The 57,671-nt window shown below is 67.6% G+C and carries 41 protein-coding genes and 2 pseudogenes (2 of these 43 cut by a window edge); 26 read left to right on the top strand and 17 right to left on the bottom strand.

Features of this window, described 5'->3' with window-relative positions; translation table 11 throughout:
• The 3 genes from ACSQ89_RS18215 to ACSQ89_RS18205 form a co-directional block, all read left to right on the top strand.
• Positions 1–623 carry the 3' portion of an MmgE/PrpD family protein gene (locus ACSQ89_RS18215; protein WP_436294514.1) on the top strand. The gene continues 733 nt to the left of window position 1, outside the view, so 623 of the gene's 1,356 nt are visible here — the last part of the coding sequence; the start codon falls outside the window, past its left edge; it ends in the stop codon at positions 621–623.
• A complete protein-coding gene (locus ACSQ89_RS18210; protein ID WP_436294513.1) occupies positions 620–1,480 on the top strand; it encodes an HpcH/HpaI aldolase/citrate lyase family protein in 861 nt (286 codons plus the stop codon). Before ACSQ89_RS18215 ends, ACSQ89_RS18210 begins: the two co-directional genes overlap by 4 nt.
• Positions 1,481–1,570: 90 nt before the next feature.
• Positions 1,571–2,506 carry a tripartite tricarboxylate transporter substrate-binding protein gene (locus ACSQ89_RS18205; protein WP_436294581.1) on the top strand — a complete coding sequence of 312 codons (936 nt, stop codon included), beginning with the start codon at positions 1,571–1,573 and terminating at the stop codon, positions 2,504–2,506.
• Positions 2,507–2,518: 12 nt separating this feature from the next.
• Here ACSQ89_RS18205 and ACSQ89_RS18200 read toward each other — a convergent pair whose 3' ends face one another.
• Positions 2,519–3,346 carry an endonuclease/exonuclease/phosphatase family protein gene (locus ACSQ89_RS18200; RefSeq protein WP_436294512.1) on the bottom strand — a complete coding sequence of 276 codons (828 nt, stop codon included), beginning with the start codon at positions 3,344–3,346 and terminating at the stop codon, positions 2,519–2,521.
• Positions 3,347–3,500: 154 nt separating this feature from the next.
• On the opposite strand from ACSQ89_RS18200, the gene phbB reads away from it, so the two are divergent.
• The 5 genes from phbB (at position 3,501) to ybaL (ending at position 9,876) form a co-directional block, all read left to right on the top strand.
• Positions 3,501–4,238 (top strand): acetoacetyl-CoA reductase, encoded by a 738-nt coding sequence (gene phbB / locus ACSQ89_RS18195; RefSeq protein WP_436294511.1) that lies wholly within the window; start codon positions 3,501–3,503, stop codon positions 4,236–4,238.
• A 122-nt stretch (positions 4,239–4,360) separates the two neighbouring features.
• Entirely contained in the window at positions 4,361–4,897 is a 537-nt protein-coding gene (locus ACSQ89_RS18190) for a (2Fe-2S)-binding protein (protein WP_436294510.1), read from the top strand.
• Positions 4,894–5,889, top strand: a complete 996-nt coding sequence (locus tag ACSQ89_RS18185) for an FAD binding domain-containing protein (protein WP_436294509.1) — start codon at positions 4,894–4,896, stop codon at positions 5,887–5,889. Before ACSQ89_RS18190 ends, ACSQ89_RS18185 begins: the two co-directional genes overlap by 4 nt.
• On the top strand, positions 5,886–8,132 hold the full coding sequence (locus ACSQ89_RS18180) for a xanthine dehydrogenase family protein molybdopterin-binding subunit (protein ID WP_436294508.1): 2,247 nt from the start codon (positions 5,886–5,888) through the stop codon (positions 8,130–8,132). The genes ACSQ89_RS18185 and ACSQ89_RS18180 overlap by 4 nt, the downstream gene beginning before the upstream one ends.
• A 52-nt stretch (positions 8,133–8,184) precedes the next feature.
• On the top strand, positions 8,185–9,876 hold the full coding sequence (gene ybaL, locus ACSQ89_RS18175; protein ID WP_093108250.1) for a YbaL family putative K(+) efflux transporter: 1,692 nt from the start codon (positions 8,185–8,187) through the stop codon (positions 9,874–9,876).
• Positions 9,877–9,884: 8 nt separating this feature from the next.
• Here ybaL and ACSQ89_RS18170 read toward each other — a convergent pair whose 3' ends face one another.
• Positions 9,885–10,289, bottom strand: coding sequence for a hypothetical protein (locus tag ACSQ89_RS18170; protein WP_093108248.1), 405 nt, complete (start codon positions 10,287–10,289; stop codon positions 9,885–9,887).
• Positions 10,290–10,562: 273 nt separating this feature from the next.
• On the opposite strand from ACSQ89_RS18170, the gene ACSQ89_RS18165 reads away from it, so the two are divergent.
• Positions 10,563–10,751, top strand: a complete 189-nt coding sequence (locus ACSQ89_RS18165) for a hypothetical protein (RefSeq protein WP_244503896.1) — start codon at positions 10,563–10,565, stop codon at positions 10,749–10,751.
• Positions 10,752–10,779: 28 nt separating this feature from the next.
• On the top strand, positions 10,780–11,352 hold the full coding sequence (locus tag ACSQ89_RS18160) for a hypothetical protein (protein WP_436294506.1): 573 nt from the start codon (positions 10,780–10,782) through the stop codon (positions 11,350–11,352).
• Positions 11,353–11,381: 29 nt separating this feature from the next.
• Here ACSQ89_RS18160 and ACSQ89_RS18155 read toward each other — a convergent pair whose 3' ends face one another.
• The 3 genes from ACSQ89_RS18155 to ACSQ89_RS18145 form a co-directional block, all read right to left on the bottom strand.
• Positions 11,382–11,636, bottom strand: coding sequence for a hypothetical protein (locus tag ACSQ89_RS18155; protein ID WP_436294505.1), 255 nt, complete (start codon positions 11,634–11,636; stop codon positions 11,382–11,384).
• Between the two features lie 125 nt (positions 11,637–11,761).
• Complete coding sequence (locus ACSQ89_RS18150) at positions 11,762–12,142, bottom strand: helicase SNF2 (RefSeq protein WP_436294504.1); 381 nt, start codon at positions 12,140–12,142, stop codon at positions 11,762–11,764.
• Between the two features lie 272 nt (positions 12,143–12,414).
• Entirely contained in the window at positions 12,415–12,630 is a 216-nt protein-coding gene (locus tag ACSQ89_RS18145) for a hypothetical protein (protein ID WP_436294503.1), read from the bottom strand.
• A gap of 262 nt (positions 12,631–12,892) precedes the next feature.
• Here ACSQ89_RS18145 and ACSQ89_RS18140 point away from each other — a divergent pair, with 262 nt between their 5' ends.
• On the top strand, positions 12,893–13,114 hold the full coding sequence (locus ACSQ89_RS18140) for a hypothetical protein (RefSeq protein WP_093108238.1): 222 nt from the start codon (positions 12,893–12,895) through the stop codon (positions 13,112–13,114).
• On the top strand, positions 13,111–13,476 hold the full coding sequence (locus tag ACSQ89_RS18135; RefSeq protein ID WP_093108236.1) for a hypothetical protein: 366 nt from the start codon (positions 13,111–13,113) through the stop codon (positions 13,474–13,476). The genes ACSQ89_RS18140 and ACSQ89_RS18135 overlap by 4 nt, the downstream gene beginning before the upstream one ends.
• Before the next feature lie 19 nt (positions 13,477–13,495).
• On the opposite strand, the gene ACSQ89_RS18130 is transcribed toward ACSQ89_RS18135, so the two are convergent.
• Complete coding sequence (locus tag ACSQ89_RS18130) at positions 13,496–13,891, bottom strand: response regulator (RefSeq protein WP_436294580.1); 396 nt, start codon at positions 13,889–13,891, stop codon at positions 13,496–13,498.
• 250 nt (positions 13,892–14,141) lie between these two features.
• On the opposite strand from ACSQ89_RS18130, the gene ACSQ89_RS18125 reads away from it, so the two are divergent.
• Entirely contained in the window at positions 14,142–14,942 is an 801-nt protein-coding gene (locus ACSQ89_RS18125; RefSeq protein ID WP_436296323.1) for an exodeoxyribonuclease III, read from the top strand.
• A gap of 29 nt (positions 14,943–14,971) precedes the next feature.
• Here the strand turns inward: ACSQ89_RS18125 and ACSQ89_RS18120 are convergent, their stop codons facing one another.
• A complete protein-coding gene (locus ACSQ89_RS18120; RefSeq protein ID WP_436296322.1) occupies positions 14,972–19,354 on the bottom strand; it encodes a DEAD/DEAH box helicase in 4,383 nt (1,460 codons plus the stop codon).
• Positions 19,355–19,502: 148 nt separating this feature from the next.
• Between ACSQ89_RS18120 and ACSQ89_RS18115 the strand changes: the two genes are divergently transcribed.
• On the top strand, positions 19,503–23,000 hold the full coding sequence (locus ACSQ89_RS18115; RefSeq protein ID WP_436294501.1) for an indolepyruvate ferredoxin oxidoreductase family protein: 3,498 nt from the start codon (positions 19,503–19,505) through the stop codon (positions 22,998–23,000).
• 178 nt (positions 23,001–23,178) lie between these two features.
• Here ACSQ89_RS18115 and ACSQ89_RS18110 read toward each other — a convergent pair whose 3' ends face one another.
• Positions 23,179–23,709, bottom strand: a complete 531-nt coding sequence (locus ACSQ89_RS18110) for a protein-tyrosine phosphatase family protein (RefSeq protein WP_436294500.1) — start codon at positions 23,707–23,709, stop codon at positions 23,179–23,181.
• Between the two features lie 63 nt (positions 23,710–23,772).
• Positions 23,773–24,684 carry a LysR family transcriptional regulator gene (locus tag ACSQ89_RS18105; protein ID WP_093108226.1) on the bottom strand — a complete coding sequence of 304 codons (912 nt, stop codon included), beginning with the start codon at positions 24,682–24,684 and terminating at the stop codon, positions 23,773–23,775.
• 90 nt (positions 24,685–24,774) lie between these two features.
• Here ACSQ89_RS18105 and ACSQ89_RS18100 point away from each other — a divergent pair, with 90 nt between their 5' ends.
• Genes ACSQ89_RS18100 through ACSQ89_RS18085 form a run of 4 tightly spaced genes read left to right on the top strand, consistent with a single transcriptional unit; the run spans position 24,775 to position 29,727 of the window.
• On the top strand, positions 24,775–26,154 hold the full coding sequence (locus ACSQ89_RS18100) for an acyclic terpene utilization AtuA family protein (protein ID WP_093108224.1): 1,380 nt from the start codon (positions 24,775–24,777) through the stop codon (positions 26,152–26,154).
• Positions 26,151–26,516: an AtuA-related protein gene (locus ACSQ89_RS18095; RefSeq protein WP_436294499.1), complete on the top strand. Its 366-nt coding sequence runs from the start codon at positions 26,151–26,153 to the stop codon at positions 26,514–26,516. Before ACSQ89_RS18100 ends, ACSQ89_RS18095 begins: the two co-directional genes overlap by 4 nt.
• Before the next feature lie 40 nt (positions 26,517–26,556).
• Positions 26,557–27,522 carry a Bug family tripartite tricarboxylate transporter substrate binding protein gene (locus tag ACSQ89_RS18090; protein ID WP_093108220.1) on the top strand — a complete coding sequence of 322 codons (966 nt, stop codon included), beginning with the start codon at positions 26,557–26,559 and terminating at the stop codon, positions 27,520–27,522.
• Positions 27,523–27,558: 36 nt separating this feature from the next.
• Positions 27,559–29,727, top strand: a complete 2,169-nt coding sequence (locus ACSQ89_RS18085) for an alpha/beta hydrolase domain-containing protein (protein ID WP_436296321.1) — start codon at positions 27,559–27,561, stop codon at positions 29,725–29,727.
• 18 nt (positions 29,728–29,745) lie between these two features.
• Here ACSQ89_RS18085 and ACSQ89_RS18080 read toward each other — a convergent pair whose 3' ends face one another.
• The gene (locus tag ACSQ89_RS18080; protein WP_093108218.1) at positions 29,746–31,101 is read right to left on the bottom strand and encodes an aspartate aminotransferase family protein; all 1,356 of its coding nucleotides are present in this window, start codon (positions 31,099–31,101) and stop codon (positions 29,746–29,748) included.
• A 91-nt stretch (positions 31,102–31,192) separates the two neighbouring features.
• On the opposite strand from ACSQ89_RS18080, the gene ACSQ89_RS18075 reads away from it, so the two are divergent.
• The gene (locus ACSQ89_RS18075) at positions 31,193–32,143 is read left to right on the top strand and encodes a LysR family transcriptional regulator (RefSeq protein WP_436294497.1); all 951 of its coding nucleotides are present in this window, start codon (positions 31,193–31,195) and stop codon (positions 32,141–32,143) included.
• Here ACSQ89_RS18075 and ACSQ89_RS18070 read toward each other — a convergent pair.
• The 4 genes from ACSQ89_RS18070 to ACSQ89_RS18055 are packed head-to-tail and all read right to left on the bottom strand — an operon-like array spanning position 32,140 to position 35,619.
• Complete coding sequence (locus tag ACSQ89_RS18070; protein WP_436294496.1) at positions 32,140–33,438, bottom strand: NAD(P)/FAD-dependent oxidoreductase; 1,299 nt, start codon at positions 33,436–33,438, stop codon at positions 32,140–32,142. The genes ACSQ89_RS18075 and ACSQ89_RS18070 overlap by 4 nt on opposite strands.
• Positions 33,435–34,190 (bottom strand): amino acid ABC transporter ATP-binding protein, encoded by a 756-nt coding sequence (locus ACSQ89_RS18065; RefSeq protein WP_436294495.1) that lies wholly within the window; start codon positions 34,188–34,190, stop codon positions 33,435–33,437. The genes ACSQ89_RS18070 and ACSQ89_RS18065 overlap by 4 nt, the downstream gene beginning before the upstream one ends.
• Positions 34,187–34,852: an ectoine/hydroxyectoine ABC transporter permease subunit EhuD gene (ehuD, locus tag ACSQ89_RS18060; RefSeq protein ID WP_436296320.1), complete on the bottom strand. Its 666-nt coding sequence runs from the start codon at positions 34,850–34,852 to the stop codon at positions 34,187–34,189. The genes ACSQ89_RS18065 and ehuD overlap by 4 nt, the downstream gene beginning before the upstream one ends.
• Positions 34,852–35,619 carry an ABC transporter substrate-binding protein gene (locus ACSQ89_RS18055; RefSeq protein ID WP_093108208.1) on the bottom strand — a complete coding sequence of 256 codons (768 nt, stop codon included), beginning with the start codon at positions 35,617–35,619 and terminating at the stop codon, positions 34,852–34,854. The genes ehuD and ACSQ89_RS18055 overlap by 1 nt, the downstream gene beginning before the upstream one ends.
• A 178-nt stretch (positions 35,620–35,797) precedes the next feature.
• On the opposite strand from ACSQ89_RS18055, the gene ACSQ89_RS18050 reads away from it, so the two are divergent.
• A complete protein-coding gene (locus tag ACSQ89_RS18050) occupies positions 35,798–36,601 on the top strand; it encodes an IclR family transcriptional regulator (protein ID WP_436294494.1) in 804 nt (267 codons plus the stop codon).
• A 17-nt stretch (positions 36,602–36,618) separates the two neighbouring features.
• Here ACSQ89_RS18050 and ACSQ89_RS18045 read toward each other — a convergent pair whose 3' ends face one another.
• Positions 36,619–38,727 (bottom strand): TonB-dependent siderophore receptor, encoded by a 2,109-nt coding sequence (locus ACSQ89_RS18045; protein ID WP_436294579.1) that lies wholly within the window; start codon positions 38,725–38,727, stop codon positions 36,619–36,621.
• A gap of 556 nt (positions 38,728–39,283) precedes the next feature.
• Here ACSQ89_RS18045 and ACSQ89_RS18040 point away from each other — a divergent pair.
• From ACSQ89_RS18040 to ACSQ89_RS18015, 6 genes and pseudogenes are all read left to right on the top strand, one after another.
• The gene (locus ACSQ89_RS18040) at positions 39,284–40,975 is read left to right on the top strand and encodes a ShlB/FhaC/HecB family hemolysin secretion/activation protein (protein WP_436296319.1); all 1,692 of its coding nucleotides are present in this window, start codon (positions 39,284–39,286) and stop codon (positions 40,973–40,975) included.
• Positions 40,976–40,995: 20 nt separating this feature from the next.
• Positions 40,996–50,325: a two-partner secretion domain-containing protein gene (locus tag ACSQ89_RS18035; RefSeq protein WP_436296318.1), complete on the top strand. Its 9,330-nt coding sequence runs from the start codon at positions 40,996–40,998 to the stop codon at positions 50,323–50,325.
• 19 nt (positions 50,326–50,344) lie between these two features.
• On the top strand, positions 50,345–50,968 hold the full coding sequence (locus ACSQ89_RS18030) for an Imm52 family immunity protein (protein ID WP_436292691.1): 624 nt from the start codon (positions 50,345–50,347) through the stop codon (positions 50,966–50,968).
• A 21-nt stretch (positions 50,969–50,989) separates the two neighbouring features.
• The gene (locus ACSQ89_RS18025) at positions 50,990–53,560 is read left to right on the top strand and encodes a DUF637 domain-containing protein (protein ID WP_436296317.1); all 2,571 of its coding nucleotides are present in this window, start codon (positions 50,990–50,992) and stop codon (positions 53,558–53,560) included.
• A 75-nt stretch (positions 53,561–53,635) separates the two neighbouring features.
• Positions 53,636–54,628 (top strand): annotated as a pseudogene (locus ACSQ89_RS18020) (IS630 family transposase); the annotation flags it as partial.
• A gap of 113 nt (positions 54,629–54,741) precedes the next feature.
• A pseudogene (locus ACSQ89_RS18015) lies at positions 54,742–55,362 on the top strand (IS110 family transposase); the annotation flags it as partial.
• A gap of 253 nt (positions 55,363–55,615) precedes the next feature.
• Here ACSQ89_RS18015 and ACSQ89_RS18010 read toward each other — a convergent pair.
• Both ACSQ89_RS18010 and ACSQ89_RS18005 read right to left on the bottom strand, forming a co-directional pair.
• Positions 55,616–56,590, bottom strand: coding sequence for an IS5 family transposase (locus tag ACSQ89_RS18010; protein WP_436296316.1), 975 nt, complete (start codon positions 56,588–56,590; stop codon positions 55,616–55,618).
• 313 nt (positions 56,591–56,903) lie between these two features.
• Positions 56,904–57,671, bottom strand: the 3' portion of a protein-coding gene (locus ACSQ89_RS18005) for an SDR family oxidoreductase (protein ID WP_436292693.1). The gene runs 42 nt beyond the window's last position; 768 of the gene's 810 nt are visible here — the last part of the coding sequence; the start codon falls outside the window, past its right edge; the stop codon is at positions 56,904–56,906.

Below are 57,671 nucleotides of genomic sequence, written 5' to 3'. Positions count from 1 at the left end.
CAGAGCGGCTGGTCGATGGCCTAGGCACACGCTGGGCGCTGGCCGAGACCTCGTTCAAGTACCACGCCTCGTGCCGCCATACGCATCCGGCGGCCGATGCGCTGCTCGAAGTCATGCGCGCGAACGATCTGCGCGCCGAGAACCTGGCGCGCGTCACGACGCATGTGCACCAGGGCGCGATCGATGTGCTGGGGCCGGTGGTCGACCCGGCCACGGTGCACCAGTCCAAGTTCTCGATGGGTACCGTGCTCGCGCTGGTGGCGCGCTTCGGGCAGGCCGGGCTGGCCGAGTTCGACGCGCATTTCCGCGATGACTACACGGTGGCGCTGCGCGACTGCGTGCAGATGGTGCTCGATCCGGAGGTGGACGGTGCCTACCCGAAGCGCTGGATCGGCAAGGTCACGGTGCACACGAACGACGGCCGCGTGCTGCAGGGCCGCGTCGACGAACCCAAGGGCGACCCCGGCAACACGCTCTCCCGCGAAGAGATCACGGCCAAGACGCTGCGGCTCGCGGCCTACAGCGGCGGCGCCAGCGAGGCGGAGATGCACGACGCCATCGAGCGGCTCTGGGACGTGGCGCGCGCGCCCTCGGTCGGCATGCTGCTGGGAGCGTCTTCATGAACGCTGCAACACCGCTCGCATTGGCGCGTACCTTCCTCTTCGTGCCGGCCGACCGGCCCGAGCGCCATGCGCGTGCGCTGGCTTCGGGCGCCGGCGCCGTGATCGTCGATCTCGAAGATGCGGTGGCGCCCGAGCGCAAGGCGGCGGCGCGCGAGCAGCTCGCCCGCAGCCATGCGGCGCTGTCCGCTGGCGAGCGCAGCCGCCTGTTCGTGCGCGTCAATCCGTCAGGCACGGCCTGGCACGACGAAGACTGCGCGCTCGTGGCGCAGCTGTCGCGGCAAGGGCTCGCCGGCGTGGTGCTGCCCAAGGCCGAGCGTGCCGAAGAACTCGCAGCGCTGGTCGCGACGGTCGGGCCGCAGGGCGTGCTCGTGCCGTTGATCGAATCGGCCGCCGGGCTCGCCGCGCTCGATGCGCTCGCGAACGCAGCGCAGGTGCTTCGGCTTGCCTTCGGCCATCTGGACTTCCAGGCCGATCTCGGTCTGGCCTGCGAAGCCGACGAGGCCGAGTTGGTGCCGGTGCGCCTTGCGCTGGTGCTGGCTTCGCGCCGCGCCGGGCTCGCAGCACCGGTCGACGGCGTGTCGCCCGACTGGCGCGATCGGGAGCGGCTCCAGCTCGACTGCGCACGCGCGCGGCGCGGTGGCTTCGGCGCCAAGCTCTGCATCCATCCCGAGCAGGTGGGGCCGGTGCATGCGGCCCTCGGCCCGAGCGCCGAGCAACTGGCCTGGGCGCGGCGCGTGAACGAGGCCATGCAGTGCGCCGGCGGTGGCGTGATCAGCCTCGGCGGCCGCATGGTCGACGCGCCCGTGCTGCGGCTCGCGCAACGCCTGCTCGCGCTGGAAGCGCAGGGCGCGGTCTGAATCCGGTTTTTATCGACATCAGGAGACGACGACATGGAACTGAAATCCAAAGTTCTGCTTTGCGCATCGCTGGCCGCGGGCCTGCTGGGAATGCAATCGCCCGCTGCGGCCCAGGCCGCGTGGCCCGACAAGCCCATCACGATGGTGGTGCCTTACTCGGCCGGCGGTCCGACCGACGTGGTGGCCCGCATGCTGGCGATCCCGATGGGCAAGTCGCTCGGGCAGACGGTGGTGGTCGAGAACACGGTCGGCGCCGGCGGCACCATCGCGCCCGCGCGGGTCGCGAAGGCGAAGCCCGACGGCTACACCATCCTGATCCATCACATGGGCATGGCCACCGCGCCTGCGCTCTACAAGAAGCTGTCCTATGACCCGCTCAAGGACTTCGAGTACATCGGGCAGGTGATGGACGTGCCGATGACGCTGCTGTCGCGCAAGGACTTCCCGGCCAACAACTTCAAGGAGCTGCTGACCTACGTGAAGGCCAACAAGGACAAGGTCTCGCTTGCCAATGCCGGCATCGGCGCCGTCTCGCAGCTGTGCGGCCTGCTGTTCGCGAGCCAGATCGGCGTCGACCTGACGACCGTGCCCTACAAGGGTGCCGGCCCGGCGCTCAACGACCTCATGGGCGGCCAGGTCGACCTCCTGTGCGACCAGACCACGCAGACGGCGCCGGTCATCAAGGACGGCAACCGCGTCAAGGTGTTCGGCGTGACCACGCCCAAGCGCCTAACGAGCATGCCCGACATCCCGACGCTCGACGAGCAGGGACTCAAGGGCTTCGACGTGCGCGTGTGGCACGGCATCTACGCGCCCAAGGGCACGCCGGCCGCCGTGACCGGGAAGCTCAACGTCGCCCTGCGCGCGGCCCTGCAGGACGAGGTGGTCAAGCAGCGCCTGGCCGACCTGAGTTCGGAGATCGTGCCCGTGGACAAGGTCACGCCCGAGGCGCTGCGCAGCCACCTCGCGGCCGAGACCGCCAAGTGGGGCAAGGTGATCCGCGCCGCCGGCATCCAAGGCGAGTGAGAACCTTAGGCCTCAATCGCCGAACTCGACGAACACGGGCTGGTGGTCGGATGCGCGCGTGACCAGGTCGACCTCGATGCGGCGCACGCGCGGCGCCAGGCCGTCGCTGACGAACACGAAGTCGTAGCTCACCGCATCGGGGCCGTACCTGCGGTCGAAGAGCCGGAAGGTGGGTGCGTGGGGGGCATTGCCGTGCACCAGCGGCCACGCATCCCGCAGGCGCTCGCGCAGCGTCGCGTGCGCCGGGTCCGATGCGGCCATGTTGAAGTCGCCGCAGAGGATGACTTCCTTCGTATGCAGCTTGGGCTGGAAGGGGCCCTCGTAGTCGGCCTTCGGCGGCGCTGCGGCCTGTTCGCAGGCCTCGGCGTGCAATGCGAGCAGGGTCCTTGCCTGCGCCGTGCGCTGCTTCGACGAGTAGTACTCGAGGTGCGTGGTCATCACGCGCAGGGGCCCGAGTTCGGGGCTGGTCAGCGTGAGCACGGTGCACATGCGCGGCATGCTGGTCACGTCCGGGTCGGCCGGCCAGGGCAGCGGGTGGTGCTGGACCCGGGACACCGGCAGGCGGGTCGCGATCACGTTGCCGAAACGCTGGCGCCGGCCCTCGGGGTCGAACTCGTCCACCGCGGCACCGAAGAAGAGCTGAAAGCCCGGCAGCAGCGCGCTGAGCTCGGCCGGCTGGTCGCCCGGGCCGCCGGGCATGGCGCCATAGCCCGATGCGATCTCCTGCAGGCACAGGACGTCGAAGTCGCCCATGGCGCGCGCGCCCTCGACGATGCGCTGCGGGCTCACGACGCCGTCGAGGCCGCAGCACCATTGGGTGTTCCAGGTCACGAGTTTCATTGGATGCCTGCCTTCCTTCTGTTCGAACGCGGTATATGGACGGCTTGTGACACCCCGTTGCATTGAGGGGTCAGTGTTTTCCTGAGCCGGTGGCTGCGCGAAACTTCGCTACAGTGAACAGCGCCTGTTCAGGCTCGTCAACATAAGGAACATCATGAGCAAAAGAGTCGCATACGTCACCGGGGGCATGGGAGGCATCGGAACCGCCATTTGCCAGCGCCTGCACAAGGATGGTTTCACGGTCATCGCCGGCTGCGGTCCCACGCGGGACCATGCCAAGTGGCTGGCCGAGCAGAAAGCCTTGGGCTACGAGTTCCACGCGTCGGTCGGCAATGTCGGCGACTGGCAGTCGACGGTCGAGGCCTTCACCAAGGCCAAGGCCGAACACGGCAGCATCGACGTGTTGGTCAACAACGCCGGCATCACGCGGGACCGCATGTTCCTCAAGATGACGCCCGAGGACTGGAGCGCGGTGATCGAGACCAACCTCAACAGCATGTTCAACGTCACCAAGCAGGTGGTCGCGGACATGGTCGAAAAGGGCTGGGGCCGCATTATCAACATCAGCTCGGTCAACGGCGCCAAGGGCCAGGCCGGCCAGACCAACTACTCGGCCGCCAAGGCCGGCATGCACGGCTTCACGATGGCGCTGGCGCAGGAGCTGGCGGCCAAGGGCGTGACGGTGAACACCGTGAGCCCGGGCTACATCGGCACCGACATGGTCAAGGCGATCCGCCAGGAAGTGCTCGACAAGATCGTGGGCACGATTCCCGTCAAGCGGCTCGGCGAGCCCAGCGAGATCGCTTCCATCATCGCGTGGCTCGCGACCGACGAAGGCGGCTACTCGACGGGCGCCGACTTCTCGGTCAACGGCGGCCTGCACATGCACTGAGGCGCCGACGCTTCGGCCAGTTGCAAAAAGACCCGCCGCGGCGGGTCTTTTTGTTTCCGGCGACGATGCTTGCGGTCACGTCCTACTGCGCCAGCCTCCGCCGCACGACAAGGTCACAGCCCATGGATGCCACCTCCACCCTCAGCACGCAGGAGCGCACCGCCTGCGAGGTGCACACGGTCCGCTTCCACTTGAACGGCGTCGCGCGCACGGTGCGGCTCGAGGCCTGGACCACGCTGCTGGACCTGCTGCGCGAGCACTGCGGCCTGACTGGCACCAAGAAGGGCTGCGACCATGGGCAGTGCGGCGCCTGTACGGTGCTGGTGGACGGCCGCCGGATCAACGCCTGTCTCGCGCTCGCGGTGATGCAGGAGGGCGCGACGATACAGACCATCGAGGGGCTGGCGCACGGCGACCTTCTGCATCCGCTGCAGCAGGCCTTCGTCGACCACGATGCTTTTCAGTGCGGCTACTGCACGCCGGGCCAGATCTGCTCGGCGGTCGGCCTGCTGCGCGAGGGCCATGCGCAGAACGAAGACGACGTGCGCGAACAGATGAGCGGCAACCTCTGCCGTTGCGGCGCCTATCCGAACATCGTCAGGGCGGTGGTTGAAGTGCTGGGGCATCAGCAGTCCGGTGCGTGGAAAGCCGTGCGATGAATCCTTTCGAGTACCACCTCGCCACCGATGCGGCCGACGCGCTGCGCTCCATTGGCGGCGTGGACGGCGCGCGCTTCATCGCCGGCGGCACCAATCTGCTCGACCTCATGAAGGAAGGCGTCGCCCGGCCTGCGCGGCTGGTCGACATCACGCACCTGCCGCTGCGCGAGGTGCGCGTCACCGAACGCGGCGGCCTCCACGTGGGCGCGCTGGTGCGCAATGCCGACCTGGCCTGGCATCCGGAAGTGCAGCGCCGCTATCCCCTGCTGGCGGAGGCGCTGCTGGCCGGCGCCTCGCCGCAGCTGCGCAACATGGCGACCGTCGGCGGCAACCTGCTGCAGCGCACGCGCTGCTACTACTTCTACGACATCGTCACGCCGTGCAACAAGCGCGCGCCGGGCAGCGGCTGCCCGGCGATCGAGGGGCTGAATCGCATCCACGCGATCCTCGGCGCCAGCGAGCAGTGCGTTGCGGTGCATCCTTCGGACATGTGCGTCGCGCTGGCGGCGCTCGAAGGGGTGGTTCACGTGCAGGGGCCGCAGGGCGAACGCTCCATCGCCATGGCCGACTTCCATCGGCTGCCCGGCGATGCACCGGAGCGCGATACGACGCTGGCCGCGGACGAACTGGTCATCGCGGTCGAGCTGCCGCCCGATCCCTTCGCTCGCCATTCCTGCTATCTCAAGCTGCGCGACCGGCGCTCCTACGCTTTCGCGCTGGTGTCCGCGGCCTGCGCGCTCGACATCGCGCAGGGGCGCATCCGGTCGGCGCGCATCGCGCTCGGCGGTGTGGCCCACAAGCCCTGGCGCCGGTGCGAAGCCGAGGCGCTGCTGGCCGGCCAGGTGCCCGGTGTCGCCGCGTTCGAGGCAGCGGCGTCCGTTCTGGTCGAGGGCGCGCGGGCGCTGGAGCACAACGGCTTCAAGATCGAACTGGCGCGCCGTGCCGTCGTGCGTGCGCTGCTGCAGGCGGCCGGCATGGAGGCGGGTGCGTGACGGCACAACCCGGATTGCCCTTCGGGGCGCCGGTGGCGCGTGTCGACGCTCGGGCCAAGGTGACGGGTGCGGCCCGCTACGCCGCCGAGCATCCGGCCGAGGGCCTGCTCTACGGCGTGGTGGTGCCGAGCCCGATCGCGCGCGGCCGCATCCGTTCCATCGACAGCCGCGCGGCGCGCGCCGTGCCGGGCGTGATCGAGGTGCTGACCCACGAGAACCGGCCGCCCATGGCACGCTTCGATCTGCTGCACAAGGACATGGATGCGCCCGGCGGCTCGCCGTTCCGGCCGCTGCACGATGCGCAGATCCACTCCGACGCGCAGCCGGTGGCGCTGGTCGTGGCGGTGAGCTTCGAGGCCGCGCGCCATGCGGCGCGGCTGATCGAGGTGCACTGCGCCGCCGAGCGGCCGCGCAGCGACATGCAGCGGCTGGCGATCGAGGCCCGCAAGCCGAGCCGCCTCAAGTTCGGTTACCAGGTCGCGCCCAAGGTGCGCGGCGAACCGGAAGATGCCTGGGACGAAGCGCCGGTCAAGATCGAGGCGCGCTACCGCTCGCCGGCCGAGTTTCACAACCCCATGGAAACGCATGCCAGCACGGCGATCTGGGAAGGCGAAGGGCGGCTCACGATCTACGACAAGACGCAGGGCGCGCAGAACAGCCGCGCCTACCTGGCGCGCGTGCTGAAGCTGCGCAAGCGCGATGTGCGCGTGCTGTGTCCCTTCGTGGGCGGGGCCTTCGGGTCGGGGCTGCGGCCCGGCTACCAGCTGGTGCTGGCCGCGATGGCGGCGCTGACGCTGCGGCGCACGGTGCGCGTGGTGCTCACGCGCCAGCAGATGTTCAGCTTCGGCCATCGGCCCGAGACCCTGCAGACGCTGAAGCTGGCCTGCGATGCCGAAGGGCGGCTGCGCTCCGTCGTGCACGAGGCGGTGTCGGAGACTTCGCGCAATGAGGACTACGTCGAGAACATCGTCAGCTGGACGGGTCTGCTCTACAACACGCCGAATCTGCGGCTGGCCCATCGCGTGGTCGAGCTCGACCGTTTCACGCCGACCGACATGCGCGCACCCGGCGCGGCCCAAGGGGTTTATGCGCTCGAAAGCGCGATGGACGAACTGGCGCATGCCGTCGGCCTGGACCCGCTGGCCCTGCGCCTGCGCAACTACACTGAGACCGAGCCCGGAAGCGGCAAACCCTTCTCGAGCAAGGCGTTGCGCGAATGCTATGCGCGCGGCGCGGAGCGCTTCGGCTGGTCGCGCCGAGAGCCCGAGCCGCGCTCGATGCGTGACGGCCGCACGCTGATCGGCTGGGGCATGGCCACCGGCGTGTGGGACGCGATGCAGATCCACGGCGCCGCACGCGCCGTGCTGCGGGTCGACGGCACGCTGGAGGTCGGCAGCGCCACCACCGACATCGGCACCGGCACCGGCACCGTGATGTCGCAGATCGCAGCGGCGACCTTGGGCCTGCCGCTTGCCAAGGTGGACTTCAGCCTCGGCGATTCGAGCCTGCCGCTGGCGCCGGTCCAGGGGGGCTCCTTCACCGTGGCCACCATCGGCACGGCGGTTCAGGCCGCCTGCATCAAGATCGCGGCCAAGCTGCTCCTCATGGCGCGTGCGCAAGGCGATACGCCGCTGCGCCAGCCGCGGTTGAAGGATGTCGAATTCGTCAACGGCCTGGTGCGGCTGCGCGTGGATCCCTCGCGTTCCATCAGCCTGCGCGAGCTGATGCAGCGCGCCGGTGCGGCCCAGATCGAAGCCAAGAGCCTCGCATTGCCCAATCTCATGAAGCAGCGCAAGTACGCGCGCGCCACGCATTCGGCGGTGTTCGCCGAGGTGCGCGTGGATGAAGACCTGGGCAGCGTGCACGTCACGCGCGTCGTCAGCGCGGTGGCGGCCGGACGCATCGTCAATCCGAGAACAGCCACCAGCCAGATCGAGGGCGGCGTGGTCTGGGGCATCGGCATGGCGCTGCACGAGGAGGGTCTCGTCGATCACCGTTTGGGCCGCGTGATGAACCACAGCCTGGCCGAATACCACCTGGCTGCCAACGCCGACGTCGGGGAGATCGAGGTGATCTTCGTCGACGAGCAGGACGAGGTCGTCAATCCGCTGGGCGTCAAGGGCGTGGGGGAGATCGGCATCGTGGGCGTCGCGGCGGCCGTGGGCAACGCGATCTTCCATGCGACGGGGCGCCGCGTGTACAGCCTGCCGATCACGCTCGACAAGGTGCTGGGACTGGATTGACGGCGCGCTGAAAGGTGCAGGTGCGTTGGCGTCGATCTTGCAAAATGCAGCGATGCCCCACAGCGTCTCCCTGATCAATACCGTTGCGGCCGGTCTCGGCCTGGCGCTGGTACTCGGCTTCCTGGCGGCGCGGCTTCGGCTGCCGGCGTTGGTGGGCTACCTGCTCGCGGGCGTGATCATCGGCCCGTTCACCCCGGGCTTCGTGGCGGATGCGGAGATCGCCGCGCAGCTGGCCGAGATCGGCGTGATGCTGCTGATGTTCGGCGTCGGCCTGCACTTCTCGCTCGACGATCTGCTCGCGGTGCGCAAGATCGCATTGCCCGGCGCGATCGTGCAGATGGCGGTGGCCACGCTGCTTGGTGGCGCATTGGCCACGTGGTGGGGCTGGAGCCTGGGCGGCGCACTGGTGTTCGGGCTCGCCTTGTCGGTGGCGAGCACGGTGGTGCTGCTGCGCGCGCTCGAGAGCCTGGGGCTCCTCGATTCCTTCACCGGCCGCATCGCGGTCGGCTGGCTGGTGGTGGAAGACCTCGCGATGGTGCTGGTGCTCGTGCTGCTGCCGCCGCTGGCCGGCGTGATGGGCGGCAAGACGGCCGTGGCCGACGCGGCGCCGGTCTGGCAGACGCTGGGCCTCACGCTGCTGCAGGTGGGTGGTTTCGTGGTGCTGATGCTGGTGGTGGGGCGGCGCGTGTTCCCGTGGGTCCTGTGGCAGGTCACGCGCACCGGTTCGCGCGAACTCTTCACGCTGTGCGTGGTGGCGGCCGCGGTCAGCATCGCCTTCGCATCGGCGGCGCTGTTCGGCGTGTCCTTCGCGCTCGGCGCCTTCTTCGCGGGGATGGTGATGCGCGAATCCGAGTTCAGTCATCGGGCGGCGCAGGAATCGCTGCCCCTGCGCGACGCCTTTGCCGTCCTGTTCTTCGTCTCGGTCGGCATGTTGTTCAACCCGGCCGTGCTGATCGAACGCCCGCTGCAGGTGTTGGCGGTCGTGGGGGTGATCGTGGTGGGCAAGTCCGTGGCGGCCTGCGCGCTGGTGCTGCTGTTCCGCTATCCCTTGAGCACGGCGCTCACGGTGAGCGCGAGCCTGGCGCAGATCGGCGAGTTCTCATTCATCCTGGCTGCGCTCGGCGTCTCGCTCGGGCTGCTGCCGGCCGAGGGCCAGAGCCTGCTGCTGGCCGGCGCGCTGATCTCCATCGCCACCAATCCGCTGTGGTTCAGCCTGATCGGTCCGGTGCAGAAATGGCTGCATGCGCGTTCATCCCTTGCGCGCAGCCTGGCGCTGCGCGACGACCCGTTGGCCGAGCTGCCGGTGAGCACCGAGGCGAAGTACCTGTCGCGCCACGTCGTGCTGGTCGGTTATGGCCGCGTGGGGCGGCGCATTGCCGCCGAGCTGGCAGCCCACGATGTTCCCTTCGTGGTGGCGGAGCAGAACCGCGAACTGGTGGAGAAGCTGCGCGCCGAGGGGCTGGCGGCCGTCTGGGGCGATGCGGCCGATCCCGCGGTGCTGATCCAGGCGCATGTGGCGCGGGCCCGCGTGCTCGTGGTCGCCGTCGCCGATGCGATGAATGTGCGGCAGATGATCGAGACCGCGCGCACGCTCAACCCCGCGATCGAGACCGTGATCCGCAGCCACAACGAGGAGGAGGCGCGGCTGCTCTCGGAGGAGGTGGAGGCCACCGTGTTCCTCGGCGAGCACGAGCTTGCGCAGTCGATGGCGCGCGCCGTGCTCAGCCGCGCCGCGCCGGCCTGAGACCTGGTTCAGAGGTCCTCGATCACCAGCCTGCAGTAGCGCTCGGCGATCGAATAGGGCACCGTACGCACCACCTCCATCAGGCGCTCGGCCGCGGCCCTGTTCTCGGTCTTGACCAGGAGGCCGGTGTGGCCGTCGCGCGCGAGCTTGGTGTAGGCGCGCACGGTGGCGCCGTCGGTGCCGGCCGAGGGCAGCGGGTTGTCCGCGTCCCTGACCGTGGGCGAGATCTGGGCCAGCATGGTCTTGGGAGGGATCAGGTAGACCTCGTCGCCGCTGAAGCCGTTGTCGATCAGCTGGTGTCCGACTCGGCTCGCGTCCTCGGCATTGGGAAACATCACCATGGAATGGCCGGTCGGATAGAAGGCCCCTCCGAAGGCGGCGACCATGTGGGGGTCGAGGGTGAAATGCTTCATGTCTCCTCCTTGGCACGGCGGTGTTGTTGAGGTGCATTCAGCTTAGGCACGGCGGCACCCGGGCGCTGTAGGAAAAGCTTGGCAGGTGCAAATTACCCACATTCAGGCTATTGAGGGTATTCAAGACTTGCCAATTTAATTACCCTTCATCACATTTGAGACGAAACGTGAAGTTTTGGCTAGGTGTTGTAACGCGCGATGAATAGGATCGATGAGTTCACTCGATGACCCCCTCCTAAACTCATGTCGCAATTGCGAAATATCGCGCTCACCGTGCACGAACTCGAAGAGGGCGAGTTCTATTGGGTATTGATGGAGGGCACCGACTACGCGATGGAAGAAGCGCTTCCATACCTGCCGCTCGAGGCTGCGAGCGATCCGCAAGCGACCTACGCCAATGCATTGGTGGCAGGGATTGCGGCGATAAGAAAACTGTTCGGCAAGGACGGGCCGCGCGCCTGAGGCGGCGTACCCAGACCCAGAGGAAAGCATGCGGAAATTCGGAGCGGCGGTCGCCGCGCTCACTGTCGCACTGGTGGTCGTCGGCTGGTTCAACCGTCCTGCGACCTCGACCGAATGGGCGGCATGGGTCCAGACACTGGGCGTTCTTGCCGCGATCCTGTGGGCGCTGCGGCTGCAGGCCCTGGCCTCGAAGCAGAGCCTGCGCCAGGCCGGGCAGGTGGCGGCGATCTTCGCCACCAACATGCACTGGGTCTTCAGGGAGCTGAACGACGCCTGCGGCAAGCGCAGCTGGCCCGACTACACGGTGAATCGCCGCATCCTCGATGAAATCCTGGCGCAGGGCCGCGAGGTGACGCTGCAATTGCTCGACGGGCGCTCGCTGGCGATGGTGAGCAGCTTGCGCGCGATCGCGGTCGAGGCGCTCGAAATGACCGCGCCCCATACGGAGGGCGGCAACTGGTCCCACCTGCAGCTCTATTTCGACAAGCGCCTGCCCAGCATCGCGGCCTGGCTGTCGGCGACCGGTCATCCACCCGAGAGCAGCGGGCCGACCGACTATGTGGGGCTTCGCACCTCCTTCGGGCAGCTCGGCGGCCGCTGACCGCTGAAGAAGGAGGAAGCGCCGTCCGTTCAGGACGTGACGTGCTCGCTCATCGAGGGCCACCATCGGCGCCACCACGGGCGTTTCGGTTCGGGCGCCGCGGCGCTGGCCATCAGCTCGGCTGCCATCGAGGCGCGCACGCGTTCGCGCAAGGCAGTCTCGTAAGCGTGCGCGGGCGCTCGCGCGTTGCGGTCTCCGCGCAATGCCAGGCGTCGCCAGGCATGGGCGTGTTCAGCGAGCTCCGCATCGCTCAGGTCATCGGGGTGGGGCAATTGCTGCGTCATGCTGACGAGATTGTGCCGCGCTCCGGGGCAGCCGGCATTCTTTCAGCGAGGCCGAGTGGCCTGCGGCCAACGCCGCATGAAAAAACCGGGCTCGCGGCCCGGTTTGTCGTCTCGAGTGCAGCCGATTACAGCGCAAGCTGGTCGATGCCGCGCGCTGCGGCGCGGGCTTCGGCGCGCACGGTGGCGCGGTCAACCGTGCTGGCGAGCACCGGCGCCACGCCTTGCGCATAGCCTTCCGCGTACGGGTTGGCGCTGCGGGCGGCGGCGACGGCTTCGGCTCGCACGCCGGCACGGTCGGTCGAGGCGGTCAGCGCCGGCGCGACGCGCGACGAGACGCCTTCGGCGTACGGGTTCTCGCTGCGTGCGGCAGCCACCGCTTGGGCCCTCACGTCGGCACGGCTGTTGGCCGACACCAGCGAATGCACGCCTTCATAGGTTTCGGCTTGGGCGCCAGCGGCAGCAAGAAGCGCGAGAGCGGCGGCGGCAATGATCTTCGAGGTCTTCATTTCAATTTCCTTCAATGGTTTGGATGATGATTTCGAACCGGTCTTGGGTGGGGCGCCGTCCCTTCGGGGGCGGCCACCTCGCTCGGTGCCCTGTTCATCCAGAACAGTGAATGGCTGCTCTGTGGGGATGAAGTTTGCGCCCGAAATCTAGGTAGAAACCCTGCCAAATGGAATTGCGGTGTTTTCGTTCCGGCAACAATCCGGACGCGGCACCCCGATCCGGATCGGGCAATTGGACCCAGAGAAGGCTGCGCGGAAGGACGAAGAAGGCCTCAGCGCTTGTCGGGTGACTGGTTCGCGGGGAGCTTGCGTCCGAGCAGTCGGGTCAGCGCATCCAGTTCGCGTGCGAGCCGTATCGCTTCTGCGCGCGCGCTTTCATCACCCTGCTTCATGTGCAGCAGGTGCTGCTCGTAGGCGTCCGAGAGTTGCGTCCATCGCTCGAAGGATGCGTCGATAGGCGTCACCGAATCCTGCATGGCTGCCTCCATTTCATGGCGCTCGGGCCATTTCGATGGTTGTCTCCTGCTCCACGAAAGACTACACAAAGCGCCGGACCCTTTCCATGGCAGGGGTGGGCCTTGCGCGCCGCATTCGGCACTACTTCATGTTTTTGCCGGATTCGCAAACTCGTGAAATGGATCACGAAAGAAGTTAACCTGTAAGTACTACATGTAATTACAATTGGCTACATGGACATACGCTCCGAGACAAACCACGGTCGGTCTCTTCGCCGTGTCTGCCTGGCAGCACATGTCCTATAGCGTGCTCCAGCGCGTGGCCAAGGGTCCTCTGCCGATGGTCTTCACTGCGGCAGAGGACATCGAGAGCCTGCGCATCCTGAAGGACGGGGGCTGGGTCAAGGTCACGTTCTCGGCGCCGCCGGGACGGGCGGGCACGGCCACCGTGACGGAACTGACCCCTCTGGGTCGTTTCGCGATGCAGTTCGTGCAACCCGACAAGGACAAGCCATGAGAGTCATTGTCTGCATTCTGGCCAGCATCTCGGTCTTTGCCGCTTGCGTCGGCGGGTGGTGGTTCTATTGGCCGATCTGGCAGGTCCAATCACAGGTGAAAACCAGGCTGCCGGAACCCCGCTTCGCCGTGTTCTCCGGCGTGACCTACAACAAGAGCACGGGCACGGGCTGCGGCTACGTGCATGCCGACGACCGCAGCGGCCGCTTGTCCGGGCGAACGCATTTCATTCTGTTGCCCGACGGCGACGTGAGGTTCGACCCGAAGGACCCGATCCGCGGCAACACGGTGCAGCAGCTCGAGAGCCTTCGAAAGCACGCGGACTATCTGGCCCTGGTCTACGACCGCTGCCCGCCGGCTTGAGTGCTTCGCAGCGCCGCTTCTAGGCGCCGCTTGCCGCGACCCGTGGTGCAGGCGCGACCGGGTTGTCGACGAGCTTCAGCTCGACGAGCTGGGACGCCTGGCGCAGTGCGTCGCGCAGTTGCTCGAGGCTGAAGGGCTTGCACAGCCAGACGGCGCTGTGCAGAGGTCCGTCCGGCGCCTTTCTGCCCGTGGCAAAAATGACCGGCAGCTTGCAACGAGACTGCAACTTGCCGGCCAGTTCCAGCCCGGACAAGGCCGGCAGGCCGACGTCGACCATCAGCACGTCGAACGCGCCTTCGAGGAAGCGGGTGAGCGCACCCTCGGCGCTGCGGACGCCGGTCGCCCAGTGGCCCAGGAGTTCCAGGGCCTCGAGCGCGGCTTCCAGCACATCGGGATCGTCTTCGACCACCAGCACCCGCAAGCTGCAAGCATTGGGCGAGCATGCGGTTGGGGGGGCCATCTGCGATCTCTCGGGGCGTTGGGATCGGGAGCATCGTCCTGCGCCGAGGGGCGGACTGTAGGAACGCGCCGCGATCAGATGACCGCCTCTGGTGTATGGCGATACAGGGCGCAACACATGGAAAAGCAGAGCATGTTCTCCGACGCGGCCGATGACGGCTTGCACGTCATGATGCCGACGTCATTCTTCCTCCCATGCCTGCGCCATGAAGATCGCGACCTTCAACGTCAACGGTGTCAACGGCCGACTCCCGCGCCTGCTGGAATGGCTGGCCGAGTCGAGGCCGGACGTGGCCTGCCTGCAGGAGCTCAAGTCGCCCGACGAGAATTTTCCAGCGGCCGCGATTCGCGCAGCGGGCTACGGCGTCGTGTTTCATGGCCAGCGTTCGTGGAACGGCGTGGCCATCCTCGCGCGCGGCCGGGAGCCGATCGAAACCGGCCGCGGCCTGGACGGCAACAGCGAAGACAGCCAGAGCCGCTACCTCGAAGCCGTGGTCGGCGGCGTGGTCGTCGGCTGCCTGTATTTGCCCAACGGCAATCCCCAGCCCGGCCCCAAGTTCGACTACAAGCTCGAATGGTCCGGACGGCTCGAAGTGCATGCGCGCAAGCTCTACGCCTGCGGGCTGCCGGCGGTGCTGGCCGGGGACTTCAACGTGGTGCCTACCGATGCCGACATCTACAACCCCGCCTCGTGGCGCGACGATGCGCTGCTGCAGCCGGAGGCTCGTGCCGCCTTCGCGCGCCTCTTGAAGCAGGGCTGGACCGACGCGATCCGCGCGCGCCATCCGAACGAGGCGATCTACACCTACTGGGACTACTGGCGCAACCGCTGGCCGCGCAACGCGGGCCTGCGCATCGACCACCTGCTGCTCAATGCGGAGCTCGCGCCCTTGCTGATCGATGCGAACGTGGATCGCGAGGTGCGGGGCCGGGCTGGTGCCAGCGATCACGCGCCGGCCTGGGTCGAACTCGATCTGCCCTCGATCGGGCTCTCCGACAAGAGCTGAAGCAGCGGTGCGCTCGCCGACGCCGGCGTTCAGCGGCGAAGCTCCTCGGCGATCTCCGTTGTTCGATGCACCCAATGCAGCGCGGGGTCCAGCGAGAGCGCCTTGCGCGCCGCGTTCTGCTGCGCGGCGCTCAGGGGCGCAAGCATCTCGACCTGGCCCGCGACGCTGGTCGCGATAGGGATGCCATCCCGGTACAGCACACGCGAGCCTGCGACCCGCGGAATCTTGGTGCCCGGAATGACCGTTCCGAGCAGGTTGGCGGGATCCGAAGCCGACAGGCAGACCAGGCTTTCGTCGGCCGGCCGGCGCCGCATCTGGCGCATGAGCCCGATGGCCTCGGGCAGCGCGAACTGCTCGCCGGACAGGCCCGCGATGAAGCGGCCGCCGCGGATCTCGCCGCGGGCTTCGAGCCGGCGGTAGCTACGCACCAGGTCGCGCCATGGCGGCAACCAGGCGGCCTCGCGCTCGAGCATGCTCCAGCACACCACGCCATAGCGGCGCAGCAGCACGCGCGCGACCTGTTCGATGGATTCGGGCGCGAGGGCGCGAGGCGGCTCTTCGGTCGTCGCGGAGCCCGGCTGCCGCGTCAGCAGCCAGCGGCCCGCGTCCTCGATGCCGAAGAGCGCGGCGCGGCGCCGGCGCTGCTGCTGCGCGTGCGTCGGCGCGCGCTTCGAGGCCGGCACCAGCAATGCGCGCAGGCCCGCATAACTGTCGCAGCGCACGCGGCCGCGCGCGACCAGTTCGCTGAGCGCGTCTTCGACCTCGGTGCCCAGCAGGCGTGCGCCCTCGGCGATCTCGTCGAAGAAAGACGCGCCGTTGGCCGCGAGCCAGGCAGCCACGCGCTGCGCGCGCGAACCCAGTCCCGCGTCGTCGACCGGTGCCGGCGCGAGTCCGTTCCAGAGCGCTGCGCTGCGCCGCGGCAGCAGCAGGATCGGCGTGGCGCGCAGCGACTGGCCGGCACCCCCTGCCGCGCGGCCATCGTTGGCGGACGGCCGCAGCCGCGTCCACAGCACGCGCCCCGCGGTGCACAGGTCGTCGAGCCAGGCGCTGGCATAGTCGTTGACGCGCGCCGGCAGCAGTTCGGCCTCCCACAGCGCGGCCGGCGCCTCGTAGCCTTCCAATTGGGTCAGCACGCCGGCCAGGGCCTCCGGGCCGCTGACACGCGCGGCCGCGCCGACGTGCTGCCATTCGAAGAGAAAGCGTGCGAAGTCGCGCGGCTCCACGGGTTCGATCTCGCGCCGCAGGCGCTTGAGGGTGTAGCGGTGGATGCGTGCGAGCAGATGCCTTTCGCACCACTCCTGGCCGTCGGCCTCGGGCGTGAATCGCCCCTGCAGCACTTGGCCTTCGCTTTGCAATCCCAGCAGTGCGGCTTCGATGTCTGAGAGCGGCAACCGGAGCTGCTGCGCCAGTTCGTTCGCCGAGACCGGGCCCAGCCCGCCGAGGCGCGACTGCAGCAGCTCGCGCAGCAGCTCGTCGCGGCTCCCGGAGGTCTGCGCATATTCGGCAGGGGCCTCGATGAGCGGCTGCATGGCGGCGCCGGGATAGAGCGCCTGGGTCAGCGCCAGGCGCTCGGCCGCGACCCACAGGCCAAGCGACAGGCGCGTCGCGCGGCCGGCGCCGGCGAGCGCCTCGAGCCATGTTTCCCAGTTCGCATTGCGGGCCACGTCCTCGTCGTTGACCACGCCGAGCCCGCTGAGCGCTTCATGCATCTCGTCGGGGTTGCGGGGGCCGGGCCAGGCTTCCTCGCGCACGCTGCCGATCGCCTCCGGGTCCAGCCGGCCCATGTCGTCCGCGCTCTCCGGATCGGTGTAGCGGCGGCTCTGCACGGCCTGGGTGCGGCGCTCTTCCAGCGGCGCATCGTCGAGAAAGGCATAGGGCCGTGCGTTCAGCACTTCCGCGGCGAGCGGCGAGGGCGCGGGAAGATCGCACGCGAGCACGCTCACTTCGCCCGCTTCGATGCGACGCAGCAGGCGCAGCCAGCCCTCGGCGTCCATGGCCTCGTGCAGGCAGTCGTCCAGGGTCTGCGCGACCAGCGGGTGCTCGGGGATCTCGCGTTCGCCCGCGAGGTTCTCGGCGCAGGCGACCTGGTCCGGGAACACGGACGCCAGCAGGTCTTCGGACTTCATGCGCTGCAGCTGCGGCGCCACCTTGCGCCCGCCGATGAAGCGCGGCAGGGCGAGTGCGGTGGTTGCATTCCAGCGCCAGCGCACACCGAACAGCGGCGCGTCCAGCAGCGCCTGCACCAGCACGTCCAGCGCCGTGGCCGAGTGCAGGTAGCGGGCCACCTCCGGCAGCGCAAAGCTGTGGCTGGTGGACAGCGAGAGCACGATCGCATCCTCGGTGGCCGCGGCCTGCAGCTCGAAATTGAACTTGCGGCAGAAGCGCTTGCGCAGGGCCAGGCCCCACGCGCGGTTGAGACGGCTTCCATACGGCGAATGGATCACCAGCTGCATGCCGCCCGATTCGTCGAAGAAGCGCTCGATCACGATCCGGTCCTGCGTCGGCACCGCGCCCAGCGCTGCCACGGTGCGCGCGAGGTGGTCGACGATCTGGCGTGCGGCTTCGTCGTGCAGTCCCACGCCGCGCGCCAGCCAGCGCACCGCGGCCTCGGCGCCTTGCGTGGCGATGTGCTGTCCGACCTCGTCGCGCAGCCGCGAGACGGCGAAGGAGAGCTCGTCGCTGCGGCCCGGCGCCTCGCCGAGCCAGAACGGGATGTTGGGCGCCGCACCATGCGCATCTTCCACGCGCACGCGGCCCGGCTCGATGCGCAGGATGCGGTAGCTGGTGTTGCCGAGCTGGAACACGTCGCCGGCCAGGCTCTCGACCGCGAAGTCTTCGTTCACGGTGCCGATCTTGTGGGCCTGCGGTTCGAGCACCACGCTGTAGTCGCCGGTCTCGGGAATGGTGCCGCCCGAGGTGAGGGCGGTCAGGCGCGCGCCCTTGCGTTCGCGCAAGCGGTGATGGACCGCGTCACGGTGCACATAGCCGGCGCGCGGTCCGTTGCGGGTGGTGAAGCCTTCGGACAGCATGCGCACCACGGCGGCGTAGTCCTCGCGCTTCAACTGCGCATAGGGCCAGGCGCGGCGCAGCAGGGCGAACAGCTCGTCTTCGTCCCATTCGCGGCTGGCGGTCTCGGCCACGATCTGCTGCGCCAGCACATCGAGGGGCGCGGGCAGCACGTGCAAGGCATCGAGCTCGCCGCGGCGGATGCAATCGAGCAAGGCCGCGCATTCGACCAGCTCGTCGCGCGACTGCGGGAACAGGCGCGCCTTGGGAGTGCCGCCCACCGCATGGCCCGAGCGGCCGGCGCGCTGCAGGAAGGTGGCGATCGATCGGGGCGAACCCAGCTGGCACACCAGGTCGACATCGCCGATGTCCAGGCCCAGTTCCAGCGAGGCGGTAGCCACGAGCACTTTCAGTTCGCCGCGCTTGAGGCGTTGCTCCGCGTCGAGGCGCGCCTCCTTCGCGAGGCTGCCGTGATGGGCCGCCACCGCTTCCTTCCCGAGGCGCTCGCCCAGATGCCGCGCCGCACGTTCGGCCATGCGCCGGGTGTTGACGAAGACCAGCGTGGTGCGATGCAGGTGCACGAGTTCGGCGACGCGCGAATAGACCTGCTCCCACTGCTCGTTCGACATCACCGCGCCGAGCGGCACGGGCGGCAGCTCGAGCGCGAGATCGCGTTCCTTGGCATAGCCGATGTCGACGATCTCGCAATCCGCAACGCCATCGGTGACTGCGCCCGCACCCACCAGGAAGCGCGCGACCTCGTCGATGGGCTTCTGCGTGGCGGAGAGACCGATGCGCGTCAGAGGCTTCTCGCAGAGCGATTGCAGCCTTTCGAGCGACAGCGACAGATGGCTGCCGCGCTTGCTGGCCGCGATCGCATGGATCTCGTCGACGATCGCCGTGCGCACGGTCGACAGCATCTTGCGGCCCGATGCCGAACCGAGCAGCACGTACAGCGACTCCGGCGTGGTGACCAGGATGTGCGGCGGCTTGCGCAGGTTCTGCTGGCGATCCCTGGGCGCCGTATCGCCGGTGCGCACGGCGCTGCGGATGTCGACGTCCGGCAGGCCCAGCGCGGCCAGTTCGGCGCGGATGCCCGCCAGCGGCACTTCCAGGTTCAGGTGGATGTCGTTGGACAGCGCCTTCAGCGGCGAGACGTAGACCACCGTGGTTTCGTCGGCGAGCCCCTCGGGCGTCAAGCCCTGGCGCACCAGTCCATCCAGCGCGGCGAGGAAGGCCGTCAGGGTCTTGCCCGATCCGGTCGGCGCGGCGACCAGCGTATGGCGGCCCGCACGGATCGCGGGCCACGCCGCCGCCTGCGCCTCGGTGGGCGCAGCGAAGCTGCGGCTGAACCAGCCGCCGACGGCGGGGTGGAAGGCTTCGAGGGACACAGGCAGAACGGACATCGTAGCGGCCGATGGGCCAGCTTGCGATATCCGGTCAATTCGGGCCTTTGTCGCGAATGTCAAGTCAAAAAAAACGGCTCCTGGGCGAAGCCATGCCGGTGACGCGCGGCAAGACTACTATTTGTTTTTGCGCACGATGAACGACGACATGAAACGCGACCCCGAGCCGGTTCCGGCAACGAGCTACCGGCTCGCCGACAACCGCAGCGCGCTTCAGGGACGCGTGTTCCTGACCGGCACGCAGGCGCTGGTGCGGCTCTTGCTCCTGCAGCGCAAATGGGACGAAGTGCACGGCCTGAAGACGGCAGGTTTCGTGAGCGGCTACCGCGGCTCGCCGCTCGCCGGCGTGGACGTCGAACTCTGGCGCGCGGAGGCCGATCTCGAGGCGCACGATATCCGCTTCCTGCCCGCCATCAACGAGGACCTGGCCGCCACGGCGCTGATGGGCACCCAGCAGGTGGGCGCCGATGCAGAGCGCAGCTTCGACGGCGTCTTCGGCATGTGGTACGGCAAGGGCCCCGGACTGGATCGGGCCGGCGATGCGCTGCGCCACGGCAATGCCGCGGGCACGACGCGCCAGGGCGGCGTGCTGGTGGTGGTCGGCGACGATCATGCGGCGGTCTCGTCCTCGATCCCGAATGCGAGCGAGCTCTCGCTGATGGGCTGGGGCATGCCGATCGTCCACCCGGCCTCGGTCGACGAGTACGACGCCTTCGGGCTGTGGGGCTGGGCCGCATCGCGGCACGCCGGCCTCTGGGTCGCATTCAAGGCCATCTCCGAGACGGTGGAGAGCGGGCGTTCGATCGAGGTGGCGTCGCTGCCCGAGTTCACCGCGCCCGATGAGGCGCCCGGGGCCGCCGAAGCGCGGGCCTACCGCAGCGACGACTTCCTGACGCTCGCCATCGAAGTGCGCCTGGCCGCGAGGCTGGAGGCGCTGAAGGCCTTCGCGCGGCTGAACTCCATCGATCGCCTGGTGGTCGCTGCGCCGGAGGCGACGGCGGGCATCATGGTGGTCGGCAAGTCCTTCCATGACCTGATGGAAGTGCTGCAGCGTTGCGGCATCGACGAAGCCGAATTGCAGTGCATTGGCCTGCGCATCTACAAGCCGGGCCTCTGCTTCCCGCTCGAATCGCAGCGCGCGCAGGACTTCTGCGCCGGCCTGCGCCATGTGCTGGTCATCGAGGAGAAGGCCTCGGTGGTCGAGCAGCAGCTGAAGGAGCTGGTGTTCAACCAGGAACAGCGGCCCACGGTCTGCGGCAAGCACGATCTGGCCGGCGGGCCGCTACTGACGTGGGTGGGCCAGCTGGGCCCCGCATCGATCGCCTCGGCCTTGCGCGCCTGGCTCGCATCGATCGGAGACCCGCTCGCCGAGCGCATCGACGCCGGCCTGTTCGCGAAGCCCGCCTTGCTGTCGAACGAGTCGGACGGCATGCGCCGGCTGCCTTACTTCTGCTCGGGCTGCCCGCACAGCTCGTCGACCAAGGTGCCGGAAGGAAGCAAGGCCCTCGCCGGCGTGGGCTGCCACTACATGGCGAGCTGGATGGACCGCAGCACCGGCGGCTTGACGCAGATGGGTGGCGAGGGCGCCGACTGGCTGGGCCATGCGCCCTTCACCGCGATGCCGCACATCTTCCAGAACATGGGCGAGGGCACGTATTTCCACTCGGGCTACCTGGCGCTGCGCCAGGCGATCGCGAGCGGCGCGAACATCACCTACAAGATCCTGTTCAACGACGCGGTCGCGATGACCGGCGGCCAGCCGGTCGACGGCAGCATCTCCGTCGCGCAGATCTGCACGCAGGTCGCGAGCGAAGGCGCGAAGCGGGTCGTGGTGGTCACCGATGACCCGGAGGTCTACCGCGGCGTGCGGCTGGAAGAAGGGGTGCAGGTGCACCACCGGCGCGACATGGACGCGGTCCAGCGCGAGCTGCGCGAGATCGCCGGCGTCACGGTGCTGGTCTACGACCAGACCTGCGCGGCGGAGAAGCGGCGCCGGCGCAAGAAGAAGACCTACCCCGATCCGGCCAAGCGCATGTTCATCAACGCCGCCGTGTGCGAGGGCTGCGGCGATTGCGGCGTGCAGTCCAACTGCTTCTCGGTCGCGCCGCTCGAAACCGAGTTCGGGCGCAAGCGGCAGATCGAGCAATCGAGCTGCAACAAGGACTATTCCTGCGCCGAAGGCTTCTGCCCGAGCTTCGTGACCGTGCTGGGCGGCGAGGTGCGCAAGAGCAGCACGGCCCTGTCGCCCGCGCCGGATCTGCATGCGCTGGCCGGGGCGCTGCCGCTGCCCGCGCTGCCGAAGGTCGACCGGCCCTTCGACATGCTGGTCGCGGGCGTCGGCGGCACGGGCGTGATCACCATCGGCGCGCTGGTCGCGATGGCGGCGCACCTGGAAGGCAAGGGCGCGTCGGTGCTGGACTTCACCGCGCTGGCGCAGAAGGGCGGCTCGGTCGTGAGCCACATCCGCATCGCCGGCCGGCCTTCGCTCCTGCATGCGGTGCGCGTTCAGCCGCAGCGCGCACGCACGCTGATCGTGGCCGACATGGTGGTGGGTGCGTTGCCCGACGTGCTGGGCACGGTGAAGGAGGGCGGCACGCAGCTCGTCGTCAACTCGCACTTGCAGACTTTGGCGGAGTTCACGCGTTCGCCGGACCTGCCTTTCCGCCACGATGCGCTGTTGCAGAAGTTCCGGGCCGCCGCCGGCGAGGCCCAGGTCCAGGCCATCGATGCGCACGACGCTGCCAAGGCCCTGCTGGGCGACGCGATCGGCGCCAACATGCTGCTGCTCGGCTTTGCCTGGCAACGGGGCGGTGTGCCGGTCGGGCTCGATGCGCTGACGCGGGCCATCGAGCTCAACGGTGTCGCGGTCGAGGCCAACAAGAAGGCCTTTGCCGCCGGGCGCCTGGCCGCGCACGATCCGGCCTGGAAGGCCAAGCTGTCGGGCCGCGAGGGCACGGTGGTGCAGCTGACGCGGCCGCAAGGCCTCGAGAAGATCATCGAGACCCGCGTGCGTTTTCTCGAGGACTACCAGAGCCTGTCGTACGCGAAGCGCTACCTGGATTTCGTGCGGCGCGTCGAGGCTGGCGAGCGCGCGGTCGTGCCGGAGGGCCGGCGGTTGCGCTTGACGGAAGCCGTGGCCCGCAACCTCTTCAAGCTCATGGCCTACAAGGACGAGTACGAGGTGGCGCGCCTGTACACGCGCCCGGAGTTCCTGGCCGAGCTGCGCGCGCAGTTCGAAGGCGATTTCCGGCTCCAGTTCAATCTCGCGCCGACCTGGTTCGCGAAGCGGAATGCGCAGGGCCTGCCGATGAAGCGCGCCTACGGGCAGTGGATGCTGGCGATGTTCAAGGGACTCGGTGCGCTGCGCTGGCTGCGCGGCACGCCTTTCGATGCCTTCGGCTACACGGCGGAACGCAGGCAGGAGCGGCAGCTGATCGCCGAGTACCGCCAGCTGGTGGAGCGCCTGCTCGAGGGCTTGGGTCCCGATCGGCTGGCCGAGGCGGCGCGCATTGCCGGCCTGGCGGAAAAGATCCGCGGTTACGGCCACATCAAGGACGAGAGCATCCGCGCGTACCGGGAGAGCCTGGCCGCTGCGCTGGACGGTGCGCAGAAAAGCCGTGCGGCGCCTGCCTTGAGGATTGCCTGAGCGAGGAAAAATTCTCAGGTGCGCGGACGATCCGGCCCGCCGCCATCGATGCCCGCATTTTTTGCCGAATCCTTCACGCGGTACCCGGGCCGTTTGCGCCGACACTGCGACCCAGGTTCTCTGGGGGATTGCTGACTGCAATCATTCGGCCCGCTTCGTGCGGGCCCTTTTTTGCCTGTCAGCGTGGCCGATGGCCGTAGGCCAGGGTCTTGAAATCGTCGAAGCTCGGCAAGCGCCAGTCGACGTCTTCGCGGGAGAAGCGATAGTCGTCGAGCCACGCCGACCAGCATGCGAACTGCGGCGGCGAGGGCGCCACGACGGGGCGCTGTCTCTTCATCAGTTCGAGCGCCTCGAGCGGCGCATGGCCGCGGTGCACCAGCAGGCACAGCGCCAGCGTGGCGGAGCGGCCGATGCCGTACTCGCAATGGACGAGCACGCGCTGCCCCGCGTCGAGAAACTCGTTCGCGAAGCGGATGCCGTGCTCGACATCTGCCATCCGTACGCCGCACATGTCCTCGGTGGGCAGGTGCAGCAGCGCGATGCCGTGCCGGCGCAGCGCGTGCGGATCGGGGATCGCTTCGCCGCGCAGGTCGATCACGGCCTGGATGCGATGCTCGCGCGCGAGCCGCTCCGCGCAGTCGTAGGGGAAGCTGCCGCCGACGGCGAGCAGCTCGGTGATCCAGCTGAAGTTCGGTTGCCAGGGGTCCATGAACCAAACCTAGCGCCTTCTGCCTGGCATTTGCGTAGGCCGTTGTAGAAAGAGATCGCCTTGCTAGACCGACAGCGACCCCAGTCGCGCCACCACCATGTCGTGCAGCGCCCGTGCAGCCGCGGACAAGCTGCCCTCGCGGCGTTGCACGAGGTAAATCCGGCGCGTGAGCTGGGGCATCGGAAGCGGCCGGGTGGCGATCGTCTCGCGCCGGAACTGGTAGAGCGTGAGCGTCGGGACGACGCTGATGCCGAGCCCGGCCTCGACCATGCCCATCACGGTGGCGAGCTGCTCGACCTCGAGTACGGTGTTCATGGCCAGCGGATGCAGCGCGGCTTCGAGCGCCTGCCGCACGCTGCTGTTGCGCGTCATGTGGATGAAGGGCCAGGGCGCCAGCTTGCGCAGCGTGAGCCGCGGCTCGGAAGCCAGCGGGTGGTCGGCTCGGCACACGAGGTGAAAGCGATCGGTGCACAGCACGCGCATGCGCAGCTCGGCCGCATCCGCGACGCGCGTGCTGCCCGACGCCAGCGCGAAATCGGCCTGGCCGCCGCGCACCAGGTCGATACAGGCATCGGACAGCTGATCGCTCAATGCGAGCTCGATTCCCGGCCAGGTCTGGCGGAACTCCGCGAACAGCGCCGGCAGCCAGCCGGCCGCGAGCGAGGGCAGCGCCGCGACATGCACGCGCCCCTTGCGCCGCTCCACGTGGTCGCCCAGGTCGGCGAGCGCACGGCCCATGTCGGCGAGCAGGCGGCGCGCAGAAGGTTCGAACAGCCGGCCCTCGGGCGTGAGCTGCACGCTGCGCGTGTTGCGGTCGAACAGGCGCGTGCCCACCGATTCCTCGAGCGCGCGGACCAAGGTGCTGAAGGCCGGCTGGGAGAGATGGCAGGCCTCTGCAGCCCGCGTGAAGTGGCGCAGATCGGCCAGCGCGAGAAAGGCGCGCAGCTGGCGGGTGGAAAGGTCTGGGGATGCCATTGATTCGAATGGTGAATGAATCCATCCAAACTTTCGATTGTACGGATGAGGCCCTAAAACCTACATTCACCGCATGACGAGATCGGAGACATGAGCAACTTGCCCGCTTCCCCCTTGCTGGTCGGCTGTGCGGCCGGCTTTTCGGGCGACCGCACCGATGCCGCCGGACCGGTGGTGGACACACTGATCGCGCGCATGCAGCACGGCCCCTCGGAGCAGCGCGCTTTCCTGATCTTCGAAACCCTGGCCGAGCGGACGCTCGCGCTGGCGCAGCTGCGCCGGCGCGCCGATCCCGAAGCGGGCTACGAGCCGCTGCTCGACGCGATGCTGCGTCCGGTGCTCGCACGCTGCCTGGCGCACGGCATCCGCATCGTCAGCAACTTCGGTGCTGCGAACCCGCGCGCCGCCGCCCGCCACATCGCCCGCATGGCGCGCGAGCTCGGCGTCGACGCGCCGCGCATTGCGGTGGTGGAAGGCGACGATCTGTCGGCGCCCGCGCAGCGCGCGCTGCTGCGCGAACAGCTGGGTACCGAGATGGACCGGATGCGCCTGGTCAGCGCCAACGCCTACATCGGCGCCGAGCCGATCGCCGCCGCGCTCGATGCCGGCGCGCAGATCGTGGTGTGCGGGCGCGTTGCCGATCCGTCGCTGACGGTGGGGCCGGCCATGTCGCACTTCGGCTGGCGTTCCGACGACTGGGACCGGCTCGCACGCGCCACCATGGCCGGCCATCTGCTCGAATGCGGCGCGCAGGTCTGCGGCGGCTACTTTGCCGATCCGGGCTACAAGGAGGTGCCGGGCCTGGAGGCGATCGGTTTTCCGATCGCCGAGATCGACGCAGACGGCCTCTGCATCATCGGCAAGGCCGATGCCACGGGCGGGCTGCTCAGCGAGGCCACGGTCAAGGAGCAGCTGCTGTACGAGGTGCACGACCCGGCTGCCTACCTGACGCCCGACGTGGTGGCCGACATCGGCGACGCCGAGGTCAGCGCCGCCGGGCCCGAGCGCGTCGCGCTCTCCGGCGTGCGCGGCCATGCGCGGCCCGCCGACTACAAGGTCAACGTCTGCTACGAAGGCGGTTGGCTGGCCGAAGGCGAGATCTCCTACGCCGGCGCGCGTGCCGAGGCGCGGGCACGGCTGGCCGCCGACATCCTGCGCAAGCGGCTCGCGAGCCTCGCGCTGCGGGTCGACCTGATCGGCGCGATCAGCATCTTCGCGGACGACGCCGGCCGCATGCTGGACGCGATGCCCGAGAGCGGCGCGCGCGACGTGCGGCTGCGCGTGGCCGCGACGCACGAGGAGCGCGGCGAGGCCGAGCGGCTCACGCGCGAGGTGATGGCGCTCTACACCTGCGGCCCGGCCGGCGGCGGCGGCGTGCGCACGGCGCTCACGCCGCGGCTCAACACGCGCTCCTGCCTGTTGCCGCGGGAGCAGGTCCCGGTGCGCTTCGAGATCGTGGAGGCGGCATGACACAGGTGCACAAGGTCGCGCTCTTCCGCGCCGCCCACGGCCGCACCGGCGACAAGGGCAACCGCTCCAACATCAGCGTGATCGCCTGGCATCCGGAGTTCTATCCCTTGCTGGTGGCACAGCTCACGCCCGAGGCCGTGGCCGCGCAGTTCGGCCACCGGCAACCGAGCCGCGTGCAGCGCTTCCTGCTGCCGAAGCTGCACGCGATGAACTTCGTGCTCGACGATGTGCTGGACGGCGGCGTCAACGATGCGCTGAACCTCGATGCGCACGGCAAGGCGCTGTCCTTCCTGTTGCTGGACATGTCCATCGAGGTGCCTGCCTCGCTGGCGCATCTGCTGATCGGCCCGGCCGATGCCTGATCTTTCGCTTCGCTTATTCATTCATCCAGGAGACATCACCATGATTCGCATTCGACCCCTCGCGCTGGCCTTCGCCGCGCTGCTGGGCGCCGGCGCCGCAGCGGCGCAGACCTACCCCGACAAGCCCATCAGCTTCGTCGTGCCTTTTGCCGCAGGCAGCGCGACCGACCAGATCGCGCGTGCGCTCGGCAATGGCGTGACGGCGGAAACCAAGCAACCGGTGGTGATCGACAACAAGGCCGGCGCCAGCGGCTTCATCGCCTCGCAGCAGGTTGCGAAAGCGCCGCCCGACGGCTACACGGTGCTGATCACCACCAACACCACGCACGCCGCCAACGAGCACCTGTTCAAGAAGCTGCCCTACGACCCGGTGAAGGACTTCAGCCCGATCGCCGCTTTGGGCAAGGGCGGCCAGATCATGGTGGTGAATCCGAACTCGCCGGCCAAGACGGTGGCCGAGTTCGTCGCGCTCGCGAAGAAGGAGCCCGGCAAGCTGAGCTTCGGCAGCGGCAGCTCCTCGAGCCGCATGGCCGGCGAACTGCTGCAGCAGTTGGCCGGCATCAAGCTGCTGCATGTGCCCTACAAGAGCAACCCGCTCGCGGTGACCGACCTCTTGGGCGGCCAGATCGACATGATGATCACCGACACCGCGACCGGCCTGCCGCAGGTCAAGGCCGGCAAGCTGCGCGCGCTCGGCGTCTCGGGCGCCCAGCGCTCGCCGCTGGCACCGGAGGTGCCGACCATCGCGGAGTCCGGCGTCAAGGGCTACGAGATGGGCTACTGGTTCGCGGCCTATGCGCCCGCGAAGACGCCGCCGGCGGTGGTCAAGCGGCTCAACGAACTGCTGGTCAAGGCGGCGAAGAGCGAGGCTGCGAAGACCGCGTTCTACGAGCCGAGCGGTACCGAAGTGTTCACCACCTCGCCCGAGGAGCTCGCGAAGTTCCAGCACGGCGAATCGCAGAAGTGGGGGCGCATCGTCAAGGCGGCGGGCATCGAGGCCGAGTAAGCGTCGCTGTCCGAAGAGGCAGCCGAGGAGACAAAAATGCAGATGAGAATCTATGGACGCTGCCGCGTCCTGTGCGCAGCCGCGCTTGCGGCACTGATGACGCTGGCCTGCGGTGGCGGCGGCGGTGGTGGTGGCGGCATCGTTGCGCCCCCTGCGTCCGCACCCGCGGCGGCGCAGATGAAGCTGACGATCAGCGCCACCACCGACATGCCGGGCAGCTTCGGCAGCGTCGGCGCCTACGAACAGCTGACCGGCACGATCAGCGGCGAAGTCGATCCGAAGGACCCGAAGAATGCCGTGATCCAGGACCTCGATCTCGCGCCGGTCAATGCGCGCGGCATGGTCGAGTACAGCGCCGATTTCGTGATGCTCAAGCCGAAGGACATGAGCAAGGCCAGCGGCGTGCTGCGCTACGACGCGCCGAACCGCGGCAACATCCTGACGATGCCGAATCTCGCGGCGAATCCCAGCGATGCGGTGTTCTTCGAGCGCGGCTACGTGTGGATGTTCTCGGCCTGGCAAGGCGACGTTCCGAAGAGCTCACCGCAGCGCTTGACGGTCACGGTGCCGGTCGCGAAGAACAAGGACGGTTCGTCGATCACGGGGCCGTACGCCACCGAGCTGCTGACCTCGGCCGCCGCGCCTTCGCTCAGCCTGCCGGGCGGCGTCTTCAACGGCACGATGATTCCGTATGCGCCCGCGAGCCTCGACAACACGCAGCCCGGCTATCTGCTGACGCGCCGCGTGAACGAGACCGACCCGCGCATTGCGATCCCCGCCGCGGACTGGAAGTTCGCGAGCTGCAACGCCACGGACAACCCGTTGCCGGGCACGGCGGATCCCGCGCGCATCTGTCTGAAGGGCGGCTTTCAGCCGAACACGCTTTACGAGCTCCAGTACGTCGCGAAGGATCCCAAGGTGATGGGTGTCGGCCTCGCGGCGCTGCGCGACACGATCGCCTTCTTCAGGAGCCAGCAAGCCGATTCGGCCGGCACCCCGAATCCGATCGCCGGCAAGATCCGCCATGCGATCGGGCAGGGCACCTCGCAATCGGGCAATGCGATGAAGACCTTCCTGCACCTGGGTTTCAATCAGCGGCTCGACGGCGGGCAGGTCTTCGAGGGCATCTACGCCCATGTTGCGGCGCGCCAGACCAACATCAACACGCGTTTCGCGGTGCCGGGCGGCGGCGGAGGCTTGCGCACCGATCACCGTGCCTTCGGCCAGACCGCGCCGCGCGGACTGGCGGCCGACTACGCCGACGCGATCTCGGGCCGCACGGGCGGCGTGATGAAGCGCTGCACCGAGACCGCCACCTGTCCGAAATTCTTCCTCGGCCTGTCGGGCACGGAGTTCTGGCAATTGCAAGGCTCGCCGGTGTTGACCGATGCCCTGGGTGCCTCGGACCTCGTCCAACCAGCGAATGCGCGCATCTACTACTACGCGAGCACGCAGCACGGCAGCGGCACGGGAAGCCTGGCGACCGGAATCAATTTCAGTCCGACCTCGGCGGTGTATCCGATCGGGTCGATGACGGACCATGCCGATACCTTCCGCGCCTTGTTCGTCGACTTGGAGGATTGGGTCGTCAAGAATCTCGCCCCGCCCGCGAGCCAGGTGCCGAAGCTCGCCGACGGCACGCTGGTGCGGCCCGACCAGCTGGTGTTCCCGACCATCGCGGGCGCCACCTGGCCGCTCGCGGGCGGCGGCGCGCCGACGGCGATTCCGGCCTTCAACTATCTGGCGCGCTACAACGGCTTTCCGCTGCTCGACTACGGCCCGCAGTACAGGCCGCAGGACGAGTCCGGCATCCCGACGGTGGTTCCACCCTCATACATGGGCAAGGACTACGCGATCCTGGTACCGCAGGTCGATCCGGGCACCGGCCTCACCAAGGCCGGCATCCGCAACGTCGACGTGCAGGCGCCGCTGGGCACCAGCCTCGAGTTCAACTACGTGGCCACGCCGGGCATCGTCGATCTGGTGAACCTGTCGGGCAGCTTCATCCCCTTCCACAAGACCGAAGCGGCGCGCATCGCGGCCGGCGACACGCGGCCATCGATCGAATCGCTCTATGGCAACCAGGCCGGCTTCGTGACCGCGGTGACCGGCGCGGCCAACAGCCTGGTGGCCCAGCGCTTCCTGTTGCAGCGCGACGCGGACCGGAGAATCGCGCGGGCTCAAAGCACCGTGGTGCTGCCTTGAGCGAAGCGCGCGGCCGGATCAGGCGGTCTCCGCGAGCGCGTCGCCCAGTGCATTGACGAGGCGGTCGATCTCGGCCTTCTCGGCGATGAAGGGCGGCGCGAGCTGGATGGTGTCGCCGCCGTAGCGCACGTAGAAGCCCTTCTTCCAGCAGTTCATCGCGATCTCGTAGGGGCGGCGTGCCGGCTCGCCGGGCAGGGGGGCGATCGTGAGGCCGGCAGCCAGCCCGAAGTTGCGGATGTCGGCCACGTGCTTGCTGCCCTTGAGGCTGTGCACGGCGTTCTCGAAATGCGGCGCCAGCGCCTTCGCGCGGCCGGGCATGTCTTCCTTCTGCAGCACGTCGAGCGCGGCGATGCCGGCGGCGCAGGCGACCGGATGCGCCGAGTAGGTGTAGCCGTGCGGGAACTCGAGCATGTAGTCGGGGCCACCGGCCGCCATGAAGGTGTCGTAGATCTCCTTGCTCGCAATCACTGCGCCCAGTGGCTGTGCGCCGTTGGTGACCTGCTTGGCCACGTTCATGATGTCCGGCACCACGCCGAAGGCATCCGCGCCGGTGAGCGCGCCGCAGCGGCCGAAGCCGGTGATGACCTCGTCGAAGATCAAGAGGATGTTGTGGGCGGTGCAGATCTCGCGCAGCCGCTGCAGGTAGCCGCGCGGCGGGATCACCACGCCGGCCGAGCCCGCGAAGGGCTCGACGATCACGGCCGCGATGTTCGATGCATCGTGCAGCGCGATCAGATCGAGCAGGCGCTCGGCCAGTTCGGCGCCGTGTTCGGGCATGCCGCGCGAGAAGGCGTTGGATGCGAGCTGCGTGTGCGGCAGATGATCCGCCTCCACGCCCTGGCCGAAGAGCTTGCGGTTGGCACCGATGCCGCCGACCGAGATGCCGCCGAAGTTGACGCCGTGGTAGCCCTTCTCGCGGCCGATCAGCCGCGTCTTGCCGGCGAGGCCCTTGGTGCGCCAGTAGGCGCGCGCCATCTTGAGCGAGGTGTCCGCGGCCTCGGAACCCGAGCCGGTGAAGAACACGTAGTCGAGCCCGGCGGGCGTGAGTTCCTTGAGCTTGTTGGCGAGTTCGAAGGAGAGCGGGTGGCCATGCTGGAAGGCCGGCGCGTAGTCGAGCTTGGCGATCTGGCGGCTCACGGCCTCGGTGATCTCGGGGCGGCCGTGGCCCAGGCCCGAACACCACAGGCCCGAGAGGCCGTCGAAGATCTTGCGGCCGTCGCCGTCGGTGAAATAGGCGCCCTTGGCCTCCACGATCATGCGCGGGTCGGCCTTGAAGTTGCGGTTGCCGGTATAGGGCATCCAGTGCGCGTCGAGCCAGGCGGCGTCGGTGCGCAGGGCAGGGTTCGATTCGAGGGCGGTCGATGCGGTGCTCATGGGCGCTTCCGGAGGTGATGGGAATGCGTCGATTGTTCGCACGGCCTTCAGTGTGGAGAATGGCGCAATATCAATCTTCACTTGACGATCCATGCAAGTAAAACCGCCGCGCGAAAGCGTCGCCAGGAATCGCGCCGTGCTCGGCCAGCTGAGCGACATGGACCTGCGCCTGCTCAAGGTGTTCAAGAGCGTGGTCGAGTGTGGCGGCATGGCGGCCGCCGAGCTGGAGCTCAACATCGGCACCTCCACCGTGAGCCGGCATGTGAAGGATCTCGAAACCCGGCTCGGCCTGGTGCTGTGCCGGCGCGGGCGGGCCGGCTTCTCGCTCACCGCCGAGGGCCAGCGCGTCTACGACGAGACCCTGCGCCTCTTGGCCTCGGTCGACGCCTTCCGCGGCAGCATCGACGACATCCACAGCCGCATGGGCGGGCAACTCGAGGTGGCGCTGTTCGACAAGACGGCGAGCAACCCGCAGGCGCGCATCAGCGAGGCCATCGCCCGCTTCACGCAGCTCGCGCCCGAGGTGAGCCTGAGCGTGCACGTGGGGTCCATCAACGCCATCGAGCAGGGCGTGCTGGAGGGCAAGTTCCAGATCGGAATCATTCCGGCGCACCGTACGTCGAAGAGCCTGGTCTACGCGGATCTGTTCGACGAGACCATGCTGCTGTACTGTGGCGCGGGGCATCCGCTCTTCGACAGCAGCCACGCGAAGCTGAACTGGGCGCGGCTGCGCGAGCATCACTTCGCCGGGCTCGGCTACCACTCGCCCAACATGCAGCTCAGCCATCGCGCGAAGCTCACGCGCAAGGCCACCGGCTTCGACCAGGAGGCGATCGCGACCTTGATTCTCTCGGGGCGCTTTCTCGGCTTCCTGCCCGATCACTATGCGCAGGCCTTCGAGCAGCGCGGCCTCATGAAGGCCGTGCTGCCGGCGCGTTTCAACTACAGCTGCCGCTTCGTCAGCGTGCTGCGGCGCTCGCCCAAGCCTTCGCGCGCGGTGCTGGCCTTCCAGGCCTGCCTCGCGGCGGCGCACGCGCCCTAGGAGAGCCGGTCCAGCAGGCTGTACCAGGCGACGCCTGCCGCCACGTAGAAGCGCTGGAGGCCGTGCAGCGGTATGGCCTGCATCGGCGTCACCGGGTAGGGGAAGCTGCTGCTGTCGCCGGTCAGGCGCGCGGCCAGATGCCGGCCCATGCTGGTCGCCAGCGCAATGCCGCGCCCGCTGTAGCCGAGCGCCATCGTGACGCCCGGCGCCGGCGTGTGCACGTGCGGCATGAAGTCGCGCGTGACCGCGATGCGGCCGGCCCAGCGGTACTCGTAGCGCAGCGGCCCCAGCTGCGGAAAGAGCAGCTCGAGCGAGCGCTCCAGGTGCGCGAAATCCTGCGGCCCGCGCGGATCGGCGAAGTGGCCGCGCCCGCCCATCAGGAGCCGCCCCTGCGCATCCTTGCGGAAGTAGAGCAGCAGGCGCTGCGAGGTCGATGCCGTTTCGCCGCGCGGGAGGATCTTGTCGGCGGCCGCACCTTCGATCGGCTGCGTGGCGACGATGAAGCTGTTCGCGGCCAGGATGGTGCGCGCGAGGCCGGGCCACAGCGCGCCCGTGTAGCCGTTGGTCGCCAGCACCACCTGGTCGGCTGTGACGGTGGCGCCCGTCGACGTGCTCGCATGCCAGAGCGCGCCGCGGCGCTCGAGCCCCGTCACCTGCGTTTCGCCGTGCACCGCCGCGCCCAGACTTTGGGCGGCGCGCACCAGGCCGCGCGTATAGGCCAGCGGCTGGATGCCCCCGGCGCGTCCGTCGAGCCAGCCGCCGGCAAAGGCTTCGGTGCCGAGGCGGGCGGCGACGCCGGCGCGGTCCAGCAGCTCCGTTGCCACGCCGCGCCGTGACCACTGCGCGGCACGGGCGTGCAGGCCGGCCACCTCCCGCTCCGAGTACGCGGCCTGCACCCAGCCGCTGCGCACCGGCTGGCAGTCGATGCCGTGACGTGCGATCAGCTCGAACACGAGGTCGGCCGATCGCGACACGGCGTCGATCAAGGGCTCCGCGCGCTCGACGCCATACAGACGCACCAGGTCGTCGGGATCGTGTTTGAGCGTCGGGTTGACCTGCCCGCCGTTGCGCCCGGAGGCGCCCCAGCCCGGCTCATGGCTTTCGAGCACGCAAACCTGCGCGCCGGCCTCGGCCAAGTGCAGCGCCGTCGACAGGCCGGTGAAGCCGCCGCCGACGACGAGCACGTCGGTCTTGTGCGATTCCGTGAGCCGCGGCGTCGGCGGCGCGGCTGGCGCGGTGGCGGCCCAGAGCGAAGGTGGAAGCTGCTGGCCCGATGCGAACCGGTTGTCCGTCACTGCAAAACCTCCGCGGGTGCGGCCGACGGGTGCAGCACGCGCCGCAGGAAGTCCTGCGTGCGCGGCTGCCGCGGCGCGCCCAGCACCTGCGCCGCCGGGCCTTCCTCGACGATGCTGCCGCTGTGCAGGAAGCAGACGCGGTCCGCCACCTCGCGCGCGAAGCCCATCTCGTGCGTGACCACGATCATCGTCATGCCTTCGCCCGCGAGCGCGCGCATCACGGCGAGCACGTCGCCGACCAGTTCCGGATCGAGCGCCGAGGTGGGCTCGTCGAACAGCATGGCTTCGGGCTTCATCGCCAGCGCGCGGGCGATCGCCACGCGCTGCTGCTGGCCGCCCGAGAGCTGGGCCGGGTAGGCCTGCGCCTTCTCGGCCAGCCCGACCTTGGCCAGGAGTGCCATCGCCTCGTTGCGCGCCTGCGCGGGGTTTTCGCGCAGCACGTAGACCGGGCCTTCCATCACGTTCTGCAGCACCGTGCGGTGCGGGAACAGGTTGAAGCGCTGGAACACCATGCCCATGCGGCTGCGCAATTTGTGGATGTTCTTGCTGCCGCGGTCGACGCGTTCGCCGAAGGCGCGCACCTCTCCGCCTTCGTACGACTCCAGCCCGTTGATGCAGCGAAGCACCGTGGACTTGCCCGAGCCCGAGGGGCCGATCAGGCACACCACTTCGCCGGCATCGACGTGCAGGCTGACGCCCTGCAGCACGCGGTGCTGGCCGAAGCGCTTCTCCAGTTCGGTGACGCGGATCATGCTTTCCTCCCGGCGCCGAGACGGCGCTCCAGCCGGCGAAGGCCGTAGACCAGCGGCAGGCTCATGATCAGGTACAGCAGGGCGACCAGCGTGTAGACCGTCATGTTCTGGAAGGTCGAGGACGCGATCAGCTGGCCGGCGCGCGTCATCTCGGCCACGGTGATGGTGGAGACCAGCGAGGAGTCCTTGAGCATCATGACCAGCGTGTTGCCGTAGGGCGGCAGCGCGATGTGAAAGGCCTGCGGCAGGATCACGCGGCGCATGATCATCGCGGAGCGCATGCCCATGGCCTGCGCGGCCTCGCGCTGGCCCGCGTCGACGGCCTCGATGCCGCCGCGGAAGTTCTCGGCCTGGTAGGCCGAGTAGGCGATGCCCAGCCCGATCACGCCGGCCTGGAAGGCCGTGAGCTGCACGCCGAACTCGGGCAGCACGAAGTAGATGTAGAAGAGCTGCACGATGATCGGCAGGCCGCGGATCAGGTTGATCACCGCCGTTCCCGTCCAGGACAGGGCGCGCACCGGCGACAGTTTCATCAGCGCCAGCGCCAGGCCGAGCACGCTGCTGAGCAGGAAGGAGAGGACGGTCACCTGCACCGTGACGACCGCGCCCTGCAGCAGGATCGGGAGGAAGTCGCGGGCGTGCTGGAGGAAGGACGCGGGCACTAGATGCCCCACTTCTGCACGATCTTCTGCAAGGTGCCGTCAGCCTTGATCGCCGCGATGGCCTTGTTGATCCGGGCCAGCGTCTCGGTGTCGCCCTTGCGCACCACCAGGCACACGTCGCCGACGTTGACCGGCTTGTAGCTGTCCACCAGCTTCACGCCGGTGAAGGTGTTCTGCCGCAGCTGGTAGGCGATGATGGGCTGGTCGCCCAGGCCCGCCTTGATGCGCCCCAGCGCGAGATCGCGCGTCATGTCGGCCACCGAGTCGTAGCTGCGCACCTCCTTGAAGATGCCCTTCTTGGTGAGCATGTCGATGAAGACCGTGCCGACCTGCGCGCCGACCACCTCGCCCTTGAGCTCGTCCAGCGAGGTATAGGCCCGCGTGTCCTCGCTCTTGACGATCAGGCCTTCGCCATAGGAATAGACCGGATCGCTGAAGTCCACCACCTGCTGGCGCGCGGCCGTCTTCAGCATGGCCGCCGAGACGATGTCGATCTTGTTCGAGGTGAGCGAGGGAATGAGCGCCGAGAACACCGTCTGCTGCACGTTGACCCCGAAGCCGCCCGCCTTGCCGACGGCGGTGACGGTGTCCACCATCATCCCCTGGATGGTGTTGGTCTTCACGTCCAGGAAGGTGAAGGGCACGCCGGTGGCCGTGGCGCCCACGTTGTAGGTCGGCGAGGCGCCCTGGGCGCAGGCGAGCGAAACGACACCTGCAGCGAACAGACCCGCGGCAAAGCGATGAAAGCGGCGAACGAAGCGATTCATGTGGACTCCTTGAGGAAGATGCAAATGGGCGGGCCGGAACAGCCCGGCCTTTATGCGATGCAACATGCGTGCCAATATTCGATTCTTGAGAACCTCATATCAATTGATGAAAACCACTAGTCGAATCAATTGAATCGATATTCGATTCTTTCGAGTGAAGTCGCTATACTCTTCTGCGATGGACGCCCCACTGAAATCCGCCCCCGACGACAGCAGCAGCCTGCTTTTCAACCAGTCGCTGGAAAAAGGGCTGGCCGTCCTGCGCGCCTTCAGTGCACGGCGGCGCACCATGACGCTGGCGGAAGTGGCCGCAGCCACGGACATCAACAAGAGCTCGGCGCAGCGCATGGTCTTCACGCTGGAGCGGCTGGGCTATGTGCGCAAGCATCCCCAGACGCGGCGCTACCAGCTCACGCCGCGCGTGATGGAAATAGGCTTCAACTACCTGGCGGCCGATCCGCTGATCGACCTGGCCAACCCCTTCCTGTCGGAGCTGACCAAGGTCACCACGGAAACCTCCAACCTCACGGAGCCGGACGGGCTCGACATGGTCTACGTCGCCCGCTTCGTCAGCGCGCAGTTCGTGCCCGTCCACATGCCGATCGGCAGTCGGATCCCGATGTACTGCACGGCCTCCGGACGCGCCTACCTGAGCGCGCTTCCGGAGAGCGAGGCGCTGGCGCTGATCGAGGACTCGGATCGCGTGGCCCACACGGTCCACACCCGCACCGCGGTCGAGGACATCCTGGAGGCGCTGCGCCAGGCGAGGCTGCAGGGTTTCGCCACCAACAGCGAGGAGCTCTTCCTCGGCGACATGACCGTGGCGGCGCCCGTGCTGGGCAGCAACGGCCGGCCCGTGGCGGCCGTGCATGTGGTGGCGCCCACGAGCCGCTGGACGATGGATGACGCCGTGCGCAAGCTCGGCCCGACGCTGCTGCAATGCGCGCGGTCGCTGACGGGGTCGGTGCGGGGCATCGGCTGAGCGCCCCGCCACTACGCCTAGAAATCCAGCTTGGCGCTCAAGCTGAGGGTGCGCGGGTCACCGGGCTTGATGTAGTTCGCATACTGGTATTCCCAGTAGCGCTTGTTGGTCAGGTTGTTGACCGCCACGCGGAAGGTCGTGTCGTGGCCGCCGATGCGTGTCGCGTAGCTCGCGCCGATGTTCGCGACCGTGTAGCCGGCGAGTTTCAGCTGGTTCGAGGCGTTGAGCATGGTGCCGCCCGTGTACTTCGCGTCTGCCGACAGCTTGAGACCCGGCACCTGCGGCACCGCATAGGACAGCTGCGCCGTCGCCACGAAGTTCGGCGCACCCGCCACGCGGTTGCCGACAAAGTCGCTGCCGCGCTGGTAGGAGGTGTCGAGGAACATCAGGTTGCCGCCGAGCTGCCATTGCGATCCCAGGCGGGTGGAGGCGCCCAGTTCGAGGCCTTGGTAGATGGACTGCCCGTCCTGCACGAGGACGTTCTGGCTGTTCGCGTATTCGGCACCGCGTTCGATGCGGAACAGGGCGGCCGTGGCGCTCCAGCGTTCGCGCTGGGTCTTGATGCCCAGTTCGTACTGCTTGCTCTTGAGCGGATTCAGGAGGTCACGGTAGTTGGCATAGGTGATGCCCACCGAAGCGCCTTGCTCGAGGGATTCGACATAGCTGGTATAGAGCGTCGTGTCCGGCGCCGGCTTGAACATCAGCGCCAGCGTGGGCGTCACCACGCCGCTCTTGGTGTATTGCGAAGACCTGGCGCCGGCGATGCTGTAGCTGTTCTGCTCGTAGTTGGTGCTGCGCAGGCCAAGCAGCGCGGACCACTGGTCCGACAGCTTCACGGTGTCGCTGGCGAAGATCGCGCGCTGCGTGATGTCGCTGTCGCGGTAGATCGAGAAGTCGGTCACGCTGGCATAGCTGTTGGCGTTCTGCGTGTAGAGGTTGCCGGTGCCGATCTGCTGGTAGACGCTGTTGCTGCTGTAGTCGTTGGTCTGCTTCTGCCAGGACGCGCCCAGGGTCAGCTGGTGTTCGATGGCACCCGTGCGCAACACGCCTTGCGCCATCGCCTGCCATTGGTCGAAGCGATGGCCCTCGCTGCTGTCGGAGCGGAAGTCGTTGTAGTTGCCGCTCGGATCCAGCAGGTAGGCGATGCCCTCGTTGCGACTGCGTGTGGCCGTGCTGTGGCTGTAGCTGGTGCTCAGCGTCCAATCGGGTGACAGCTTGTACTGGAGCCCGGTCGAGTAGAGCTTCAGATCGGTGTCGAGGTGCTGTCCGGGCCCCACGAGGCGCTGGTTGTCGCCTCGGATTGCGGTGGGCAGCTGTGCCCCGACATAGCTGCCGGTGAAGATCGACGGGGTCTGGTCCGTGGAGTTTCGCTTCTGGTACAGCGCGTCGAAATTCCAGCTCAGGTCGCGCGTCAGCCTGGCATCGAGCGCCAGCGACACGGAATCGCGGCGGATGCCGCCGTCGTTGAAGGTCTTGCCTTCCTCGTGCGTGGCGTTGAGCCGGTAGCCGAAGCGGTCGTCGGCGCCGAAGCGCCCGCCGAAGTCGACGTGCTCGCTCCACACGCTGTCGGACTTGTAGCCGACCTCGATGCTCCTCACCGGCCGATCGGTCGGCCTCTTGGACACGTAGTTCACGATGCCGCCCGGCGATCCGAAGCCGTACATGAAGCCGGACGAGCCCTTGAGCAATTCGATCTGCTCGAAGTGCTCGTAGGGCAGGGTGATGGCATAGCTGAGGAAGGGCTTGCCGTCGATCCGATAGGCGTTCTGCCAATCCAGCGGCAGGCCCCGGACCGTGATGTAGCTGGCCCAACTGCTGTAGGCGCCGCTGTTGTCGGAGACCGAGGCGTCGAGGGCGAACACGTCGCCCAGCTTCGATACCTGGCGTTCCGCCAGGTCATCGTTCCTGACCACAGTGGTGGAGAAGGGCGTTTCAAGTTGCGTCCGCGCGCCGAGGGCGCCGCTGCTTACCTTCGTATCGAGGTGCTGGGACGTGTCGTCCTGCGACGCGGTCACGGTCACGACCGGCAGCGCTTTTTGTTCGCTCGTGGCCTCTTGCGCCTCGGCGCGGCCGCCCTGGGCGGCGGCCCATAGAACGAGCAGCGTCGCGCCGGTGTGCAGACTCAGCGTCGAGCGCTTGAAAGGGAGTGCAGAGGCAGATTTGGGCGACCGGTGGATTTTGGCTGTAGCAATGGGTGTGAGTCTGACGTTCAACAATTTCTATCTCAGTAGTACAAATAGAAATCATTATCATTCACATTTATGAGAAATCTTGGAGCCGATCGCTCGATATGGAATGGGAATTCGTTGAGTAGCCCTCGGCAAGGCACGCCAGAGAATGAACAAGAATTTCCATCACATCGTCTTCAACGCGGCTCGCGGGGCTCGCAAAAACCGTTCGCGAACCTATCAGCTCGTGAAGCGGCAGACCTTGAGCTCAGTCTTGGTCCAATAACACGAACGGCTTAAGCAAGATTTCGCTCGCGGTCCGGCCGCTGCGCATTCGGTCACGAAAGCGCGCAGATTCCTTGCGCGCCGGTTGAAGCCTCGACCATGGCCGCCAGAATGCGCGCCTCAACAAGAAGCAAGAAGGTCGGGGCCAGCGATGGTATTCAGGGGAGGTCGAGGGCCACGGGCCCATGAGAAAACGCGCGCCGTTTTTTTGCGGCGCAATGCATGGACGATGACGGTGCTGGGCGCCGCGGCGGCGATGGCGCAAGCGCAGACGGCGCCGCTGCCTTCGGCGCCCAATCCTTTCGTCGAAGAACAGCGCCAGCAGGAGCGCGAACGCGCGCTGCGCCAGCAGCAGGAACGCGCGGTCGACAGCCGCCTGCAGCCCGCGGCGCCGCCCGAAACCCGGCGCCTGGCCAAGGACGAGAGCCCGTGCTTTCGCATCGAGCGCATCGTGCTCGACGGCGAGCTCGCCGAAGACTTCCAGGGCATCCTCGCAGCCGCTGCCGGTGAAGACGGCAGCGACAACCCACTGGGCCGCTGCCTCGGCACCGAAGGCGTCAACATCGTGCTCACGCGGCTGCAGCAGGCCGCCGTCGCGCGGGGCTACGTCACCACGCGCGTGCTCGCGGCGCCGCAGGACCTGAGCCAAGGCACGCTGACGCTCACGCTGATCCCCGGGCGCATCGCCGCCATCCGCAAAGCCTCCGGCAGCGATGCGCGCACCAGCCTCCACAACGCGATCCCGGCGCGGCCCGGCGAGCTGCTCAACCTGCGCGACATCGAGCAGGGCCTGGAAAACCTCAAGCGCGCACCGACCGCCGAGGCCGACATCCAGATCGAGCCCTCCAAGGCCGAGGGCGCGCGCCCCGGCGACAGCGACCTGGTCGTCAAGTACAGCCAGCGCTTCCCGCTGCGCACCACGCTCAGCCTGGACGACGGCGGCACCCAGGCCACCGGCAAGACCCAGGCTGGCGCCACCGTCGCGTGGGACAACCCGCTCGGACTCAACGACCTCTTCTACGTCAGCGCGAACCACGACGCCTTCAACCACAGCGGCCAGGGCACCAGCGGGCAGACCGTGCACTACTCGGTGCCCTACGGCTACTGGCTCTTCGGCGCCACCGCTTCGCGCAACCGCTACCACCAGACCGTGCAGGGCGCCGACCAGGACTACGTCTATGCCGGCGAGTCGGGCAATGCAGAGCTCAAGCTCTCGCGCCTGATCTACCGCGACCAGCGCCGCAAGACCACGCTCGGCCTGCGCGGCTTCAGGCGCAGCGCGCGCAACTTCATCAACGACACCGAGATCGAGGTGCAGCGGCGCGTGACCGGCGGCTGGGAGCTGGGCCTCGCGCACCGCGAGTTCATCGGCCAGGCCACGCTCGACGCCAACCTTGCGTACCGCCGCGGCACCGGTGCCTTCGGCGCGCTGCCGGCGCCCGAAGAAGCCTTCGGCGAAGGCACCTCGCGCTTCAGGCTCGTCAGCGCCGAACTGGGCTTGAACGCGCCCTTCGAGCTCGGCGGGCAGAAGCTGCGCTACACGGGTCTGTGGCGCGGCCAGTGGAACCGCACGCCGCTCACGCCGCAGGACCGCTTCTCGATCGGCGGGCGCTACACCGTGCGCGGCTTCGACGGCGAGGCCAGCCTGATGGGCGAGCGCGGCTGGCTGCTGCGCAACGACATCGGCTGGGCGCTGGGCGCCAGCGGCGCCGAGCTCTATGTGGGCATCGACTACGGGCGCGTGGGCGGTCTGTCGACCGAGCAGCTGGCGGGGCGCCACCTGAGCGGCGGCGTGATCGGCCTGCGCGGCGCCGTGAAAGGCCTGAACTACGACCTCTTCGTCGGCGCGCCGATCAGCAAGCCCGAGGGCTACCGCACCGCCAGGACGACCGCGGGATTCAACCTGAACTTCAGTTTCTGAGCTGGCAAGGAAAGAAGAACATGAACAAACATTTGCACCGGATCGTCTTTAGCGCCGCGCGCGGCATGTGCATGGCCGTGCAGGAAACGGCCATGAGCGCGGGCAAGGCGACGGGGGCGACCTCGGCTGTGGTGGCGACGGGCCTCGCTGGCCTGCTGGCCGTTGCACCGGCGCCGGCGCAGATCGTCGGTGCACCGGGCGTGGCGCCCAACCTGCGGCCCACGGTGCTGGTGGCGCCCAATGGCGTACCCCTGGTCAACATCCAGACGCCCTCGGCGGCGGGTGTCTCGCGCAACCTCTTCAACCAGTTCGACGTTCAGCGCAACGGCGTCATCCTGAACAACAGCCGCACCGATGTGCAGACGCAACTCGGCGGCTTCGTGCAAGGCAATCCGTATCTGGCGACAGGGCCCGCGCGCATCATCCTCAACGAGATCACGAGCGGCAACCCGACGCAGCTGCGCGGCTACGTGGAGGTCGGCGGCCAGCGGGCCGAGGTGATCATCGCCAACCCGGCAGGCATCTCCGTCGACGGCGGCGGCTTCATCAACGCCAGCAGGGCCACCTTGACCACCGGAGCGCCGCAGTTCAATGCGCAGGGCGGGCTCGACAGTTATGTGGTGCGCGGCGGCACCATCAGCATCGATGGGGCCGGGCTCGATTTGAGCCGCACTGACTACGCGGCGATCCTCGCGCGCGCCGTGCAGGTGAACGCCGGCATCTGGGCCAACGAGCTCAAGGTGGTGACGGGGGCCAACCAGGTCTCGGCCGACCACGGCCAGATCAGCCCGACCACGGGCACTGGCCCCACGCCCACCTTTGCGCTCGACGTCGCGCAGCTCGGCGGCATGTATGCCGGCAAGATCACCTTGATCGGCACCGAGGCCGGGCTGGGTGCTCGCAATGCCGGCACCATCCAGGCCGCGAACGGTGCGGGCACGCTGGCCGGCGCCGGTCAGCTCGTCGTCACCGCGGCCGGACGGCTGGAGAACATCGGCACCCTGCAGGCCACGGCCGGTGCCAATCTGAATGCCGACAGCCTGGCCAACAGCGGCCGCATCGCCAGCGGCGGCGAACTCAGGATCGCCACACAGGGCACGCTCGGCAATGCAGGCGGCACGCTCGAAGGCCCGAGGGTCGAGCTCACGAGCGCGGGCGGCGACATCGACAACCGCGGCGGCACCATCCGCCAGACCAGCAGCGTCGGCCTGACGGTGGCGGGGCCGAGCTTGAGCAATACCGCGGGCGGTGTGATCGGTGCGGAGCCGGTTCCCGAGACGCCTGCGCAACCCAACCCCGGCACAGGCACCGGCGGAACAGGCGCCGGCGGCACCACGGACCCCGGCCAGCCGGCCACGGGCGATGGGGGAGGCACCGGCACAGATACCGGCGGCAGCGGCGGCACCGCGCCTTCGCAACCCTATGTCCCTCCCGCCCCCGGCAGCCTCACCGCCGCCGGCGCCATCCTCAACGACGGCGGCCACATCTACGCGGGCGGCCCCATCGCCCTGCAGACCCCGCAGGTCAACAACAACGGCGGCTCGCTCGCGACGACGAGCCTCGCGGCCAGCGGCCCGAGCTTCAGCAATGTGGGCGGCACGGTCAACGTTGCGAATAACTTCAGCGCCAATGTCGATCGTTTCGACAACACCGGCGGGAGCCTGCGCGCAGGCAGCCTGAACATCGTCGCCACCGGCGATCTGATCAACCAGGACGGCAAGCTCGAGAGCAACGGCGATGCGAGCTTGAGCGCCGGCGGTTCGCTCGACAACACGCGGGGCAGCGTCTCCGCCGCAGGCAGCTTGACGGCGAACGTCGCCGGCGCCGTCAACAACACGGCCGGCAGCCTGCTCGCCAACCAGGGCGTCACCCTCAATGCGCAGTCGCTCGACAACAGCAAGGGCAGCATCCAGTCGGCCACTGCCGGCACGCGGCTCACGGTGACGAATCAACTGCAGAACGCAGAAGGCACGATCGGCGCAGCCACGGACCTGTCGGTCCAGGCGGGGAGTCTGAGCAGCAGCGGCTCGCTGCGCGGCGGCAACGACACCACGATCGATGTCGCTGGCGCGCTCATCAACGACGGCAGCATCACGGCCAGGCGCCACACCACACTCACGGCCGGCAGCCTGCAAAGCACCGGCGTGCTCGGCGCCGGCACTCAAGCCGACGGCAAGTACGGCAGCATCGGCGATCTGCGCGTGACGAGCGCCGGGGCACTGGTGGCCACAGGCACCCAGCTCGCCGCGGGCGATGCCGTGCTGCAGGGCGCGAGCATCGATCTGTCCTCCAGCATCACCAGCACCACCAGTGCCGCCAATGTTGCGCTGACCGCCACCCAGGGCAACATCACCACGAGCGGTGCAACGGTCGTCACGCCGGGCACGCTGAGCGTGACCGCCAATGCGCAACCTGGCCAGACGCTGGTCAACGACGCAGGCATCCTCAATGCGGGTCAGCTCGACATCCGCGCCTCGAACATCGCCAACACCCATGGCGGCGAGATCGTGCAGACCGGCACCGGCGCGACCGCCATCGCTACCTCAGGCGCCATCGACAACACCCACGGCCGCATCGCCACCAACGGCCAGGACCTGAGCCTCTCGGCCGCGACCTTCACCAACACCGTCGGCAAGATCGAGCATGCGGGCACTGGCACTCTGAGCATCGCCGGCGGCAGCTACAGCGGTGCCAACGGCCAGATCACCGGCAACGGGGCGCTGGTCGTCAACCTTGCGGGCGCCTTCAACCAGGACGGCGGCAGCACTTACGCCAAGCAGATCACCATCGATGCCGGCGCCTTGAGCAACCAGGGCGGCCAGATTGTCCAGGCGGAGTCGGGCGATACGCGCATCAGCGTGGTGGGTGCGTTGAACAACTACGCCGGCACCATCGCCAGCAACGGCCACACCACCGTCGCCGCGGGCAGCCTGAGCAACCAGGGCGGCATGATCCGCGCGGCCGAGACTTCGAACCTCGGCCTCACAGTCGGCGGCATGCTGGACAACAGCAGCAAGGGCGAGCTCGGCGCCGGCGGCAACACCACGCTGAATGCCGGCAGCCTGAACAACAGCGCCGAAGGGCGTATCACGGCGGTGGGCGATCTGAGCAGCACGACGATCGCTGCCATCAGCAACCAGAGTGGCACCATCGCCGCCAACGGCAACACCACCGTGAACGCCGCCAGCCTGAACAACAACGGCGGCACCGTGGCGGCCGTGGGCGGCAAGCTCCAGGTCACGACCTCCGGCGCCACCACCAATGCAGGCGGCAGCCTGCAGGCCGGCGGCGCCACCGTGCTGAGCAATGCCGGCCTGGACAACAGCGCCGGCAAGGTGTTCGGCAACAGCCTGAGCGTCGATACGCATGGCCAGGCGTTGACCAACGCGCTGGGCACGATCGCAGCCACGACCACGATCAATCTGCAGTCGGGTGCGCTCAACAACAATGCCGGCCTGATCCAGTCGGGCGGCGCGATGACCGTCGACACCCACGGCCAGGCGCTCACGAACACCAACGCGGCGGGCTACGCGACGGGGCAGGGCGGCATCACCAGCGCCGGCACGCTGACGCTGGACAGCGGGGCCCTGAACAACAACGCCGGCTTCATCGGCGCCAAGGATGCGCTGGTTGCCCATACCGGGGCAGTGACCAACGCTGCAGGCGGCATCGTGCTGGGCCAATCGACGGTAGCCATCGACACGCGCGGCGCCACCTACGACAACCGTGGCGGCCAGACCTTGGGCGTGGGCGACCTGAGCATCAACACGGGTGCAGGCGCCATCGACAACACCGGCGCCCTGATCCGTTCGAGCGGCACCACCACGCTCAACGCCGGAAGCATCGGCAACACCGCCACTTCCGGCGCCGAGCAGGGCATCGAAGGCAGGAACGTCGCGATCGCCACGGCCAGTCTGACCAATGCAGCGGGCGCCATCCGCGCAGACTTGAACGCCACCCTCACGAGCGCCGGCAGCATCGACAACAGCGCCGGCGGCCTGATCTCCGCCGGCGATACGCTGTCCGTCGTCGACCCGAACGCAGCGAACCCCGGCGCCAAGACCCTCGCCGTCAAGAACACCGGCAGCACGCTCCTGGCCGGCAAGGCGCTCGCCGTCGATGCCGGCGCGCTCACCTTCGACGGCAAGCTGCTCTCCAAGGGCGACATGCGTCTTGCGCTGAACCAGGACGTCGTGATCGCCGCGGGCAGCGAGACCATCGCCAATCGCAATCTGAGTCTCAGCACCAGCGGCAACATCACCAACAGCGGCCGGCTCGCGGCCGGCAACGAGTTGCGGCTCACCGGCCGCAACATCGACAACACCGCCACGGGCGACATCCAGGGTTACATCACCACCCTGAACGCGAGCGACACCGTGACCAACCGCGGCATCATCGATGGCGTAGTCACACGCATCAACGCGAACACGCTCACCAACATCGGCACCGGCCGCATCTATGGCGATCAGGTCTCGATCGGTGCCGGCACGCTCAACAACCTGGCCGAGACCGTCAACGGCGTGACCAGCGCCGCCACCATCGCTGCGCGCGGGCGCCTGGACATCGGCGCGCAAACGATCAACAACCGCGACGGCGCCCTGATCTTCAGCGACGGCGATCTCGTCATCGGCGGCAGCCTGGATGCCGCAGGCCGTGCCATCGGCGCGGCTGCCACCCTGAACAACAATGCGTCGACGATCGAGGCGACCCGCAACGCCGACATCAAGACAGCGGTGCTCAACAACACCAACGGCGGCGTCAGCTGGACTTTGCAGCCCGGCCCCAGCGAGCACTTCGTCGAATACATGACTCCCGGCAGCAGCCAGCGCTGGAAGGACAGCGAGGTCCTCTTCGGCTTCGGGGGCTACATCCAGTTCCCCGACACCGGCTGGAACGGATGGACCGCAGCGGCTGCATCCAACCCCATCGCGCCCGGCAGCAACGCCAACATCCGGTTGTTGCTGCCTTCGCCCGACTACCCGCTCGAGCGCTTCCGCAGCTACTACCTTCAGAGCCCGGGCAACAGCGCCGATCGCAGCTACCAGACCTGCACGGGCGGCGACGCCAGCGTCTGCGAGACGACGGCCATGCCCGGCGCCTGGTATTCGCGCTCCGACCCCATCTGGGCCACCTTCGGCGTCGCGCCGCCCGCCGAAGACCTTCCGGCTGATTTCATCGGCAGGCTGCATCCCGACATCACGGTGGGCCAGGAGGGCATCTGGGTCTCGAACGGCGCCGAGGTCGCGGAGAACGTGCTCGTGCCCTTCGACCACCCGGTCACCCAGGCCGAGTACGACCGTTGGCAGGCCTACCGCCAGGCCCACACGCGGCTCGACGAGGCCACGCTGACTTTCATCCACACCGTGACGGGCGTGGTGCGGGGACCCGATGGTGACAAGCCATCGCGCCTCTACTCGATCTACGACGCCTTCGACTACACCGTCACCACGTCCACGCCGGTGCTGCAGAGCTCCGCGCCGGCCAGGATCCTCTCAGGCGGCGCGATGAGCATCCAGGTCGGTGGCGGCACCAACGACATGAGCCAGATCCTGGCCGGCGGCGCGCTCAGCGTGACGGGCGGCACGATCGCCAACGTCGGCCTGACGGTCGATGCGCCCACGGTTCAGACCGGCACCGCCGTCCATAGCTACGTCAAGGAACACACCTTCGGCAGCGACGAGCGGCTCTATCAGTTCGCGCCCTACAACCTCACGACAAACAGCACCGCGACCCTCGCGGCGGCACGCCAGGAAGGCCACGTGGCCATTGCCGGCAGCGGCGCTGGCACCGGCGCCTTGACCCTGGGCCAGACCGGCGCGGCAGCGCAGGGCAGCGGCGGCGTGCAGTCCGGCTCGCGCGTCAATCCGATCGTGCAGGTGCCCTCGGCGGTCGACGGCGTGGTGAAGACCCAGGGCAGCACGGCCGGTGCAACAGGCGTCGCCGCCGGCGCTTCCGGCACGGCGGCCACGCGCACGGTCCCCATGGTCGTGCGCACCAGCACGCCCAACGCCACGTTGCCCACCGCGAGCCTGTTCGCCACCCACCCGGAATCGACCAGCCGCTACCTGATCGAGACCGATCCGCGCTTCGCGAACTACCGCAACTGGCTGTCCAGCGACTACCTGCTCAACAACCTCGGGCTGAACCCCAACACCACCCAGAAACGCCTGGGCGATGGCTTCTACGAGCAACGCCTCATTCGCGAGCAGGTGGCGCAACTCACCGGCTACCGTTATCTGGACGGCTATACGAGCGACGAAGCCCAGTACGCCGCGCTCATGAACGCCGGCGTCACCTTCGCCCAGCAGTACGGCCTGAAGCCCGGCGTGGCCCTCACCGCGGCGCAGATGGCGCAGCTCACCAGCGACATCGTCTGGTTGGTCGAGCAGGAAGTGACGCTTGCCGACGGCAGCACGCAGAAGGTGCTGGTGCCCCAGGTCTACGTGCGCGTGCGGGAAGGCGACATCGACGGCTCCGGCGCGCTGCTGTCGGGCAGCAGCGTGGACATGCGCTTCGCGGGCGATCTCACCAATGCGAGCGGCACCATCGCCGGGCGCAACGCGGTGGTCATCTCCGCCGACAACATCCACAACCTGGGCGGACGCATCACCGGGCAGGATGTGGCCGTCATCGCCCAGACCGACCTCAACGTCATCGGCGGCACCATCGATGCCGCCAACAGCCTGAGCGCCATTGCCGGGCGCGACATCAACATCGTGACCACCACGCGCGACTCGCGCAGCAGCACCGGCATGCTGCCGTACTCGGATGCCGCGAGCGGCGTCGACCTCGCCGCCGTCACGCTCGACCGCGTGGCGGGCCTCTACGTCACGAATCCAGGCGGCAGCCTGATGGCGGTGGCGGGCCGGGACATCACCCTCGCGGGTGCCGAGGTGAAAAGCGCCGGCGACGCCAGCCTCTCGGCCGGGCGCGACATGAACCTCGACAGCGTCACCACCGGGCGCAGCGAGGACATCCGCTGGAGCGAGAAGAACGCGCGCGAGGGCCTGCAAAGCCAGGAGATCGGCAGCATCGTCAGCGGCGCCGGCAACGTCAGCCTGCAGGCCGGGGGCGACCTCACGGCCAGGGCCGCGACCCTGAGCGCCGGCGAGACCCTCAGCCTCGACGCCGGAGACAAGCTGACGCTGTACGCCGGCGAGAACCAGGCCAGCGCCGAGACCCGCCACGCCACCAAGAGCGGCATGAGCCACTACAGCCTGGACGCCGACAGCCAGGAGACGACGCTGGCGCGCACCACCCTCAACGCGACGGACATCAAGCTCAGAAGCGGCGGCGACATGACGCTTGGCGCCATCGAGGCCAACGCCGAGAGCCTGGGCCTCCAGGCCGGCGGCAAGCTCAGCCTGCTCACGCAGAGCACCACCAGCGCGATGAGCCAGAAGGAGAACGAAGGCGATGCCGCCTTCGTGTCGGCCTCGGGCAGCGGGCGCGTGGACGAGGCCAGCCAGTACAACCGCTTCAACGTGGCGACCTTGAACATCAAGGCCGATGGCGGCGTGACTGCGCAGATCGGCGAGCGAGACAGCCTCGTCACACTGAGCCAGCAGCCCGGCATGGAGTGGGTGAAGAAGCTCACTGAAGACCCCGCCTTCGCCAACAGCGTCGAGTGGCAGCGGGTGAAGGAAGAGCACGAGAAGTGGGCCTACCACCAGAGCGGCATGGGGCCGGTGGCTGCGGCCATAGTGACGCTGGTGGTAGGGGTCGCGACGGCAGGTGCCGGCACGGCCGTCGCGGGGACGGCGGGTACCGCCGCAACCAGCACCGCCGCAGCCACGGCGGGCACTGGGATGGCCGGTGCGTTGGGCCTGTCGGCCGGTGCCACCACCATCGCCGCAGGCGCGCTGCAGGCCGGCATCACTGCCATGGCAAGCCAGGCGACGATCTCGCTGGCCAACAACAACGGCGACCTCGGCGCCGTGTTCAAGGAGCTGGGCAGCAGCGACAGCATCAAGAACATCGTGACGGCCATGGTCACGGCGGGGGTCGTCGAGGGGCTGGGCAGTACGGTCACGATGGACGTGAACGGCGTGGCGACGCCGTTGAACCAGATCAGCGCGATCAACGGCGCCAGCGGCATGCAGGTACTCGGTCGCAATCTGATCAATGGCACTGCTCGAGCGCTGGTTGGCACCGCCATCGACGGAGGTAGCCTGGGGGACAACCTCACTCAGAGCATCGCTACGGCGTTCCTCAATACCGGCGCAGCCTTGAGCGCTACCGCCATCGGAGCGAACACCGCGCCCGGCAGCTTCGCGAACTTTGCGGGACATGCCATTGCCGGCTGCGCGGCGGGCGCCCTGCGTGCTGACAGCACGGGCGGCTGCGGCGCCGGCGCCCTTGGTGCCATGCTTGGCGAAGCCACCATGCTCATGCTCAACGGAGATCGGACGGCCGAAGACATTCTGGCCAACGGACCTGCTCCGGGCAGCCTCGAAGTGGCCAGCCTTATGAGTGGCCTGGGGGTCGCTCTGGCAGGCGGAGACGCCAACTTGATCTACATCGGGGCAGGCGCCGGAGCGAACGCAGCCGAGAACAACGCGGTAGGCCAGTTGCAGATGCTGGCCCAGCATTCCCAGCGCTTCGGTCAATCTGGCTGGCAGGCCCTGAGCGCTGCCGGGCAGGCGGCGATCTTGCGGTGTGCCTCCTCCCAATGGTGCGCCTCGCTGCCGTTGATGGCTGCAGCGGTGAGCTACGTCAACAGCGCGCAGTTCGCGGCCAACCAGCCGTCGCTGGCGGACCAGATTCCGACGGGGTATGGCGCGGGCGTTGTACCGGTGATCGAAGGCTCTACCAGCACGCCGGCAAACCTTCAGCAAGAGGGGAGCAGCACGGCCACACCTGGAACTGCGCTGAGCAATTCGGGGACGCCTGGATATAACGCAGCAGAGCCGTGGATAGGGGATACATCCACCACCGTGCCCAACAACGCACCGCTGAGTGATTCAATCATGATGAGCCAAGCTAGGTGGGTGCCGGTCAACGAGTCAATGTCCCCGCAGGCTCGGGCTTATCAGACTCAAATTACCGGTGTGTCAGGCCAAGCGTATGTGGTCAATGGCGTTAAGTTCGATGGAGTCAGCAGCGATGGGACGTTGATTGACGCGAAGGGACCCGGTTATGGGAACTTCGTTTCTGGAAACGGACAATTTGTGCCTTGGTTTTCTGGCGAAGCAGCTCTTGTCGATCAAGCCGAACGGCAGAGCAGGGCCGCTAACGGCACACCTGTTCAATGGACCGTTGCGGAGCCGTCAGCGGCAAGAGCGATGCAAAATCTTCTAGATAGCCGAGGCATCAAGGGGATCAACGTAGTGCACGTTCCACCAAAATGAACGCGAGTGAGGACAGAAGATGGAATTTTATTTTGCAGGTGCGTACTGGGGAGACCGGCGGGAAGACCTGGCCGAGTGCGTCACGCGCACTCGGCTTTTCCTAGCTTCTCTGGCGACAGTTAGCGGCGATTTTTTGGAATGGCGTGCCAAAGGGGTAAGCCGAAAAGCTGCGCTGAGCAATCCGTCGATTTCATCAACCTCCGAAGAAGCGCTTACACAGCTCTTCGCGAAAGGGCGCAATCGCAAGGACATCGGAAACGAAGTGATCGAAGAGCTAGGGTTCGGAATTGCTATGTGGAACGGCCTTCCCGACGCCCGGGTAGCGTCGCTGTCGATCGGGTGCGGAAAATACGCCACCATTGGATCGAGCAACGTGGTGATGCTCGGCCTCCCACCGAGCTTCGACGTCAACTCAGCAGACATGATTGCGAAGTTAATGACCGCAATGGTCGGGCCGTGGGATCCAGAATGGGCAGTGGTTAGCTCTCAAACGGCGCGCAACGCGCAGCGAGAACATAAACCATTCCTTGACAAGGCCCTGTACGTGCGATCAGAAGCAGCGCTTCCACCAGATCTGCCAAACGATGTTGTGGCCAGCGCTCTGGAGCGTGGGCGCCTTGTAATGCCTGCAGCGGTAACTTGATCCTGGCGACCAACATTCGGAGTGCCCCCCATCGTCTGGCTGGTCGAGCAGGAAGTGACGCTTGCCGACGGCAGCACGCAGAAGGTGCTGGTGCCCCAGGTCTACGTGCGCGTGCGGGAAGGCGACATCGACGGCTCCGGCGCGCTGCTGTCGGGCAGCAGCGTGGACATGCGCTTCGCGGGCGATCTCACCAATGCGAGCGGCACCATCGCCGGGCGCAACGCGGTGGTCATCTCCGCCGACAACATCCACAACCTGGGCGGACGCATCACCGGGCAGGATGTGGCCGTCATCGCCCAGACCGACCTCAACGTCATCGGCGGCACCATCGATGCCGCCAACAGCCTGAGCGCCATTGCCGGGCGCGACATCAACATCGTGACCACCACGCGCGACTCGCGCAGCAGCACCGGCATGCTGCCGTACTCTGACGCCGCGAGCGGCGTCGACCTCGCCGCCGTCACGCTCGACCGCGTGGCGGGCCTCTACGTCACGAATCCAGGCGGCAGCCTGATGGCGGTGGCGGGCCGGGACATCACCCTCGCGGGTGCCGAGGTGAAAAGCGCCGGCGACGCCAGCCTCTCGGCCGGGCGCGACATGAACCTCGACAGCGTCACCACCGGGCGCAGCGAGGACATCCGCTGGAGCGAGAAGAACGCGCGCGAGGGCCTGCAAAGCCAGGAGATCGGCAGCATCGTCAGCGGCGCCGGCAACGTCAGCCTGCAGGCCGGGGGCGACCTCACGGCCAGGGCCGCGACCCTGAGCGCCGGCGAGACCCTCAGCCTCGACGCCGGAGACAAGCTCACTCTCTACGCCGGCGAGAACCAGGCCAGTGCCGAGACCCGCCACGCCACCAAGAGCGGCATGAGCCACTACAGCCTGGACGCCGACAGCCAGGAGACCACGCTGGCGCGCACCACCCTCAACGCGACGGACATCAAGCTCAGAAGCGGCGGCGACATGACGCTTGGCGCCATCGAGGCCAACGCCGAGAGCCTGGGCCTCCAGGCCGGCGGCAAGCTCAGCCTGCTCACGCAGAGCACCACCAGCGCGATGAGCCAGAAGGAGAACGAGGGCGATGCGGCCTTCGTGTCGGCCTCGGGCAGCGGGCGCGTGGACGAGGCCAGCCAGTACAACCGCTTCAACGTGGCGACCTTGAACATCAAGGCCGATGGCGGCGTGACTGCGCAGATCGGCGAGCGAGACAGCCTCGTCACACTGAGCCAGCAGCCCGGCATGGAGTGGGTGAAGAAGCTCACTGAAGACCCCGCCTTCGCCAACAGCGTCGAGTGGCAGCGCGTGCAGGAGGAGCACGAGAGGTGGGCCTATAGCCAGAGCGGCATGGGTCCGGTGGCTGCGATCGTGGTGAGCGTGGTGGTCGGGGTAGCGACGGCAGGCGCAGGGACGGCCGTGATGGGCGCAAGCGCAGCAGCCTATCCCGCCACGACGGTGGCCCTGCAAGCAGGCATCACGTCCATGGCAAGCCAGGCGACGATCTCGCTGGCCAACAACAACGGCGACCTCAGCGCCGTGTTCAAGGAGCTGGGCAGCAGCGAGAGCATCAAGAACATCGCCACGGCCATGGTCACTGCGGGGGCGCTGCAAGGGCTGAGCAGCTCGGGCATCCTGCCGGACAACCTCGTCAACGCAACCAACGGCTCGGCGCTGTTCACGGATCAACTGCAGCGCCAGTTGATCGACGGGGTGGCCAGCTCACTGGTGCGCAGCGCGATCAATGGCACCAGCCTGGAGGACGAACTCCAGTCCGGCCTTGCCACTGCCATCCTGAATACGGTGGCGGCCCAGGGGGCGTTTGCGATCGGCACGGCCGGACCGCAGGGCAACCAGCGGCTCAATGCCTTCACTGCCGAGGTGGCGCATGCGATCCTGGGGTGTGCGGTTGGAGCAGGTCGCGCCAGCGCAGGTGGCGGCAGCGCGGCAACTGGTTGTTCAAGCGGTGCCGTCGGCGCGGTGGTTGGCAATCTGGCAGCGGACTTCTACGACCCGAATCGTCTGCTGGACAGCGCAAGCGTTTCGGGGTTCAGCCAGACGATGGCGGGGCTCGCGGGGCTACTGGTGGGCGGTGATGTGAGCAGTGCGTACATTGCGGCGGCCGCAGGCGGCAATGCCGTCGACAACAATCGGCAGCTGCATCCGGAAGAGCGAACCTTGGCGCATAGACTGTCGCAGCAGAGCGGCGGGCGCTACACACCTGAGCAGATCGAGGAGCAGATGCGATTGATGGGCAACAAGAATCGAGGCGTCTCGGCCAACACATTGGAGCACTGGGATGTGGCAACGCAGCCCGGCTACAACGCCGATCCGGGATTATCCGTGCGGGCAGTGCCGGGTACGACGCAAGTCATCGAGGTGGCGGCACGACCGGACTGGGAAATCCAGCAATACATCGTCTCGAGCACGACCACTGGTGGCGGCACCAATGGCGTGCCGCCGTGGACACCCTACACGCCGAGCCGGGGCGGAACTGCTCCGATCAATCCACCGGATGCACCGACTGCACGGTTCGCAAATGGGGACTACAACAGTGCGGCAGGGCTGGGAAACACGCAACCTGCAGGCAGCCTAGTGTAGTGTTTGATTCTTGAGGGAACGTAAGTGAACTGCTCGCCTCCAATGCTCTACTACGGTTTGCATTGGAGCGAGCAAGTGCGAGTTGCCCCGACGATTGAATTGACGACAGAGCAGGAAATCGAGTTGACGCGGCTGGTGCGCTCCAAGCGCACCAGTGTCAGACTGGCGCAGCGCGCGCACATTGTTCTGCTGGCCGCGCAGGGCCTGCAGAACAAGGACATCGCCGAGCAGCTTGGCATCGGGCGCGTGCAGGTCGCGCGCTGGCGCGAGCGCTACCTGGAATCGGGGCTGCAGGGCATCGAGCGCGATTTGCCGCGTGGCGCACCGCCGGTGAAGGTGGACGCGGCCAAGCTGGTGCAGCTGACCACGCAGACCACGCCCGAGGCCGCCACGCACTGGAGCACACGCAAGATGGGCGAGGTTCTGGGCGTCAGTGCCAGCACCGTCATGCGGCATTGGCAGGCGCATGGGCTCAAGCCTCACATCGTGCGCGGCTTCAAGGTCTCGCGCGACCCCAAGTTCGTCCAGAAGCTCGAGGACATCGTGGGGCTGTACATGTCGCCACCCGAGCATGCGCTGGTGCTGTGCTGCGACGAGAAGAGCCAGGTGCAGGCGCTGGACCGCACGCAGCCGGGGTTGCCGCTGAAGAAGGGGCGCGCGGCCACCATGACGCACGATTACAAGCGCAACGGCACCACCACCTTGTTCGCCGCGCTCAACGTGCTGGACGGCCAGGTCATCGGCCAGTGCCAGCAGCACCACACCCACATCGAGTGGCTGAAGTTCCTGCGCCAAATCGATCGCGAGACGCCCAAGGACAAGACGCTGCACCTGATCGCCGACAACTACGCCACGCACAAGCATCCGGCCGTGCAGGAGTGGCTGGCCAAGCAGCCGCGCTTCAACATGCACTTCACCCCCACCTCGGCGTCGTGGCTGAACATGGTCGAGCGCTTCTTTCGCGACATCACCACCGAGCGGCTGCGCCGAGGCGTGTTCACCAGCGTGCCCGAACTCGTCGCTGCCATCGATGAGTACGTCGTACATCACAACACCAACCCCAAGCCGAATGAAAGGGGCCTCCCCATCCCGATCAAGCCGCTGCGTATTGCGGCTGCCGGCAACACAGTGCCACGATGGGGGTGCGAAGCTCCATCAACTCACTCGGAAAGGGGAAGCCCATGACGATTTTGTACGTTGGCATCGATCTCGCCAAGAACGTTTTTGCTGTCCATGGTGTGAACGAAGCCGGCAAGCCCGAGCTCGTGTGTCCGAATGTGGCGCGCACCAAGTTGCTCGAGTTGATCGCGGCGCTGCCACCCTGCGTGATCGGCATGGAGGCGTGCTCCGGTGCACACCACTGGGCGCGTCTGTTCATGGCCCACGGTCACAGGGTGCGCCTCATGGCACCGAAGTTCGTCAGCCCGTATCGCCTGTCCGGCAAGCGTGGCAAGAATGACGCGGCCGACGCGGCAGCGATCTGCGAAGCGGTGCAACGGCCGAATATGAGATTCGTGCCGATCAAGAGCCTGCAGCAGCAATCGCAACTGAGCGTGCACCGCGTGCGCCAGGGATTCGTCGACCAACGCACTGCAACCATCAACCGGATCCGCGGGTTGCTCGGCGAGTTCGGTGTCGTGCTGCAGCTGAAGGCATCGACCGTGCGCAGCCAAGCCATGGCGTGCCTGGAGGATCTGCCCGGGTGGAGCAATACGGTCATCGGCGATCTGCTCAGCGAATTGACTCGGCTGGACGAGCGCATCGCGCTCTACGACCGGCACATCGCGCAGATGGCGCGCGAAGAGGGATGCACGGCCTTCGATCTCTTTGCCTCCCATGTCGCAAAACTGCTTGCGCAGAGTGCGCATGTGAAGCTCAACATCGCCTTAAGGCAACGCTGATCAAGCAGCCGATCTCGGCCATCCAGTATGTCGATGGCGCGAGATGCATGAATTGAGACGGTTTTCGCAGGTTGTGCGCGAAATCGGGGCAAGATCCAGCGCACTCTGACCCAGTTCGGGCCGCTTTGCGAGCCGCGGGCTCGCTCGATGCCCCTTATGGGCGCACCTGCTCATACAGTACTCCGCGTGCGAGATAGATGTTGGCCAAACCGAGCGCGACGAACGAGCGCGTGGCGTTCTTGCTCAGGCCGCGGTAGCGCACCTTGTCGAAGCCCCACAGGCGCTTGACGACGGCGAATACGTGCTCGACCCGGGCTCGCACCTTGGACTTGATGCGGTTGACCATGCGCTCGAGTTCCTCGGTGACGCTGCCCTTGCGGACCTTCTGGTTGGTGAAGTCCGCGGCCCCCGGCGCCTTGCCCTCGATCAACTTCTTCTGCGAGGCATAGGCGCAGTCGCCGTAGACCCGCTTCTCTTGGCCGTGCAGAAGGTCGGGCAGCGGATGCTTGTCGTGCACGTTGGCTGCCGTGACTACCGCGCTGTGCGCAAGACCCGTCTGGCTGTCTACGCCGATGTGCAATTTCATGCCGAAATACCATTGCCGCCCCTTGCGGGTCTGGTGCATCTGCGGGTCGCGCTTCTTCTCCTTGTTCTTGGTGGAGCTGGGTGCGCCGATGATCGTGGCGTCCACAATCGTGCCGGTGCCGACATTCAGGCCATGGACCTGCAGCACCTCGCCCACCTTGGCGAATAGCGCTTCGCCCAGCTTGTGTTTCTCCAGCAGGCGGCGGAACTTCAACAACGTGGTCGCGTCGGGCACTCGCTCTCGGCCCAGGTCTATGCCAACGAATCGGCGCAGCGCCGTGCTGTCCAGCAACGCGTCCTCGCACGCTGCATCGGCCAGGTTGAACCAATGCTGCACGAAGTACATCCGCAGCATCCGTTCCAGTCCCACCGGAGGTCGCCCATTGCCGGCCTTCGGGTAGTGCGGCTCGATGACCTCGCACAATGCAGCCCACGGCACGATCTGCTCCATCGTCGCCAGGAACATGTCGCGCTTCGTTGGCCTGCGGTAGCGCTCGTACTGCACGTTCTGATCAGCGGCCATAGCCAGGGTCTGTTGCTTCATGTGGAAGACGACGCATGCGGCATGCCAGCGGTCGACTTGATCAGCGTTGCCTTAAGTCACCCCATGAGGTGATCGCCAGTTGGTGGCGCCGCGGCTGTGGTCATCCCCGAGGGCCAGAAGTGCAGTGCGCGGCGACGCCCCTGGATCCTGTGCCCAAGCAGGCATTGGCGCGAGTGATAGCGGGAAGAGCGTCCAAACGATCAACGAGGCGGTGCCCGGAAGAGAACTGGTGGAAGGCATGGGATCGGGTTGGGTGGACGGGCTGGCGGCCGCTCTGCCAGGCGGCCGCCCAGGGACTGCCAGCTCTGAAAGTTCAGATGGGGTTGTCCCAAGCCGCGAGCTGATGAGCCTTCAGCATGTCTTCGATCTTCTTCGGCACGACGTTGCGGAACTTGCCAGCGTCCGCCGGGACGATCTCGATCATCCGGTCGATCATCTCCTTCGGGTCCATCCGGCCTTCGGGCGTCGCGAAAAAGTCGTCGAAGCCCTTGCGCAACATGGCTCGCTTGGTGAAGTTCTTGGCGTCGTCGAGCCAGCGGAACGGGTTGTCCGCCATCGTCTCGTTGTAGCCAGTGAAGTACGCCCCGGGATTGATGGTCTGGACCTTGATCCCGTAAGGTTCGACCTCCTGCTGCAGCGCCTCGGCGATCGACTCCAGCGCGTGCTTCGTCGAGACATAGGTGCCCCAGTTCGCCGGCGTGAACAGGCCTCCCATCGACGAGGTGAAAACGACCTTGCCCCTCTTCTTCTGTGCAACCCACTTCTGCACGACGCCTTGCGTGAGCGCGAGCGGGAGGAAGACGTTGACCTCGAAGTTGCGGCGCACGAGATCGACCGGAATCTCCCAGACGGGACCGGCCTCGCCCATGCCGGCGTTGTTCCACAGGACGTCGAAGTCCCAGGATTGAGCCTGACGGATGTCGTACTGGTCGGTCAGGTCGAGCCGCTCGACGCGCAGGTTGGTCAGCCTGAGTTCCTTCGCCTTCTGGCGCAGCGGCATGACCTGCGACGAGACATGCGTGGTGGCGATGACGTAGTGGCCGTTCTTGGCCATGCCGATGGCGGCACCTTCGCCGAAACC

The sequence above is a fragment of the Variovorax sp. LjRoot175 genome, from assembly GCF_964253805.1.
Taxonomy (GTDB): domain Bacteria; phylum Pseudomonadota; class Gammaproteobacteria; order Burkholderiales; family Burkholderiaceae_C; genus Variovorax.
This window is presented reverse-complemented; position numbering and strand designations above follow the sequence as displayed.

Coding starts and splice junctions, on each gene's coding strand:
- ACSQ89_RS18090 (WP_093108220.1), top strand. CDS start 26,557: ATGATTCGCATTCGACCCCTCGCGCTGGCCTTCGCCGCGCTGCTGGGC.
- ACSQ89_RS18160 (WP_436294506.1), top strand. CDS start 10,780: ATGCGGAAATTCGGAGCGGCGGTCGCCGCGCTCACTGTCGCACTGGTG.
- ybaL (WP_093108250.1), top strand. CDS start 8,185: ATGCCCCACAGCGTCTCCCTGATCAATACCGTTGCGGCCGGTCTCGGC.
- ACSQ89_RS18210 (WP_436294513.1), top strand. CDS start 620: ATGAACGCTGCAACACCGCTCGCATTGGCGCGTACCTTCCTCTTCGTG.
- ACSQ89_RS18170 (WP_093108248.1), bottom strand. CDS start 10,289: ATGAAGCATTTCACCCTCGACCCCCACATGGTCGCCGCCTTCGGAGGG.
- ACSQ89_RS18065 (WP_436294495.1), bottom strand. CDS start 34,190: ATGATCCGCGTCACCGAACTGGAGAAGCGCTTCGGCCAGCACCGCGTG.
- ACSQ89_RS18105 (WP_093108226.1), bottom strand. CDS start 24,684: ATGGCATCCCCAGACCTTTCCACCCGCCAGCTGCGCGCCTTTCTCGCG.
- ACSQ89_RS18080 (WP_093108218.1), bottom strand. CDS start 31,101: ATGAGCACCGCATCGACCGCCCTCGAATCGAACCCTGCCCTGCGCACC.
- ACSQ89_RS18035 (WP_436296318.1), top strand. CDS start 40,996: ATGAACAAACATTTGCACCGGATCGTCTTTAGCGCCGCGCGCGGCATG.
- ACSQ89_RS18125 (WP_436296323.1), top strand. CDS start 14,142: ATGAAGATCGCGACCTTCAACGTCAACGGTGTCAACGGCCGACTCCCG.
- ACSQ89_RS18055 (WP_093108208.1), bottom strand. CDS start 35,619: ATGAATCGCTTCGTTCGCCGCTTTCATCGCTTTGCCGCGGGTCTGTTC.
- ACSQ89_RS18120 (WP_436296322.1), bottom strand. CDS start 19,354: ATGTCCGTTCTGCCTGTGTCCCTCGAAGCCTTCCACCCCGCCGTCGGC.
- ACSQ89_RS18010 (WP_436296316.1), bottom strand. CDS start 56,590: ATGAAGCAACAGACCCTGGCTATGGCCGCTGATCAGAACGTGCAGTAC.
- ACSQ89_RS18150 (WP_436294504.1), bottom strand. CDS start 12,142: ATGAAGACCTCGAAGATCATTGCCGCCGCCGCTCTCGCGCTTCTTGCT.
- ACSQ89_RS18135 (WP_093108236.1), top strand. CDS start 13,111: ATGAGAGTCATTGTCTGCATTCTGGCCAGCATCTCGGTCTTTGCCGCT.
- ACSQ89_RS18100 (WP_093108224.1), top strand. CDS start 24,775: ATGAGCAACTTGCCCGCTTCCCCCTTGCTGGTCGGCTGTGCGGCCGGC.
- ACSQ89_RS18110 (WP_436294500.1), bottom strand. CDS start 23,709: ATGGACCCCTGGCAACCGAACTTCAGCTGGATCACCGAGCTGCTCGCC.
- ACSQ89_RS18075 (WP_436294497.1), top strand. CDS start 31,193: ATGCAAGTAAAACCGCCGCGCGAAAGCGTCGCCAGGAATCGCGCCGTG.
- ACSQ89_RS18095 (WP_436294499.1), top strand. CDS start 26,151: ATGACACAGGTGCACAAGGTCGCGCTCTTCCGCGCCGCCCACGGCCGC.
- ACSQ89_RS18185 (WP_436294509.1), top strand. CDS start 4,894: ATGAATCCTTTCGAGTACCACCTCGCCACCGATGCGGCCGACGCGCTG.
- ACSQ89_RS18140 (WP_093108238.1), top strand. CDS start 12,893: ATGTCCTATAGCGTGCTCCAGCGCGTGGCCAAGGGTCCTCTGCCGATG.
- ACSQ89_RS18115 (WP_436294501.1), top strand. CDS start 19,503: ATGAAACGCGACCCCGAGCCGGTTCCGGCAACGAGCTACCGGCTCGCC.
- ACSQ89_RS18145 (WP_436294503.1), bottom strand. CDS start 12,630: ATGGAGGCAGCCATGCAGGATTCGGTGACGCCTATCGACGCATCCTTC.
- ACSQ89_RS18030 (WP_436292691.1), top strand. CDS start 50,345: ATGGAATTTTATTTTGCAGGTGCGTACTGGGGAGACCGGCGGGAAGAC.
- ACSQ89_RS18040 (WP_436296319.1), top strand. CDS start 39,284: ATGACGGTGCTGGGCGCCGCGGCGGCGATGGCGCAAGCGCAGACGGCG.
- phbB (WP_436294511.1), top strand. CDS start 3,501: ATGAGCAAAAGAGTCGCATACGTCACCGGGGGCATGGGAGGCATCGGA.
- ACSQ89_RS18205 (WP_436294581.1), top strand. CDS start 1,571: ATGCAATCGCCCGCTGCGGCCCAGGCCGCGTGGCCCGACAAGCCCATC.
- ACSQ89_RS18190 (WP_436294510.1), top strand. CDS start 4,361: ATGGATGCCACCTCCACCCTCAGCACGCAGGAGCGCACCGCCTGCGAG.
- ACSQ89_RS18085 (WP_436296321.1), top strand. CDS start 27,559: ATGCAGATGAGAATCTATGGACGCTGCCGCGTCCTGTGCGCAGCCGCG.
- ACSQ89_RS18155 (WP_436294505.1), bottom strand. CDS start 11,636: ATGACGCAGCAATTGCCCCACCCCGATGACCTGAGCGATGCGGAGCTC.
- ACSQ89_RS18050 (WP_436294494.1), top strand. CDS start 35,798: ATGGACGCCCCACTGAAATCCGCCCCCGACGACAGCAGCAGCCTGCTT.
- ACSQ89_RS18200 (WP_436294512.1), bottom strand. CDS start 3,346: ATGAAACTCGTGACCTGGAACACCCAATGGTGCTGCGGCCTCGACGGC.